This window comes from Ferrovibrio sp. GW821-FHT12D07 (assembly GCF_058807275.1).
The window spans coordinates 841,414-896,717 of record NZ_JBXAQN010000002.1; the positions used below are offsets into that span (position 1 = coordinate 841,414).

Here is a 55,304-nt window from a genome sequence, read left to right on the forward strand (position 1 = left end):
ATCTACACCGTGGCCGCCGGGCTCTCGCGCGGCGCGCAGGCCAGCGTGGTGGCCGCCTTTGGCTGCACGCTCGGGATCGTGCCGCATATGATCGCCGCGATCACCGGCCTGGCCGCGCTGCTGCACACCAGCGCCGTGATGTTCGATGCGGTGAAATATGCCGGCGTCGCCTATCTGCTGTGGATGGCCTGGCAGACCTGGCATGACCGGGGCAGTCTGAGCCTCACCGGCAAGGGGCCGCAGAAGCAGTCATTCATGCAGGTGACGGTGGAAGCCATCGTGATCAACCTGCTCAACCCCAAGCTCTCGATCTTCTTCTTCGCCTTCCTGCCGCAGTTCATCGCCACCGACGAACCGGCAGTGCTGCCGCGCATGCTGGAAATGAGTGGCGTGTTCATGGCGATGACCTTTGTAGTGTTTGCCGTCTACGGCCTCTTTGCAGCGGCCGTGCGCGACCATGTGATCAGCCGGCCGACCGTGCTGTTGTGGATGCGCCGGAGTTTTGCCGCGGCTTTCGTGGCGCTGGGCGCGAAGCTGGCGCTGACGGAGCGGTGAGTAGATTGAGGGGGGTAACCCTCTCTTGCTCTTTATTACTATCCCCGGAGGCATCGTTGTCGTTGGGTCCGCGATTGGAATAGCAGAAGCCTTCGCCACAGGACTGAACAAGAGGATTAAAAGCATACTCCAAGACAAATAAGATGAACCTCTTGCGGCCAGCAGAAAAAGCACCCGGGATTTCCACCGGGCGCTTTTTAATGAGCCCTCGGCTCAGGGCCGGGGTGCCCTGCCCGGACAGTCAGTCAGATCAACGCATCGCCAGCATGAAAAGGCCGACAGCAACGGCGTTGTTGACGACATGCACGATCAGCGAGGCGCGCAGCGAGCCGCCGACATGGCGAACGGCAGCCAGGATGATCGCGGCCGGGATCAGCAGCAGTGCGCGGCCCAGGCCGTCTGGCAGATGCAGCATTAGCCAGAACAGGCTGGTGGCAAAGCCGGTAGCCGCGACGCCCCAGCGCTGGCGCAGCCCGGTCCATAGCCAACCCCGGAAGAACATCTCTTCGGCGACGGGCGCGACCAGAACAATGCCCAGCACGCCGACGATCCGCGCGATCCAGTGCAGGTCGATCCATTGCTGGCGAAGGGTTTCGGGATAGAGCGCCGAACTGAGCGTGGCGATCAGAACCACATAACAGATCAGGACCGATGCGAGCGCGACGACGGCGAGAGGCTGCCGGACCGGGAGATAGCCAAGACCCGCCGCCAGATTCCCGTCGCCAAGCCGGCGGCCATTGCGCACCGACGCCCAGGCCAGCGTCGCGAAAACAGCCGCACCACCCACAAGGCCGGCTGTCACCATGAGATTGGACGCGGAGAAGATGGTCTTCAGGCCAATGACGCCAGCGAAAAAGCCGATGATCAAGCCGCAGACGATACTGGCCATGAAAGCGCCCATGCACCAGAGCAGCGCCCGGCCCAGCAGCCTCCATGGTCCCGCCGGCCTGACGGCCGCCTTCTCAGGCTCTGAGCCGTATACAGGCTCCAGCACCGGCGCCGCCGGCGCAGCAGCCGGCATGGTCTCGTCAGCGGTCGACATCGTGAGTCCCCCCTCTTCGTCTGCCCCATGAAGAAGGTGCAGGGCAGATCGCGACGGCACAAGGTCTTTTCCGTGAAAAATACCGGCCATAACACCGGCCATGAAAAACGCCCGGTGTTTCCACCGGACGTTTTCGTATTCACGTGATGCAGGCGTCGTTTACGCGCCGGCCAACTCTTTGGCGCTTACGCGCCGGGCTGCGGCTCCGGTTCGAAGCCGGGCTTGCCACCGCCGCGCGACGACGTCGGCACGGCCGAGCGCGGGCCGCTGTCGCTGCCCGGGGTGGGCGTGCGGTCGTCGGTGCGGATGATCGGCTCGCCACGCAGCAGCGCGCGCACCTCGTCGCCCGACAGCGTCTCGTATTCGAGCAGCGCCAGCGCGATCTTGTCGAGGTCGCCGCGATAGTCGGTCAGGATGCGGCGTGCGGTGCCTTCGGCGGTGTCGATGATGCGACGCACTTCCTCGTCGATCAGCTTCGCCGTGGCGTCCGAGACATTCTTGCGCTGTGTGACCGAATGGCCGAGGAAGACCTCTTCCTCGTTGTCGGAATAGCGCAGGCGGCCGAGCAGGTCGCTCATGCCCCATTCGGTGACCATGCGGCGGGCAAGGCCTGTCGCCTGCTGGATGTCGTTGGAGGCGCCGGTGGTGATGTTTTCCTTACCAAACACCAGCTCTTCCGCCATGCGGCCGCCGAACATCATCGCCAGACGCGATTCCAGTTCGAGCTGCGACATCGACAGACGATCCTTTTCCGGCAGCGACATGGTGACGCCCAGCGCGCGACCGCGCGGGATGATCGTCACCTTGTGCAGCGGATCATGCTTGGGCACGTTCAGGCCGACCAGCGCATGGCCCGCCTCGTGGAAGGCGGTGAGGCGCTTTTCCTCTTCGCCCATCACCATCGAGCGGCGCTCGGCGCCCATCATCACCTTGTCCTTGGCATGCTCGAAATCGGCCATGGTGACGACGCGCTTGTTGCGGCGGGCCGCGAGCAGCGCCGCCTCGTTCACCAGGTTGGCCAGATCGGCGCCGGAGAAACCGGGGGTGCCACGGGCAATGATCTTGGGTTCCACGTCGGGCGCCAGCGGCACCTTGCGCATATGGACGCGCAGGATGTGCTCGCGGCCGATGATGTCGGGGTTCGGCACCACGATCTGGCGATCGAAACGGCCCGGACGTAGCAGGGCGGGATCGAGCACGTCGGGGCGGTTGGTGGCGGCGATCAGGATCACGCCTTCGGTCGCCTCGAAACCGTCCATCTCGACCAGGAGCTGGTTCAGCGTCTGCTCGCGTTCATCGTTGCCGCCGCCCAGGCCGGCGCCACGATGGCGGCCGACGGCGTCGATTTCGTCGATGAAGATGATGCAGGGCGCGTTCTTCTTGGCCTGCTCGAACATGTCGCGCACGCGGCTGGCGCCGACGCCGACGAACATTTCGACGAAGTCGGAACCCGAGATGGTGAAGAACGGCACGTTGGCTTCGCCAGCAATCGCACGCGCCAGCAGCGTCTTACCCGTGCCCGGCGGACCGACGAGCAGACAGCCCTTGGGAATCTTGCCGCCGAGGCGCTGGAATTTCTGCGGGTCGCGCAGGAAGTCGACGATCTCTTCCAGCTCGGACTTGGCTTCCTCGATGCCGGCGACGTCTTCAAAGGTGACGCGGCCATGGCGCTCGGTCAGCAGGCGGGCCTTCGATTTGCCGAAGCCCATGGCCTTGCCGCCGCCCGACTGCATCTGGCGCATGAAGAAAATCCACACGCCGATCAGCAGCAGCATGGGGAACCAGCTGATCAGGATCTGCACCAGCGTGTTGCCCTCTTCCGGCGGGGCGGCCGTGACGCGCACGCCGCGCTCGGTGAGCTTGCTCACCAGCGTCGGGTCGTTGGGCGTGTAGGTGGAGAAGCTGCGGCCGTCGCGGAAGTGACCGGTGACGGTGTTGCCGCCCTGGATGGTCACGTCGGTGACCTGGCCGTTGGAGACGTCGTTGAGGAAATCGGAATAGGCGAGCGACTGGCTGCCGCCGCGCACGCTGGGGCCCTGGAACAGGTTGAACAGAGCGACCACCAGAAGCGCGATGATCACCCACAGGGCCAGATTACGACCGAACATGTTCACGGAAGCTGTTTCCTCATCAAAAAACCGCCGGTTGGAATGGGTTCCAAGCCGGTGGAAAAATTCTAGCCGATTTCAGACGGCCCAGACCATAGATATGACCCCGGCGGGGCTAAACAAGCAGTTAGGCCGGCGTTTTTAATAAAGGTCTCAGGGATTTTCGCCGGTCATGGCCTCGGCCGGCGGCATCAGGCTGGGCCGGAAGGCGATCTGCAGCCCGGCGGGCGGGATTCCCCAGCCCAAAGCCGGAACGGCCAGCAGTTTCCCGGCCTTCCACAGCGCCGGCAGCGCCGGCCAGGCGATTTTGGGCACAGCGGTACCCACATCCGCGGGTTTGTGACGGTCCAATCCCCTGGCCAGGGGGGCGAGCGTCAGTCCGGTCGGGATTTTAGCGATTGTGACACGGAAGCGGCCGTCCCACAGCAGGCCGTTGCGCACCGGTTCGGCCACCGGCAGGTGGCGCGCCTCGCGGCAGACCAGCAGCTGCGTCCCCACCATCCGCAGCTGGCAGCGATGCAGCGTCTGCGGCGCGACGGTTTTGGCGCGCAGGACATCCAGCAGGCGTTCCAGCCGGTCGAGCCGGGGCGGCAGCGGGTCACCGCCGATGGCGCTCAGCAGGCGACTTAAAGCGCGCAAGGCAATCTCGTCATGGGCCGCGCCCAGCACCGCGCGATCGAGCCAGGCGATGCCGGCCGGATGCAGCCTGACCGCGCGATGCAGCAGGTCGTAGGCGGTCTCGTCCAGCAGCGCGCGGGTGCGGGCGAAGTTGCGCGCGGTCTGCGCCAGATGCGCCACCATCTCGGCGCGGCTATCCGCGTCGTTGTCGCTCAACACATCCAGCGCGCGCCGCAAGCGCACGCGCATATAGGCGGGATCGGCATTGGACGGGTCTTCGACCCAGCGCTGGCGGCGCTTTTCCAGGGTCGCGACCAGCCGCGCCTTCGGGATATCGAGCAGCGGCCGCAGCACGGTGAGCCGGTCGTTGAAGGCGCGCACCGGCGCCATCGCCGCCAGGCCATCCACGCCGGAGCCACGCAAGCTGCGCAGCAGCAGCGTCTCGGCCTGGTCGTCGCGATGCTGGCCCAGCAACAGCACGGGGATGCCGGCATCGGCGCAGGCGTCTTCCAATAATTTATAGCGCGCTGCACGAGCGGCAGCCTGCTTGTTGGCTTTGGGCTTGGCGCCGCGCCAGACCAGACGCTCGGCCGGGATGCCGGCGGCTTTCAGCCAGGCGAGCACCTGCTTCGATTCAGCGGCCGACTCCTTGCGCAGGCCATGATCGACGATGAAGGCAGTGAGCTTGATCTTCTTCGTCTTGGCCCAGTCGCGGGCCAGCAGCGCCAGCGCCATGCTGTCGGCGCCGCCGGAGACGGCGACGGCGATATGTTTGACAGCACGCGGCAGCAGCGGCTGCAGCAGGCGGCCGAAGTCGGCCGCGCTCACCGCCCCCGCTGTCATGACAGGATCAGCCGCGGCAGCTCAGCTTGGACCGCTCGCGCACGGCGGCGTCCTTCACATGCGGCAGCGCGTCGGGGAAGTCCTTGTTGAGCTGGCCGAGCGCGGCGCAGGCCTCGGGCGTCTTTTTCATCGCCGCCAGCGACATGCCCAGCTTGAGCAGGCTGTCGGGCGCCTTGCCGCGGCTGCTGCCCTTGTAGCCCTGATAGCCCTGCAGGAAGGCCTGGCTGGCGGGCTCGTACTGGCCGCGCACGTAATAGGTCTCGCCCAGCCAATACTGGGCGTTGCCGGCCAGCGCGTCTTTCGGATGCGCGCTCAGGAATTCGCGGAAGGCGGCTTCGGCATCGGCATAGTCGCTCTGCACCAGCAGCTTGTAGGCGTAGTTGTAGCGCTCCTGCGGCGTGCCATTGGGCAGCTTGCCCTTGCCGCTGGCCGGATTGCCGGCTGCAGCCGGCGGCGTGGCGGCCGCCTGCTGATTACCGCCGCCCTGGATGGGACGACCCTGTGCATCGGCCGGCATGGCGCCGAGGAAGCCTTCCTTGGTCGGCGCCTGACCCGGCGTCGACGAGGTCGAGCCGCGCACCACCGGCGTGCCCGGCGCGGCGACACCCTGCTGGGCCGGCGTCGGCTTCACCTGTTCGACACTGCCGGTCTGCTGGCCAGCGCCCGGCGCGGCCCCGCCGCGCTCGAGCTGGTTGAGACGGAAATCGACATCCTCGGTCAGCTTGTCCATGCGGCGGTTGGCCTGGCTGGCGGTGAATTCCACCTCTTCAAAACGACCGGTGAGCTGGCGGATCTGGTTTTCCAGATCGTCGATGCGCCCGTTCAGGCGGTTGGCGGCGCTGGAGCCGTCGCCGGTCGTCTCGGTGAGACTGCCCGAACCGCTGCTGCCGCCACCGCCCGCGCCGGGGGGCGTACCGCGATAGACCTGGCGCTGCAGGGTGCGGAGGTCGTTTTCGAGACGGTTGAGGCGCTCGGCGGCATCCTGCGCCAGTGCAGGCAGAGCAGCACCGGCAAGCAGCAACGCGACGGCCGAGATACGGAGAATGGAAGACGCAGACATGGCAAACCCCAGCGGTAGGCCGACCGCTAAAAAGCGAATCGGGCGGAAAACCGAGTTTATCGATTTTATCGCGGTTTACGTCAAAAGCATGGCGTCCCGCAACGCCGGGACGCCCCTGGCCGATACAAATGCGTGACCAAGACGGATTGGTGCGCGACCAAGAAGACAGGCCCCGCCGGATGGGCGGGGCCTGCGCGGTCGGTGTTAGTTCGCCAGAACGGTCACGCCGCGGCGGTTCTCGGCCCAGGAGGCCTCGTTGCCGCCCAGCGCCACCGGGCGCTCCTTGCCATAGGCGACAATGGTGACGCGCGCGGCCGGGATGCCCTGGTTGACCAGGTAATTGCGCACCGTGGTGGCGCGGCGCTCGCTGAGCGCCAGGTTGTATTCGCGGGTGCCGCGTTCGTCGCTGTGACCTTCGATCACGATGCGATACTGGGCGTTCTGGCGCAGGAAGGCGGTCTGCTTGTCCAGCGTCTGCTGGCCGGCCGGCTTCAGGGCGTAGGAGTCATAATCGAAGAAGACGCGGTCGCCGACATTGGCGGCGAACTGGCGCTGCTGGTCTTCCAGGCTGCCGGCGCCGACGCCGCCACGGCCGCTGCCCTGCATCAAGGGGCCGCCCGACATGCTGCCGCCACCGCCCGAGGAACTGACCGGCTGCGGCGCGCTTTCGCAAGCCGCCAGACCGAGAACCAACATGGCCGCAAACGCCGACCGCACCATCATCTGACTCATTTTCATCGGGATAGTCCCTTTTCTTGCTCTGCCTGATTGTTAGGAAGCCTGCGCTTCATGGCGGAAACGCGCGCGCATTGCGGCGGAACTTGGGCAAATGACAAGCCTCGCCATGATGAGGACCATGCCACGCATTTATTGACGAAGTGTGTGACCGCTGTGAGATGCAGCGAAAAGAAACGCCCGGCGGGAAGAAACATCCGGCCAAAAAAGAAACACCCGCCTGTCTTGCGACAGGCGGGTGTTTCAAGAACCATCTCTGTCCGGCGGCCTTAAGCCACCGGAAGGGATATTAGTTCGACAGGACCGTCACACCGCGACGGTTCTGGGCCCAGGCGGCCTCGTTCGAACCGAGAGCCACCGGACGCTCCTTACCGTAGGAGATGATGGTGACGCGGTTCGCCGGGATGCCCTGGTTGACCAGGTAAGCCTTCACGGCGTTGGCTCGGCGATCGCCGAGCGCAAGGTTGTATTCGCGGGTGCCGCGCTCGTCAGCATGACCTTCCACGACGACCTTCCACTGGCCGTAGCGCTTCAGCCAAGCAGCCTGCTTGTCCAGCGTGGCCTTGCCGGCCGGCTTCACTTCGAACTTGTCATAGTCGAAGAAGACGCGGTCGCCGACGTTGACCTGGAAGTCCTGCACGGTGCCCGGGGCGATGCTGGTGGTGGTGGTGCTGGCAGTGCCGGCGCCAGAGGTGGCAGCGGTCGGGGCCGGATCAGACGAGCAGGCAGCGAGCAGCAGGCCAACGGCAGCCACGGCCAGGAACTTGGAGCCGAAGGTGTTGAGGCGCATTTTTATTATCCCTCCAAGGGTTTCGATTGAGTGAGTCAGAACCTGAGAACTACAGACAAAACTTGAGACCAAAACTTGCGTTCCATCCCGTGGGTCGAGTTTTTTTCGCTCTCAGGACGAACCGTCTGACAAACCGAAGGTTAAAACAGACGTCCGGGCAGGTTCTCAGTCCCAGAGGACCATGCCTGCCGCAAACGTTGCCGGAACCCTCAGTTCAAGCCATTACGTCACGGTGGACTATATCCACCGGTTTTTCCTGAATCAATAGGGGTAAGAGCTTGTAAATACTAAACCGCCCCCTGCGGCATTTCTGCAACAGAGGGCGGGATAACTTTAGTTATCCACAGGTTGCGACCTGTGGATATCCCCTCAGCGGACCAGGGGGGAGAGCGGCGACCAGGCCGGATCGGAGGCGTCGATCGGGGTGGGAATCTCCCGTTCGTTGTAACCGGTGAGGTCGATGGAGACCAACCGGACCTTCTGGCCACGGCCCGCGGAATTCCACGGCGTCTCACGATAGAACATCAGGACACGGCCGTTCGGCGCCCAGGTCGGCGCTTCCTGCACCACGCTGTTCGACGACAGAATGCGCTCGCCCGAACCATCGGGACGCATCACGCCGATCGAGAACTGGCCCTGATATTCCTTGGTGAAGGCGATCAGATCGCCGCGCGGCGACCAGACCGGCGTCGAGTAACGCCCCTGGCTGAAGCTGACGCGCTTCTGGTCCGATCCATCGGAATTCATGATGTAGATCTGCTTGGTGCCGCCGCGATCCGAATTGAAGGTGATGCGACGACCATCAGGCGCAAACGACGGTGAGGTGTCGATGCCTGGATCCTGCGTCAGGCGCGAGCGTTGCCGGGTGCGCAAATCCATCATGTAGACGTCCGAGTTGCCGTCCACCGCCAGCGACATGATCACGCGGTTGCCGTCAGGCGAGAAGCGCGGCGCAAAGGTCATGCCGGGGAAGTCGCCGACCAGTTCCTGCTGTCCGGTGTCGATGTTGAACAGGTACACGCGCGGCTTGTCGTTGAAATACGACAGGTAGGTGATTTCCTGCTGACTCGGGCTGAAGCGCGGGGTCAGCACCAGGTAGCGGCCGTCGGTGAGGAAGCGATGGTTCTCGCCATCCTGGTCCATGATGGCCAGACGCTTGACGCGCTTGTCCGGCGTGCCGCTTTCGGCGACGTAGACGACGCGGGTGTCGAAATAGCCATCCTCGCCGGTGACGCGCTTGTAGATCGCATCGGCGATCAGATGCGCCAGACGGCGCCAGTTGTCAGGCGTGGTGAACAGCGCCAGGCCGGTCATCTGGTTTTCGGCAGCGACGTCCCAGAGGCGGAATTCACCGCGCAGGCGGCCATCGGGCTGCACTTCGAGACGACCGCTGACCAGCGCATCGACATTGATGACGCGCCAGTCGCCGAAGCGCGGCTGCACGCGCAGCTGCGCCGGGGTCTGGATATGGGCGCGCGGATCGGCGGGCTTGAACAAGCCCGAGCGTTCGAGATCGGCGCGGATGACACGGGCGACATTGGCACCGATCTGGGTGGCCTGCGGATTATCGGCATCGAAATCCGAAATGGCGATCGGCACGGGCTTGAAGTTGCCCTTGGTGATGTCGATTTCGACGGCTGCCTGAGCGGTCATTGCCGTGACCAGCGCCAGCATCAGCGCCAGCATGCCGGCAATCGGTATCGCCTTCCGCGTCATCATTATCTCCTTATGCATTTACCCACCCAACATCATGCGCGGGTCAAAGTTCAAAATAATATCCTGGCTCCACTTGTCCCTGTCGCCCGGGGGCAACTGGAAGGGCACGGCCTTGAGCACGGCGCGCCGCGCCGACTCCGCCGCGGAGCGATAGGCTTCCTGGCCCGGCATATACATGCGGGCCTGATCGACGATTTCAGGCTGCGTGCGCAGCGAACCATCGGCATTGAGGCTGAATTTGATGCGGACGATCAGGTTGTTCGCGTCACGTGCGCCCAGATCGAACTGCCACTTGTCTTCCACCTGCTTGCGGATGAAGTCCTTCTCGCTCATCGAGACGGGCTGGTTCGGGTTCGACGGACCTTCCATGCGCGGCGACGCGGCCGGCGGCGGCGTGCGCGCCGCGGTCTGCGGCGCCGGATTGGGCTGCGGCGCCGGCGCGGTCTTCATCTTGTTGACCAGGGCCGCGACATCGGCGAAGTCGGGCGTCTTGCTCTTTTCTTCCGTGCGCTGCGGCGGCTTGGGCGGCGTCGGCTTGGCTTCCGGCTTCGGCTTCTCGGTCACCTTCGGCGGCTCAGGCGCCTCGACCACCTTCTCCGGCTTCGGGATCGGCTTGGGCGCGGGCGTCGGCTCAGGCATCGGCGCCGGCTTGGGCGCTTCGACCTGCTTGGGCGGCTCAGGGGTCGGCGGCGGGGGCGGCGGCGGCGGAGCCACGGCCTGCGGCGCCGGCTTGGGTGGCTCCGGCTTCGGCTCGGGCTTGGCCTCGGGGATCGGTTCTTCCTTCGGCGGCGCCTTGGTCTCGACCACCTTGGGCTGGACCTTGGGCACGTTGGTCTTCTCGGCGATCGGCGCGAATTCGGCCAGCACCACCATCGGCTCGGGCTCGCGCGGCGTATCGAACAGATGCGGCAGCCCGAACACGGCGAAGGCAACGATGCCGCCATGCAGGCTTGCCGAGAATATGTAGGACTTGCGCTGCACTCTTAACCCAACCCTCTGCCTGTTACTCTCTTAGACCGCGCTTAACGCTTCGCTGCCGGACCAGCGGGCGGATTGCCCACCAGCGCCACCTTGGTGAAGCCGCCGGAATTGATCATCCCCATCACTTCCAGCACCTTGCCGTAATTGATCGCCTGGTCGCCGCGCACGAAGATGCGGCGGTCGGGCGCATTGCCGGCAATCGCCTGCAGGCGCGGAATCAACTGGTCTAGCTCGACAACCGTTTCCTGCAGGTAAATGCCACCCTTGGAATCGATGGTGATGCTCAAGGGTTCATCCTGGCCCTGGATCGCGGCGGCCTGCGTCTTGGGCAGGTCGACCTGCACCCCGACGGTGAGCAGCGGCGCGGCCACCATGAACACGATCAGCAGCACCAGCATGACGTCGACCAGCGGCGTCACGTTGATTTCCGACATCGGCGCCCGCATGCGGCGACCGCCGCGGGTGGAACCACCGCCTCCGGATGACATGCCCATGGTCAGGCCGCCTCTTCGTCGAGCTGGCGCGACATCAGTGCCGAGAACTCGCCGGCGAAGCCTTCGAGCCGCACATTCAGGCGGCCGAGGTCGTTGGAAAACTTGTTATAGGCCATGACGGCCGGGATGGCCGCGAGCAGGCCCAGCGCGGTGGCGAACAGCGCTTCGGCGATGCCCGGCGCCACGACGGCCAGCGAGGTGTTCTTGCTGGATGCGATGGCGTGGAAGGAGTTCATGATGCCCCAGACCGTGCCGAACAGGCCGACGAAGGGCGACACCGAACCGACCGAGGCGAGGAAGCCGAGGTAGCGCTCCAGGCGCTCCATCTCGCGGTCGATCGACACGCGCATGACCTGGTTGATGCGGACCTGCAGCGAGCCCAGCCCCTGCTTGCCGCGCACCAGGCCACGCTCGGTGGAGCGGCGCCATTCGCGCATGGCGGCGACGAAGAGCACGGCCATCGGATGCTGCGGACCGGCCATCGACAGGCGGTCATACAGCGCATCGAGCGAACCGCCCGACCAGAAGTCGTTCTCGAACTTGTCGGTGTCGATCACGGTGCGGCGAATCTTGATCAGCTTGTCGAAGATGATCGCCCAGGACCAGAAGGAGGCCAGGATCAGCATCAGCATGACGGCCTTGACGATCCAGTCGGCCTGGATGAAGAGCGCCCAAAGCGAAAGATCGGCGGCGGCGGATGAGCCCCCGAGCTGCGCGGCGCTAACGGTCCTGTCCATAAGTTCGAATCCTTTTCGTTACGAGTTAGCAGATCAATGCGACAAATTTGGTGAAAGTGTGGCGAATACCGCCGCAATCGGCGGGGGAACGCGTCTGGGCCGGCCGGCCTGGTCGATGCAGGCCAGCCTAACCTCTGCCCGGGCCAGCAATTCCTCGCCGCGCCAGACATCCTGGCGGGCGGTCAGGCTGGCGCCGCGCAGTTCGGTAATGGCGGTCGTAACGGTCAGGTCCTCATGCAACCTGGCCGGTTTCAGGTATTCGATATTGCAGGCCCGGACGGCAAAGGCGACGCCCTGTTCGGCATCGGCCAGAACCGCGCGCTGGCTGATGCCCTTCTGCAGCAGCAGGTCGGACCGGCCGCGTTCGATGAAGCGCAGGTAGTTGGCGTAATAGACGATGCCGGCGGCATCGGTGTCTTCCCACTGTACGCGGACGGGATAGCGATGCAGGGCGTCAGGCATCCCAATCTTGCTAGGCATCATCGTCTCCCAGCAGGTCGAGCTGGCCGGCAGTGCTGAGACTGGCCGGGGCGTTGAGGCCGAGATGGGCGAAGGCGGCGGCTGTCAGCAGGCGGCCGCGCGGCGTGCGCTGCAGGAAACCCTGCTGAATGAGATACGGCTCGATGATATCTTCCAGCGCATCGCGCGGTTCCGACAGGGCGGCGGCAATGGTCTCGACGCCGACCGGGCCACCCTGGAAGTCGCGGGCAATCACGGTCAGATAGCGACGATCCATGGCGTCCAGGCCGCGCGCATCGACTTCCAGCCGCAGCAGCGCCGCATCGGCCACCTTGGCATCCACCGTCTTGGCCTTGGCGTAGACGGCAAAATCGCGCACCCGGCGCAGCAGGCGGCCAGCCACGCGCGGCGTGCCGCGGGCGCGACGGGCGATCTCGCGCGCCCCGCTGGCGTCCAGCTCCAGATCGAGAATGCGGGCGCCGCGCCGCACGATCAGTTCGAGTTCTTCGACTTCGTAGAAGTTCAGGCGCAGCGGAATGCCGAAGCGCTCGCGCAGCGGCGTGGTCAGCAGGCCAGAGCGCGTGGTGGCTCCGACCAGCGTGAACGGCGGCAGGTCGATGCGCACGCTGCGCGCCGACGGCCCCTCGCCGATGATGAGGTCGAGCTGGAAGTCTTCCATCGCCGGATAGAGGATTTCCTCCACCGCCGGATTGAGGCGATGGATCTCGTCGATGAACAGCACGTCGCGCGCTTCCAGATTGGTCAGCAGCGCAGCCAGATCGCCGGCCTTGGCAATGACGGGCCCGGACGTCGCCTTGAAGCCGGCGCCCAGTTCGCGCGCCACGATCTGCGCCATGGTGGTCTTGCCCAGGCCTGGCGGGCCGTGCAGCAGCACATGGTCCAGCGCTTCGCCGCGCTCCTTGGCGGCATGAATGAAAATGCTCAAGTTTTCGCGGGCGCGTTGCTGGCCGATGAAGTCGCCCAGCACCTGCGGACGCAGATGGCGCTCGAAGTCGTCGCCTTCGGCTTTCGCACCCGAAACCATACGCGGGGCCTCGCTCATCGCGCCAACTCCTTCAGCGCGGCCGGAATGAGCTGCTGCACATTGGCTTTATCGCCGAGATTGCGCGCGGCCGTGGTGACGGCGCCAAAGGCATCGGCGCGCTTGTAGCCCAGGTTGACCAGCGCCGAGAGCGCATCGGCCACCGGGCCCTGCGATTTCTCTTCCACAGCCACGATCTCGCCCGGCGAAGCCATCGCCACCGGGCCGAGCGCGATGCCGCCGACCTTGTCCTTCAGTTCGGTGATCAGGCGCACGGCCAGCTTGGGCCCGACGCCATCGCAGCGGTTCAGCGTGGTCTTGTCGGCACTGGCAATGGCGCGGAAGAGCTCGTCCGGCGCCAGCGTCGACTGGATGCCGAGCGCGACCTTGGCGCCGACGCCCTGCACGGTCTGGAGCAGGTTGAACCAGCCGCGCTCGGCCTCGGAGAGGAAGCCGAACAGATGGATGTGGTCTTCGCGCACATGGGTCTCGATATGCAGACGCACGGCTTCGCCCGGGCGCGGCAGAGAGCGCAACGTGCGGGCCGAGCAGTAGACCTGGTAGCCGACGCCGCCGACATCGAGGATGCAGAAGGTTTCCGACACGCTGTCGAGCAGGCCGCTGAGCTTGGCGATCATCGCGCCAGCCTCGTTTCCGCGGCCATGATGCGACGGCTGGTGGCGGCATGATGCGAATGGCAGATCGCCACCGCCAGTGCATCGGCGGCGTCCGGGCCGGTCACATTGCACCCCGGCAACAGGCGCTTCACCATGGCATGGACCTGGTCCTTCTCGGCGGCACCGGTGCCGACGACAGCCTTCTTGATCACGGTGGGCGCGTATTCGCCTACGGGAAGCCCGAGCAAAGCCGGCGCCAGCAGCACGACGCCGCGCACCTGGCCGAGCTTCAAGGTCGAGGACGGATTCTTGTTCACGAAGGTCTCTTCCACGGCGGCGGCCTGCGGCTGCCATTCGGCCAGCAGCTCGGCCAGCGCGTCATGCACGGTGCGCAGGCGATAGGCCAGTTCGTCGTCCGGGTTGGTGCGGATGGTGCCATGCGCCACATGGCTCAACCGGTTGCCCTCGGCGGAGATGACTCCCCAGCCGGTGGCGCGCAGGCCCGGATCGAGACCAATGATGCGCATGTAAAGCCTGTTCCGCTCCTTTGCCCTGGTATCAGCTGGCGAGCTTCTTCAGCTCGTCGTCGGACATCTCGAAATTGGCATAGACCGTCTGCACGTCGTCGGAATCCTCGAGCACCTCGATCATCCGGAACAGCGTCTCGGCCTTCTCGCCCTCGATCGGCGTGGTGGTTTTGGGACGCCAGACCAGCTTGGCCGATTTCGGATCGCCGAACTTCTTTTCCAGCGCCTCGCGTACGGCGGCGAAGTCATCCTGCGCGCAGGTGACGACATGCTCTTCGTCTGACGACTGCACATCCTCGGCGCCGGCATCCAGGGCGCCCTCGAACAGCGCCTCAGGCGTCGCGGCCGTCAGCGGGAAGACGATCTCGCCGACGCGGTCGAACATGAAGGCGACCGAGTTGGTCTCGCCCAGCGCTCCGCCGTTCTTGGAAAAGGCGGCGCGCACTTCACCGGCGGTGCGGTTGCGGTTGTCGGTCAGCGCTTCGACGATGACGGCGACGCCACCGGGACCGTAGCCCTCGTAGCGCACCTCTTCGTAATTGTCGGCCGCATCGCCGCCGGCGCCGCGCTTGATCGCACGTTCCAGCGTGTCCTTCGACATGTTGGCGACGCGGGCAGCCTGGATGGCGGCGCGCAGGCGCGGATTGGCGGCCGGATCGGGCTGGCCGCTGCGGGCCGCGGTGGTCAGTTCGCGGATCAGCTTGGTGAAAATCTTGGCGCGCTTGGCATCCTGCGCGCCCTTGCGGTGCATGATGTTTTTAAACTGGGAATGGCCAGCCATGACGGAACCTGCGGCTAATATCGTGAAAAAGCGACCGAATCGGGCATGTTTACCACATTTCGGTCCGTTTATCTGCCCGGCCCACACGGAGTTGAGCGGCCGGGCACCCTGCCGGGGCCAGCGCGATAAAGCCGGTGCCGGACAAAAGCAAGGATGCCACCGGTTACCGGATCATCCCAAAGGGTGAGTGTCTCATTGCGCCGAATCACGCAGATCGCTAGTGTTTTGGCGGACCGGCCCTGTATCCGGCACATGTCTGATCAAAATAATATATATCTTACAAAGAGTTATGAGCAGCGCAAGCGACATCATGCAGCTGGTAGCCGTGCCGGGCCGCGGGGCGAGACCCTCCAGCGGCCTGCCGGGCTATCCGCAGTCGGTGCTGCTGACCTATGCCCATGGCCTGTGGCTGGCCGCGCGCGACGCCGCCGAGATGCCATCGCGCCGGATGCTCGAGCATCCCGGCCTCGAGCCCTTGCGCCCGCAGCTCATCCTCTTCGCGGTCGAGCGCGACCCGCATGACTTCCGCTATGTCGCCGTCGGCAGCCGCATGCAGGCGCTGAGCAATGCCGACTATGTCGGCCGGCGCCTGAGCGACGTGCCACACCAGCGTGCGCCGAGCACGGTGTGGGACCACCTCACCGCCGCCGTCGACTGCCGTGCGCCGGTGAAGGGCGTGCTGCCCTATGTCGGCCGCAGCCGCGACATCAACAGCATCTTCCATATCGTCATGCCGCTGGCCGATGACGGCGAGACCGTCGACCATGTGCTGGTCTGCGTCGACCTGCACCAGGCCGTGCGCCTGCAGGACGGCACACACCCCTTCACCCAGCTGGGCTAGCGCGGACACCGCGTGCGCTCAGGCAGAATAGTCCACGCAATATTTGAAACACTCTTCGCAGCGACAGGGGAAACCGCGATTGTCTAGCATGCGTGACATGCTGATAAAACGCCAGGCAACGCCGATCCTGCTGCGTGGCTACGACTACTGGAACGCCAAGCGCGGCGGGCGTGCAATGCCGTCGCGCGCCGATATCGATCCCATCGAGATGGGCAGCCTGCTGCCCAACATCGTGCTGCTGGACGTGCTGCGCGACGCCCAGCCGGGCTGGCCGCTGGATTTCCGCTACCGCGTGCTGGGCACCACAGTGGACTCGCATATGTCGCGCCGCTTCACCGGCCTGCAGATGAGCGAGGTGCCGCACCAGCAGCCGGACAGCCAGCTGTGGCGCAACTTCGCGCGCGTGGTGGCAGAAAAGCAGCCGCAGCTCAACCACGTGCCCTATGTCGGGCCACACAAGGACTTCCTGACGGTGATGGACCTGATCCTGCCGCTGTCACCCGACGATGACACCGTCACCATGATGATGTCGGTGGTCGATTTTATCCCGCGCGACATCGGCTGATCCATCTCACACGTCCGTGCATACTTAGAGCGTGCAAGCACAACACTTTCATGCCACGCTTGTCCGGCATGAATGGGCGGGTTTCTGCATTACCTAAACTGGATCTCAGCCACGCAACGCCGTTGCTGTTGCGTGGCTTTGACTACTGGATCGCCAAACGCGGCGTCCGCATCATGCCGGCGCATGCCGATATCGATGCGGCCGAGATCGCGCATCTGCTGCCGCATCTAATCCTCATGGATGTACTGTACAATTCCAGGCCGGGCTGGCCACTGGATTTCCGTTACCGGTTGATCGGCGATCATGTGGAAACCTACATGATCGATCGCTACACCGGGAAACACATGAGCGAGCTGGCGCACCAGCGGCCGCCCAGCGTCATCTGGAGCAGCCTGCAAACCGTGACCCAGGTGAAGAGCCCGCGCATCAACCGCGTGCCCTATGTCGGACCGCAGAAGGACTTCGTGACGGTGACCGACATGGTGATGCCGCTGTCGTCGGACGGCATCGGTGTCGACATGCTGTTCATCGTCGTTGACTTCATCCCGCGGGAGTAGAATCAGCGCGACAACCAGTCCCATGATTCTCCGTGCAAGCCCTATCCATCCGTGTCAGGCTCGATACGTATGAATACGCTGGAACTCGATCTTGCCGGGGCCACGCCCCTGCTGCGCCAAGCTTACGAATACTGGAATGTGAAGCGCGCCACGCGTGCCATGCCGTCGCGCGCCGATATCGATCCGGCCGATATCGTGCCCCTGCTGCCGCATATCATCCTGATGGACGTGCTGTATGACAGCAAACCGGGCTGGACGCTGGATTTCCGCTACCGCCTGATCGGCACGCATGTCGATACCCAGATGAACGCGCGCTACACCGGCCTGTGCATGAGCGACCTGCCGCACCAGAAACCGCCGAGCCGCATCTGGACCAGCCTCTACACCGTGACCGAAGCCAAGACGCCGCGCATCAACCGCGTGCCCTATGTGGGCCCGCACAAGGATTTCCTGTCGGTGGTGGACATGGTGATGCCGATGGCGTCGGACGGCGTGCGCGTCGACATGCTGTTCTGCGTTGTCGACTTCCTGATCCGCGAGCCCAACGTCTAATCCTTGAGCGCCGCTGCCATGCCGCGGCGCAACGCCGGCAGCACGTCTTTGGCAAACCAGGGATTGCGTTTCTGCCAGCCAAGGCTGCGCCAGCTCGGATGCGGCAGGGGGAAATAGCCGTCGGGCAGATAGCGCCCGAAATTCCGCACCGTCTCGGTCAGGGTCTTTTCGCCCTGCCCGCGCAGGTAATGGTTCTGCGCATATTGCCCGACCAGCAGGGTGAGCTTCAGATCGGGCAGGAAGCCCAGCAGCTTGTCATGCCAGCGCGGCGCACATTCGGGACGCGGCGGGTTATCGCCGCCTTTCGGGTTGACGCCGGGATAGCAGAAGCCCATCGGCATCACGGCGATCTTCGTCATGTCGTAAAAACTGTCGTGGTCCATCTGAAGCCAGCCGCGCAGCACATCGCCACTGCGGTCGTTCCAGGGCAGACCGCTCTCGTGCACTTTCGTGCCGGGCGCCTGCCCGATGATCAGCAGACGCGCGCTGCGCTGCAGGCGCACCACGGGGCGCGGCCCGAGCGGCAGATGCGCCGCGCACAGCGTACAGCCGCGGACGTCTTTCAGCAGCGCGTCGAAACGGCTGCCCATTGAGGACTCAGAGGCTTGTCTGTGACAGTCGACCACCCAGCCGCAGCGGCGCGATGCGGGTGGCTAGCCCGGTGCGGTCGTCGGTCTCGACATAGACGGCGCAGAGCGTGCCCTCGCCATTGGCGGGCTCGAAGCGGCCGTTGGGCACCTTGCGGGTGAAGCGGTTCAACGGCTCGGTCTTTTCCATGCCGATCACCGAATTGTAGTCGCCGCACATGCCGGCATCGGTCTGGTAGGCCGTGCCGCCGGGCAGGATTTGCGCATCCGCAGTCGGAATATGGCTGTGCGTGCCGCAGACCAGCGAGGCGCGGCCATCGCAGAAATGGCCCATCGCCATCTTCTCCGACGTCGCCTCGCCATGGATATCGACGATGATCGCATCCGCCCCCGCACCGGCACCCAGGCGGTATTTCTGCAACTCGCCATCGACGGCGGCGAAGGGATCGTCCAGCGGGTCCATGAAGATGCGACCCATCACCTGGATCACCAGCACCTTCTTGCCACTCTGCAAAGTATACAGAGCCGCGCCCTTGCCCGGCGTGCCCTTCGGGTAATTCAGCGGCCGCAGCAACTTCGGATCGGAGTTGATGTAGCTGAGCGTCTCGCGCTGGTCCCAGGCGTGGTTGCCCAGCACGATCACGTCGATGCCGGCAGCGTAGAACTCCTCGCATATCTTGCCGGTGATGCCGAAACCGGCGGCGGCGTTCTCGCCATTCACCAGCACGAAATCGAGGCCCAGCGTCTTGCGCAGTTCGGGAATCCGCGACACCACCGCGTCGCGCCCGGAGCGGCCGACAATATCGCCGCAATACAGAAGTTTCATCGCTGGTCCTGTCCTAAAAACTGCACGGCCCCGCGTTCGGTCACCGCCCAGTCCAGTATTTCGTCATGCGCCCCGTGAGGCAACTCCGCCACCTGCTGTACCGCGAAGGCATAGCCGACGGCCACACTCTTTTTGTCACCCGAGGCCCGCAAGGCCTGCAGCGTCACGTCGTAATAGCCGCCACCCATGCCAAGCCGGCGACCAGCGGCATCGAAACCGATCAACGGGACCAGCAGGATATCGGGCGGCAGCATGGCCGCACCCTCGCCCGGCGCCGGAATGCCATAGGCGCCGCCCGGCGGCGGACTGGCGAGATCTTCGCAGAGCCGGAACTGCAGCAGGCGGCTGCCCTTCTGCACGGCGGGCAGCACGATGCGCGCACCCTGCCGCTGCAAGGCCAGCAGCAGCGGCAGCGGATCGAGCTCATCGCCCATCGGCCAGTAGCCGGCGACTACCTGACCCGCCTGCACCGGAATGGCGGCGAGAAAGCGTTCAGCTGCCAGCGTCGCAATCGCCGCGCCGTTGGCTTGCGCCGCCTCGGCGCGGCGTGCCTTCAGCTTGCTGCGCAGGCTCGCCTTGCGCTGATCGAGCGCTGGATTGCCAGTGAAGTCGTTTGAAGAAGCCACGCTGGCCTGGTCAATTGAATGGGGCGGAAGTGGACGGGCCCGCCATGGCCGTTAGCATGAACTAACCTCTGTGGCCTGGCGTACCAGGTGGGCGCCGTATGATCGGAACCAGGGCTCCGGCCAGGGACAGCTCCCTAGAGATGAGCATTGGCCCCAGGGTTATGAACACCAACGCACCGGGCAGCACCCGTCCAAGGCTTTATTTAGGTGGTCTCAAGCCTTGCGGCAATGTCTTCCAGCCGTTTTGCCAGTCCCAGCAGGGCATCCGCGCCCCCGGCAGCGGTTTTCTGCTCTTCCGAGAGCGCATTAACCTCTTGCCGCATGGCCGCCACGTCGCGCTGGGCCTGTTCCAGATCGTCGGCGAGCGTCAGCGCCGTCATCAGCAGCAACCGCGCCTCGCCCACCTGCCCCACCAGGGCGGCAAGCTCTTTCACCCGGGCATCAACCAGCCCGGACAGACGACGAACCTGATCTTCCTCGCCATCGTCGCAGCCGATCGGATAGAGGCGGTTGTTGACGGTGACATTGATCTCAGCCATCGCAGCAGCCTCCCTTACACCCTGACATCGGCATCCAGCGCCTGGCGCAGGCGCGCCATCGTCGCCTCCAGCCGCGCCGCGACACCCGACTGGAAGGCCTGCATTTCCGTATGCGCCGCCCGCGCGGCGGCCAGTTCGGCCTTCAGCGCCACGACATCGCCGCCGGCATTCATCGGCTGCGACGCAGCCGCGCGTTCCTGCAGCTGCACCTTGGCATCGACGGCGGCCGCCAACCTGGTGCGCAGCTCTTCAGTCTCTTTCTTCAATGCCTCCAGTTCGCCATTGTCCGGCTGCGGCATGCTGGCGCGTGCCTGCAGCTCCACCTTGGCATCGACCGCTGCAGCCAGCTTGGCGCGCAGGTCTTCGGCGGTCTGCTTCAGGGTCGCGACTTCGGCATCCCGCACCTGCAGCGTTTCACGCAAGGCACTGTCGTCCTGCACCACCGCGGCCTCGTCCTGCTGCAACTGCGCCAGCTCGGCGCGCAGGGCATCGACCAGGGCGGCGCGCTCGCGCAGGGAAGCCGCCTCGTCGCGGGCAGCCTGCAGCTCGTCGCGCAGGGTTTTGACCTCGGATGCCACCAGGCCATGCTGTTCGGCCAGCGACCGGAAGGCCGCCCCGCGCTGCGCCAGGGCGGTATCCAGCCGGCGCACGGCCTGCTCCATGGCGGCCACCGCTGCAGAGACACCGGATTGCATTGCTTTGCTTCAGTTCATTGGTGTTGGGCGGTAAACTTGACATGGAAGATAAACTTCGCGACCGTCCCGCGCAACCAAACCGCCCGCCGTCTTCCCGCCACATTCCCCCCCGGCCGTCCCATGACCGATTTCCCAATGATCGCAGACCCCTGGTTCTATGCTGCGGCCTTTCCGGCGGTCCTGATCGTAGGGATGAGCAAGGGAGGCTTCGGCCCTGGAACCAGCCTGATCGCCCTGCCGCTGCTGAGCCTGGTGCTGCCGCCGCTGCAGGCCGCCGCCATCATGCTGCCGGTGCTTTGCGCCATGGATCTGGCCGGCCTGTGGGGATTCCGCGGCCGCTGGGATCGGGAAAACATGAAGATCATCCTGCCCGGCGCCCTGATCGGTATCCTGATCGGGACACTGACCGCAGGCTATGTCAGCAATAGTGGCGTCGAGATCATCGTCGGCGGCGTGGCCGTGGTTTTCGCCCTGCAGAAATGGCTGAAGCGCAGTCCGGTCGAGCCGGCGCAGCCCCATGTTGCGAAAGGCGTATTCTGGAGCGCTTGCTCGGGCTTCACCAGCTTCATAGCCCATGCGGGCGGTCCGCCGCTGCAGGTTTATCTGCTGCCGCAGCAGATGGACAAGACGAAGTTCGTCGCCACCACCGTGGTCTTCTTCGCCGCGGTCAATTACGTGAAGCTGGTGCCCTACTGGTGGCTGGGCCAGTTCACCCCGGGCAATCTGGCCACCGGTGCCGTACTGGTGCCGGTCGCGGTCGGCGGTGTCTATCTGGGCATGTGGCTGCATCACAAGATGAGCGATGCGTTGTTTTTCCGCATCGTTTACAGCTTCGTCTTCCTCTGCGGCCTGAAGCTGCTGGCTGACGGCTTCGGCCTGCATTTCCCATAAGAAGAGTGGCCAACAAATAGTGATATTCCGGGGGCTGTTGCCGCAGATGCACAGTTTGCTCTAGCTTGGTTCCCACAGGGGGACTGCCGGACAATGACCACGATTTACGACCGCGATCTCGACCAGAACCGGGCCAATTTCGAGGCCCTGTCGCCCATGAGCTTCCTGCGGCGCACGGCCGAGGTTTTCCCCAACCACCAGGCCGTGATCCACGGCAAGCTGCGCTATTCCTATATCGAGCTGTATGAGCGCTGCCGCCGGCTGGCCTCGGCGCTGGAAAAGCGCGGCATCACGCGCGGCGACACGGTGGCAATCATCGCGCCGAACACGCCCGCGCATCTGGAAGCGCATTTCGGCATTCCCGTCACCGGCGCAGTGATCAACGCTATCAACACGCGGCTCGATGCCGCCGCCATCGCCTTCATCCTGGAGCATGGCGAAGCCAAGATCCTGTTCACCGACCGCGAATACAGCGCCACCGTGAAGGCCGCCGTGGCGCTGTCGAAGACCAAGCCCGTGGTGATCGACATCGACGATCATCTCTGCACCACCGGCGAGCTGTTCGGCGAGATGGAATACGAGGCCTTCCTCAAGACCGGCGATCCGGACTGGGACTGGCGCGGCGTCCAAGATGAATGGGATGCGATCTCGCTGGGTTACACCTCGGGCACCACCGGCAATCCCAAAGGCGTGGTGACGCATCATCGCGGCGCGTATCTCAATGCCGTCGGCAATGCCGTGACCTGGAACCTTCCCAAGCATCCGCGGTATCTGTGGACGCTGCCGATGTTCCATTGCGACGGCTGGTGCTTCCCCTGGACCATCACCATGCTGGCCGGCGTGCATGTCTGCCTGCGTAAGGTCGACCCGGCGCTAATCTTCGACAGCTTCCTGAATCACGGCGTGACGCATTTCTGCGGCGCACCCACCGTGCTGACCATGTTGATCAATGCGCCTGATGATGTGAAGGCGAAGCTCAAGCCTGGCGTGAAATGCATGACCGCCGGTGCAGCGCCCCCGGCCGCCGTGCTGGCGGCGATGGAAAAGATGGGCTTCGACGTCACGCATGTGTATGGCCTGACTGAAGTCTACGGTCCCGCCGTGGTCTGCGACTGGCATGAAGAATGGGACAGCCTGCCGCTGCCCGAGAAGGCCGCGATGAAGGCGCGTCAGGGCGTGCGTTATCACGTGGAAGAAGACGTCACCGTGCTGAATCCCGAAACCATGGAGCGCGTGCCGGAAGACGGCGAAACCATGGGCGAGATCATGTTCCGCGGCAATATCGTGATGAAGGGCTACCTGAAGAACCCGAAGGCCACGCAGGAAGCCTTTGCCGGCGGCTGGTTCCATTCCGGCGATCTGGGCGTGCTCTATCCGGGCGGCTACATGCAGATCAAAGACCGCTCGAAGGACATCATCATCTCGGGCGGCGAGAATATCTCCACCATCGAGGTGGAAGGCGTGCTCTATATGCACCCTGATATTGTCGAGGCCGCGGTTGTTGCGCGTCCCGACGAGCATTGGGGCGAGACGCCCTGCGCCTTCGTCACCCTGCGCAACGGCGCAGAGACGACGGCCGACAAGGCAGGCGGCGACGCGATCATCGCCTTCTGCAAGGAGCGGCTTGCGAAGTTCAAGGTGCCCAGGACTGTGGTATTCGGCGAGTTGCCGAAAACCTCGACGGGCAAGATCCAGAAGTTCGAACTGCGCGAGAAGGCCAAGGCAATCAAGTGAAGCAGGACCTCACATGACGCCCGGCCGCGCGGTTCTTACTGGGTATATCGGGTGATTGCCTCTTTCAGCTTCAGCTTTTCGCGTTTGAGCTGGGTGAGGCGGGACTGATCGGGCATCGGGCGGTGAATCTCATCATCGATCGCCGCTTGCAGGCTGTGATGTTTTTCGATGAGAGTGTCGAGATGCGCCAAATTGTTCATCGCGGGCTCCTCCTTTCGGTTTGGAGCGCGTCACCAGTTCGACTGCGGTCGCCCTGTCAGGCACGACCGCATCGGTTCGCGCCTGTATGTTAGCTAAGCACTCGTTCCGCGCTTTGTCAGCCCCGAATTGGTAAATTCTCACAGAAGCGAAATTTTGTATGCGCCGCACACGGAAAACCACTGAGAAAACGCCCTCCAAACGAGCGGCCGGCAAAACCGCGCGTGTAAGCGGTGGAATCAGGAAGCGCAGCCAAGCCGCGATCGGCGCTGGAAAAATCGTGCCGGCAATCCGCCATCCGGCGCAGCGTCGCCTGGTTGTAGGCATCACCGGCGCTTCGGGCGTGACCTATGGCATACGTCTGCTGGAAGCTCTGAAGAACAGCGGCATCGAATCCCATCTGGTCATGAGCCGTGCCGCCGAAATGACCATCGCCTACGAGACGACTCGGGATGCGAAGGATGTGAAGGCGCTGGCGACGAAAGTGTATGTCGTGGGCGATATCGGGGCGGCGATTTCGTCGGGCTCGTTCCAGACGCTGGGCATGGTGATCCTGCCCTGCTCGATGAAGACGCTGGCCGAGGTCGCCACCGGCGTGACCAGCACGCTGCTGAGTCGCGCGGCCGATGTGACGCTGAAAGAGCGCCGCCGCCTGGTGCTGGTGCCGCGCGAGACGCCGCTGCATCTGGGCCATCTGCGCAACATGACGGCGGTGACCGAGATGGGCGCGATCATCGCGCCGCCGATGCCGGCCTTCTATGCGATGCCGCAGACCCTGGAAGACCTGGTCGACCACACGGTCGGCCGCGTGCTCGATCTTTTCGGGCTCGACAGCGGCCTGGTAAAGCGCTGGAGCGGCCGGCCTTAGTCTTCGCTCAGGGCTGCGCCGAGCAGGTCGGCGGCCAGCTGCAGGGCCTCGGCATTGCCGGGCGCGACCTGCTCCAGGTATTGCGAGAGATGCGTCGCCGCCGCCTCGACATGATCGGGGCGCGAGAGCGGCAACGGCCGGCGGATCGCCGGGCTGACGCGGCTCACGGCCGCCAGCCAGGCCTGCGCCACCTGCTCCAGCCGCAGTTCCAGCGCCTTGGCATCGGCATAGAGGGTTTCCGCTGCCGGTTCGTCGGCGATCAGGGCCTTCAGCGCGCGCCGGGCTTGGCGATACGGCTGCAGCACGGCATTCACCGGGGCCACGGCACTGCGGGCATGGTCGAGCTCGGCGGATTCCCAGCCGGGATAGCCCTTGGCGGCGCGCCAGAAACCGAGCAGCAGCAGGTTCACATCGGCATTAAAGCGATCCTGCAGGGCCACGCAGGCCGCAGCCACCCCGGGACGACCGTATAGCTCAAGCGAAAAGGCCCACAGGCCGGGGACCTTAACATCGCTTGCGGAAAGGATTTTTGGGCCGGACATGTCTGAGTTTGTGTCGCGCTCTGTCATCCGTGCTATGGTAGCGGGCTTTTATGGCCCAAGGGTAGGCTTGAGTGACGGTATGAATTTTCCCGGTCCGATCGACACCGAGGAACTGGAGCGCAAAGTCGCCGATCTGCGCGCCGAGCACCGCGACCTCGACGACGCGATTGCCGCGCTGGCCGAGCAGCCGAGCCTCAACCTGATCCAGATTCAGCGCATGAAAAAGCGCAAGCTGGCGCTGAAGGATCAGATCACCCGCATCGAGAACCTGCTGATTCCCGACATCATCGCTTGAGCCACGCCGCCGCGAAGGCGGCCGAGATTTCTCTGGTCAGCGCCCGCGCCGGCGCCGACAGCACCCGACCTTTCAGTTGCAGAAAACCGAGCTGGCGGCTCAGGGCCGGGCCTATCAAGGGCCGCATGCACAGCTTTTCATTCGAGAACATCGTGAAGGTGAGCGCCGGCAGCGCCGTGACTCCCAGCCCCGCCGCAACCAGCGCGATGCAGGAGGCGATCTGCTCAACCTCGTAGCGCGGCTGCAGCGCAAAATCCGCCTGCAGCAGCACGGCATCGGCCAGCCGGCGCACCGACGTGCTACCAGCCATCGCCACGTAAGGATGGCCGGCCAGCGCGCTCCAGGGCAACGGGCCTTTTCCCTTGGCCAGCACATGATCGTCGCGGCAGACCAGATGGATGCGGTCAGCACCAAGCTCCTCATAGGCCAGCGCCGCCGTATCGGCGATCCGCGTGGTGACAGCGAAATCGGCGATGCCATCGCTCACCATCTTCACGGCGCGTTCGTGCATCACGTCGTAGATCGCCACGTCGATGCCCGGATACTTGCGCTGCAGCCGTTCCAGTGCCGCCGGCAGGATCGAAGTCGCGACCGAGGGCAGCACCGCGATGGCCAGACGCCCGTGCAATCCGCTGACGCGGGACGCCACACTCTGCAGGCCCACTTTTACGTCTCGCAACAGGTCCTCGGCCACTGCGGCGAGATGCCGGCCATCGGCGGTCAGCGTCACGCTGCGGGTACTGCGGTCGAACAGCTGCAGGCCGAGCTCGGTCTCGATCTTGCGGATCGCCACGCTCAAGGCCGGCTGCGAGATGCGCAGCTCGGCCGCGGCAAGACTGAAGCTTTCCAGCCGCGCGGTGGCGGTGAAGATTTCGAGCTGGCGCAGGCTGAGATTTATAGACACAGATTATAAGTCCATATTTCTTATATATTGGACGTTATACATCGCAGGGCGGAGACTGGCCACAGAGGAAACGGGCCAGGATCAGGCAAGGCCAGGATCAGGCAAGACTGGGATGCCAGCAGAAAAGATCGTCCATATCGGTGGCGGAGCCGGCTTTGCCGGCGACCGGGCCGGCGCTGCCGTCGCGGTGGTCGAAGCGCTGATCAACAGCGGCGCGCCCTCCTTCCTGATTTTCGAGACGCTCGCCGAACGCACCCTGGCGCTGGCGCAGCTCGCCCGCCTGAAAGACCCGGCCAATGGCGGCTACAGCCCGGCACTGGAGCCGCTGCTGGCGCCGGTGCTGGCGCAATGCCTCAAACACAATATCCGTATCGTTAGCAATTTCGGCGCTGCCAATCCGCAGGCCGCGGCCCGGCGCATCGCCGTCATGGCGAGGGACGCCGCTTATCCCGATGCGAAAATCGCCGTGGTGGAAGGCGACGACCTGTCGGCGCGCCTGACGCCGCAGGAGCTGGCGCAGCGCGAGAGTGACGGCACGCTTCTCGCCGGCCGCGACAGCATCGTCGCCGCCAATGCTTATCTGGGCGCACGCGCCATAGCCGATGCGCTGGATCGCGGCGCACAGATCGTGGTGACCGGCCGCGTCGCCGACCCGTCGCTGGTGCTGGGCCCGCTGGTGCATGCCTTTGGCTGGGACTGGCAGGACTGGGACCGCCTCGCCGCCGGCACGCTGGTCGGCCATCTGCTGGAATGCGGCCCGCAGGTCAGCGGCGGCTATTTCGCCGATCCCGGTTTCAAGGACGCGTCTGACTTTATCAACATCGGTTATCCCATCGCCGAGGTCAGCGCCGACGGCACAGCCGTCATCACCAAGCCGGCCAAGACCGGCGGCGTGGTCGACCTGCGCACGGTGAAGGAGCAGATGCTGTACGAGATTCACGATCCGGCCGCCTACCTGACGCCGGATGTGATCCTCGATCTGACCGATGTCGAGGTCGAGCAGCAGGGCGAGGATCGCGTGGCCATCCGCGGCGCGCGTGGCCATGCCCGGCCCGAGACACTGAAGGCCACCGTATGCTTCGAGAACGGCTGGTTCGGTGAGGCCGAGATTTCCTATGCCGGGCCCAACGCTGCCGCCCGCGCGCGGCTGGCGGTCGAGATCATTCGCGCCCGCATGGGCAAGGCGCAGCCTGCGCTGACCATCCGCGCCGACATCATCGGCCTTGTCAGCAGCTTTGGCGACAGCAGCGGTGCCGATCTGATGGCGAATACAGGCGACAGCGAAGACGTCCGCGTGCGTTTCGCCGCGCGCCATGCCGACGCTACGGCGGTGAAGCATCTGCTGGATGAAGTGGAAGCACTGTATGTCGCCGGGCCGGCCGGCGGCGGAGGCGTGCGGCGGCATCTGGTGCCGCAGCTGGCCAGCGCCAGCTGCCTGATCGAGCGCAATCTGGTGCGGGAACAGGCGGTGCTGCTGTGACCGCCATCATTCCATCCTCCGTGCCACTGCATCTGCTGGCCCATGCCCGTTCGGGCGACAAGGGTAACCGGCTGAACATCGCGCTGATCTGCTATCGCCCGGATTTCTTCGAGACCGTTGCCGCGCAGGCAACGCCCGACCGCGTCGCGGCCCTGTTCGGCAGCCGCAATCCCGGCCGGACGCAGCGCTTCGACCTACCCAGGCTCTGGGCTTTCAACTTCGTGCTCGACCGCGCGCTGGATGGCGGCGTCAACGCCAGCCTCGGCCTGGATGGCCATGGCAAGACGCTGTCTTTCCGCCTGCTGACTCTCGACATCACCCTGCCGGCGGCGCTGCTGCCGCTGATTTCGCAATCTCAAACCGTTTAGAAAAAACCACGGAGGAAAAATCCATGCGTATCCTGACATCCCTGGCGGTCCTGCTGGCCCTTGCGCCCTCGGCCTTTGCCCAGAGCGACTACCCCAGCCGGCCGATCAAGTTCATTGTGCCATTTGCCGCCGGCAGTGCCACCGACACGGTGGCCCGCGTGGTGGGCGAGCGCATCACGCGCGATCTGAAGCAGTCGGTGGTGGTGGAGAACCTCGCCGGCGGCAATGGCGTGATCGCCGCGCAGAAGGTGGCGACCGCCGCGCCTGACGGCTACACCCTGCTGATCTCGACCAACACCACGCATGCCGCCAACCAGAGCATGCTGAAAAAGCTGCCCTACGATGCCGTGAAGGATTTCGAGACCGTCACCATGCTGGGCACCATTCCGATGGCGCTGGTGGTGAATCCCTCCGTGCCGGTCAACAGTGTGCCGGAACTGATCGCCTATGCGAAGGCCAATCCAGGCAAGCTCAGCTTCGGCGCCGGCTCCAGCTCGGCCCGCATCAGTGTCGAGATGCTGAAGACCATGGCCGGCATCGACATCGTGCATGTGCCCTACAAGAGCAACCCGCAGGCCGTCACCGACCTGCTGGGCGGGCAGGTGCAACTGATGATCGCCGATGTCTCCACCACCCTGCCGCAAGCCAATGCCGGCAAGGTGAAGGCGCTGGGCGTATCCACCAAGGGGCCTTCACCGGTGGCACCGGGCCTGTCCACCATCGCGAGCCAAGGCGTGCCGGGCTATGAGATCACCGCCTGGTTCGCCGCCTGGCTGCCGGCCAAGACGCCGGCTGCGATTGCCGACAAACTGCAGGCCGTGATGGCGATCGCGGTGCAGGACAAGGAAATCCAGGACAAGCTGATGGCCGCCGGCATCGAGCCGAAATCCAGCAGCCGCAAGGAGCTCGCTGATTTCGTGGTCAGTGAAACCGACAAATGGGCCAAGGTGGTGAAGGCTGCCGGCATCGAAGCCGAATAACCAAACAGACCGAATGGTCGGTATCCTGCGGGCGAGTCGCAACGACTCGCCCGTTTCATTTTAGGACTCTCCGCTTCCGGATTTTTTGGTTGCGTCACTGATCCTGCTCCGGATTAATGATGCGCCATAAAAAAGAACGGGAGGCGTGATGCGCGTCGTCATCACCGGTGCAGCGGGCTTTATCGGCCGGGAACTGACCGCAGCATTGATCAAAAAAGGCCAGCTGGCCGATTCAATACAGGATTTCCTTCCGATCAGCGAACTGGTGCTGGTAGACCGCAGCCCGTTCGACTCTCCCGTCAACATGGTCGACGGCATTGCCCTGCGGCACGAGACCGGCGACCTGTGCGATCCCGCCTTCCGCAGCCGCATCTTCGCCGGCGGCATCGACAGCCTGTTCCATCTGGCTGCCTCGCTCACCGCTGATGCCGAGCGCGATATCCCCCAGGGCATCGAGGCCAATGTGCTCAGCCTGCTCGGCCTGCTGGAACTCTGCCGGGCGCAGGCGCGTGCGCCGAAAGTCGTCTTCGCCAGTTCGATTGCCACCTTTGGCGGCGCCTTGCCCGCCACCGTGGACGACAGTACACCGCAAACTCCGCAGACCTCCTACGGCGTGCACAAGGTGATCGCCGAGCAGCTGATCACCGATCACAGCCGTCACGGCGTGATCGATGGTCGCTGCCTGCGCCTACCCATCGTGGTGATCCGGCCAGCTGGCGGGCAATCGGTGTCGGACCGCGTGGCCGCCATCGTGCGCGAACCACTGCACGGCCGCACGGTTACTTCGCCGTTGCGCGCCGATACGCTGGTGCCGCTGGTTTCGGTGCAGGCGGTGGCGCGCGGCCTGACCCGCATCCATGACCTGCCTGCCAGCGTTTTTGGCACCAGCCGCGCCTTCAACCTGCCTGCGCTGAGCGTCAGCGTCGCCGACATGGTCGACAGCGTCGGCCGGCACAGCGACGGGCGAAAGCTCGGCCATGTGCTGTGGAAGCCCGATCCGGCCCTGCAGGCCATCGTCGACAGCTGGCCGAAACGGTTCGACTCAAGCCTCGCGCGCAAGCACGGCATCCTGCCCGATGCCGGCTTTGACGCCATCATCGACGCCTATCTGGAAGCCGCGCGGGAGACAGTGTGACCATATCTCCTGCCGGCCCCATCTGCATCATCGGCGCCGGCTCGTCCGGGATCGCCGCCGCCAAGGCGCTGAAGGACAAAGGCCTGAATTTCGAGTGCTATGAGAAGGGCTCGGATATCGGCGGCAACTGGCGCTACAACAACGACAACGGCGTCTCGGCTGCCTATCGCAGCCTGCATATCGATACCAGCCGCAAGAACCTGCAATACCCCGACTTCCCCACGCCCGACGACCTGCCGGACTTCCCCTCGCATTGGCAGGTGATGAAATATCTCGACGATTACGCCGAGCGCTTCGGTATCCGGCCGCATATCCGTTTCCGCACCAGCGTCACCGCCGTGGCGCCGGCCGGGGATGGCACATGGACCGTCACGCTGGATAACGGCGAGACCAAGCGCTATGCCGCGGTCATCGTCGCCAACGGCCATCTGTGGGATACGCGCCTGCCGGATTTCCCCGGACAGTTCGACGGCATGGCCATTCATTCACACGCCTACAAAACCGCCGAACCGTTCGACGACAAGCGCGTGCTGGTGGTCGGCATCGGCAATTCCGCCGTCGATATCGCCGTCGACCTGTGCCGTCGCGCCCGCAGCGTGACGCTGTCAACGCGGCGCGGCGCCTGGATCATGCCGAAATACATCCTGGGGATTCCCACCGATCGTTGGGGTGCGTTTTTCGCGCGCAAGCTCAAGCTGCCGACCGTGCTGGCCCGGATGATTGTCAACAAGCTGATGTATCTCAGCGTAGGTGACCAGCGGCGCTATGGTATGCCGACGCCGAAACATCCGATGTGGCGCGAGCACGCCACTATCAGCCAGGAACTCTTGCCATACATCGGCCACGGCTGGATCAAGGTGAAACCGAATGTAGTCGAGCTGAAGGGGCGGAGCGTCCACTTCGCCGATGGCAGCGAAGACGATTTCGACGCCATCATCTATGCCACCGGCTATCGCACCAGCTTCCCCTTCCTCGATCCGGCGCTGTTCAGCGTCAAGGACAACGAGGCGCCGCAGCTTTACCGCCGCATGCTCGCCGTGAGCCAGCCGGGATTGTATTTCGTCGGGCTGGTGCAGCCGATTGGCGCCACCATTCCGCTGGTGGAAATCCAGTCGCGCTGGCTGGCCGGTGTGCTGGCGGGCCAGATCAGCCTGCCGCCGCGCAATGCCATGCAGGCGGAGGTGAACGAACATTGGCGCGGCGTGAAGCGGCGCTATGTGGATAGCGCGCGCTATACGCTGGAAGTGGATTACCGCGACTACGCCATGCAGATGCGCAGCGACATGGAGAGCGGCCGGGCCGGCTATTAGGGCCGGCGATCAGCCGTTCAGCAGGCCGGCGATCTCGGACAGGTCCTGGGCCGAAAGCTTCGTCTCGCCCGCCTTCACATTCTGCTCAAGCTGTTCGGGCTTGGTGGCGCCGGCGATCACGCTGGAGACCTGCGGCTTGGACAGCAGCCAGGCAAACGCCAGATCGGTCATGCCGATGCCGCGCTTGTCGCACCAGCTACGCAGGCGCTCCACGGTGTCGAGATTGGCCGGCGTCATATAGCGGTCAGCCAGACGCTGGGTATTGGCCAGACGCGAGCCTTCGGCGGCGGTGCCGGCCTTGTGCTTGCCGGTGAGCAGCCCGCTGGCCAGCGGGAAGAACGGCAGGAAGCCGAGACCGAAGCGTTCGCAGGCCGGCAGCTGCTCGGCTTCCGCCTTGCGGAAGACCAGGCTGAGTTCGTCCTGGGCCGAAACAAAGCGGTTGAGGCCCAGCTGTCTGGCGGTCCAGTCGGCATCGGCGAGCTGCCAGCTGGCGAAATTGGAATTGCCGATATAGCGCACCTTGCCCTGGCGGATCAGGTCATCCAGCGCGCGCAGGGTTTCTTCGATCGGCGTGCGCGCATCGGGCTGATGCTGCTGGTAGAGGTCGATGTAGTCGGTCTGCAGGCGGGTCAGGCTGTCTTCCACCGCCTTCATGATGTAGCGGCGCGAAGCGCCAACCTTGACGCCCACATCATCCATCGGCATGGCGAACTTGGTCGCCAGCACGATGTCCTTGCGGCGGGCGCCCAGGATCTTGCCCATCTGGGTCTCGGAGCCGCCCTTGTTGCCGTAGACATCGGCGGTGTCGAACAGCGTGATGCCGAGGTCGAGCGCCTTGTGGATGACCTTGCGCGAGGCTTCAAGGTCGAGACGCATCTCGAAATTGTTGCAGCCGAGGCCGACTTCGGAAACCAGAAGGCCGGAGGTACCGAGATTGCGGAATTTCACGGGCGGGACTTTCTGCTGACGGGAGAGAATGGCGCGCAGTATCGGGCCCTGCGGCAGGATCGGGCAAGGGCGAACCTATTGGTTCATCATCCGAACAGGCGCAGAGCTTCCGCCGCCGCCTGCCGGCCCGAGAGCCAGGCGCCGGTGGCCGTGCCGATCCAGTCGATCGGCGCAAAGGCCTCGCCGGCGAACAACACCCGGGCGCGGCCGCTGGCACTGGTGAGCGCACGGCCGGCATTGCGGCGCGCGGTGGCAAAGCCCGGCCGCACGGTGGCGATGGCACCACGGCTGTAGTCCTCGCGACCCCAGGCGGATGTCACGCCCTTGATGAAGCGCTTATCCAGCGCTTCGCCGAACATCGCTTTCAGCTGCAGGCGCGCCGCAGCGATCATCGCCGCCTCGCCCTGCGCTTCCAACTCGCGCGCATAGTCGCCGCCCACGGTGGCGACGGCCAGCGGCAGGCCTTGCGCGTTGATGCGGAAACTCATGCCGCGCGTGCCGCTGATGCGGGGTATGGCCTGGGTATTGGCCGGCGCCTCGAAACTGCCGGGTTCGTAATGCAGCGCGATGCGATCCAGCAGGCCCATGCCGGTGCGGCCGAGGGCGTCGCGCTGCGGCTGCGGCAGGCCAGGCTGGAAGACGATGCCGTCGCGCGCATTCAGCAGACCCAGCGGCACGGTGACGATGCAGGCTTCGGCGCGCAGCTCGCCTTCGGCGGTGGCGATGGTGACATGATCGCCGCCCCAGTCGATCCGCAGGGCCGGGCGGCCGGTAAAGACCGGCAGCCCCTGGCCGTATTGCTGCACCCAGTTGCCGAAGCTGCCGTTCAGCCAGGCATCATTGCCGGTGCCGGACAGCCGCGGCGCATCCAGCGCCGAGACGGCGCCGTATTCGACGCCGACATGCAGCGGGCCGGCCAGCGCACGCGCCGTATCGGCCCATTTGCTGTCGATCTTGACGCGGCTTGCCAGCGTGACATCGCTGCGGAGCGTGCGCGCATCCAGCAGTGCGTCGTCCAGCTTGTCATAAGCGAAGCCGAGGGCATCATAGTCATGGCCATCGGCATCCTTGTTGCCGTCGAACAGCCAGAAGTCACCGTCATCGGCCTGCAGGCGCGCATCGTTGCGCCGCATCTCGGCCACCAGCGGATTGATATCGGCCGAGCGCAGCATCGACGCGCCGAGATCGGCATGAATGCCCGGGGCCAGCATCTCGGCGCGAATGCGGCCACCGATGCGGTCGCGCGCCTCCAGCACCACGGCGCTGCGATTACGTTCCTTCAGCAGGCGCGCAGCACTCAGGCCCGCAAGGCCGGCACCGACGATCACCACATCGGCTTCGGTCGGCATGGCGGCGGCGCGCAGAGGCGCGGGCAGCAGCAGGGCTGCACTGCCAGTCACCAGAGCCTGTCGCCGCGTCAACCTCATCATGCCCGGCATTATGCAGCGAAGCGTGACAGTCCGGACGACATTTTATGGCCGGCCCTACACAAAAACGTCAGCCCGATATCACCCGGACAGGCGATGCGGTTGCATGGTGCCGGGATTTCGCAATCGGCGGCAGCGCCGTCAACGCAGGATCATGACCACCGAGGCAGCGAGCGCCAGGCCCATCGCGATGTTGAACACGCGCTGGCGACGCGCATCGCGCAGCAGACGCTGGGCCGCCACGCCGAAGACCAGCCAGACCAGTCCGCTGGGCAGAACAGCCGCAACGAAGACGGCGGTGAAAACGGCAGACAGCACAATCGCACTGCCGCCATCGTCATGCAGATAGGTCGCGACCGCGCCGACGCAGACCATCAGGGTTTTTGGATTGACCCATTGCAGCATCGCTCCGTCGATGAAGCCGGCCGTTTGCGGCGTCAGGACGCCGCATTCTCACCGGTAGCAACCGGCGCGGTCGCGATCTTCCAGGCCAGCCAGAGCAGGAAGACCGAACCGGCGATGCGCGCCACCAGCAGCACCTGCGGATAGGCCAGCAGAAGGCTGCCCGGGCCGAGCGCGGCAAGAAACATCACTGAACCCGTACCGGCCGCGACACCGAACAGGCAGGGCAGACCGCGCCAGAAACCGACCTGCGCGCCAGTGGCGGCCAGCAGCACGTTGCTGGGGCCGGGCGTGATGGCGGCAATCAGGGAAAACAGGAAAAAGGCGGCGATCTGGTCAGGACTCATGCCGCGATGACGGCACGGAATCCCGACTCAGGTCTGGAAGATTTGTGCAGTCTCAGTCCTGCGACCGGAACGGATGCGCCGTGAAGACGCCGATCACCTTCAGGAAGGAGCTGAAATATTCCAGCTCCTGCAGGGCGAGGTCGACACTCTTCTGCGACGGATGACCTTCGATCTCGGCATAGAATTCCGCGACCTTGAAGCCGTCGGACAGGTAGCTTTCCAGCTTCACCACGTTGACGCCGTTGGTGGCGAAACCGCCCAGCGCCTTGTACAGCGCCGCCGGCACGCTGCGCACGCGGAACATGATCGCGGTCAGGCTGTTGGCCGCCTTGGGATCGGGATCGCGGCGCTGGCGCTCCAGCTTGATGAAGCGCGTGGTGTTGGTGGCGTTATCCTCGATATCGGGGCGCAGCACCTGCAGGCCGTAGAGCTCGCCGGCGATGGTCGAGGCAATGGCGGCTTCCTCGACGCTGTTGCGCTCGGAGACATCCTTGGCCGAGCCGGCGGTGTCGCTGGCAACCACGGCCTCGATACCGAGCTCCTTGATCACCTTGCGGCACTGCGACAGGCCCTGCACATGGCTGTAGACGCGCTTCACGCTCTTGAGCGAGGCCGCCTTGGGCGCCAGCAACTGGTGCCGCACGCGGAGGAAATGCTCGGCCGTGATGAACAGGCCGCCTTCGGGCAGCAGCTGGTGAATGTCGGCCACGCGGCCGGCGGTGGAATTCTCGATCGGGATCAGGCCACAGGCCGCCTTGCCCTCTCGCACGGCGGCGAAGGCATCCTCGAAGCTGGGACACGGCAGCGGCACCAGATCGGGCAGCGCCTCACGGCAGGCCAGATGCGAATAGGCGCCCGGCGCGCCCTGAAAGGCCACGACCTTGGCAGGATCGGTGGCGTCCGTGGCAATGGTGGCGACAGGCGACATGGCAGGCTCGGGTTCTATGGTTATTTGGGCTGCATCACCGCGCGGATGCGCGCGAGATCGGCCGGAGTATCGACACCGAGCGGAAGCGTGTCAACGACAGCCGCCGCAATGGCCATGCCGTTTTCCAGCGCGCGCAGCTGCTCCAGCTTCTCGCGCTGCTCCAGCGGCGAAGGCTTCAGCGTGACGAAGCGCTCCAGCGCCGCACGGCGATAGGCGTAGATGCCGATATGGTGCCACAGCGGGCCCTCGCCCGACGGCACGGGACGGCGGCTGAAATAGAGCGCGCGGCCGACCGTCTGTCCGGGGGCAAGACTGAGCACCGCCTTCACCACATTGGGATCGTCCACCTCATGGGTGTCGACGATGGGGGTGGCCAGCGTGGCGATGTCGATGGCGGCGTCGCTCAGCGGCGTCAGCACGGCGGCCACCACCTTGGGGTCGATGGCCGGCAGGTCGCCCTGGAAATTCACCACCGCGTCATGCCGCCCCTCGGGATCAAGCTTGCGCAGGGCCTCGAAAATCCGGTCCGACCCCGAGGGATGGTTCGGGTCGGTCATCACCGCCTCGCCGCCATGGGCCTGGATGGCGACGGCGATGGCCTGGTCGCCGCAGGCCACGGCCACCCGGCCAAAGCCGGCCTCCCGGGCTCGGTGCAGACAGTGCACGATCATCGGCAGGCCATGGATATCGGCCAAAGGCTTGTCGGGCAGCCGGGTCGAGGCGAGTCGCGACGGGATCAGCACGATCGGATTTTTCGGAAGGGCCGCGGTCATTTCTTAAGCCTTGAAAAAGCAGCGAGATCAGAGACGGGGCCGGTGCGGCACTTCGCCGCAGCCGGAGCGGGCCAAGGCCCTGAACCTGCGGATATATACGGGTTGCGGACGGGTCGGGGAAGCCGCTAATCTCCCGGCGATTTTCGGGCGGTTTCGGATACTTGGCCGGGCCCGTCCTCCGTCGCCTCCAGGAGCTTCCCCGATGGATAGTTTTGAGCTTAATAAAATTGCCGGCGCCGCGCTGTTCGCCCTGCTGATCATCATGGGTGTGAACCAGGTCGGCAACATGCTGGTCCATCCCAAGAAGCTTGCCGAGGCCGCCTACAAGATCGACGTGCCGGATGCCCCGGCTGCCGGTGGCGGCCCCGCCGTCGCCGAGGAAGCCGATCCGCCGGTCGCCGGCCTGCTGGCCGCCGCCAGCGCCGACAACGGCAAGAAGGCCTTCGGCAAGTGCGCCGCCTGCCACAGCGTGGAAAAGGGTGGCCCGGCCAAGGTCGGCCCGAACCTGTTCGACATCGTGCAGGCCCCCAAGGGCCACATGGCCGGCTTCGCCTATTCCGACGGCTTGAAGAAAACCGGCGGCCAGTGGACCTATGACAGCCTCTACGCCTTCCTGAAGAACCCGAAGGCCTATGCCCCGGGCACCAAGATGGCCTTCGCCGGCGCCAAGAGCTCGAAGGAGCGCGCCGACCTGATCGCTTATCTGCGTTCGCTGTCCGACAGCCCGAAGCCGCTGCCGTAAGCGTTTCAGATCATACCGAACATCAAGAGGGCCGGGCGGTCGCCATGACAGACATCCCGGCCCTTTTTCTTTCCCAGGCAGACGACCTCGTCGCCTTCGCTCACCATCTGGGCGACCTCGCCCGCGCCGAAATCCGGCCGCATTTCCGCAAGCCTATTGATGTCGTCAGCAAGGCCGATGCCTCGCCGGTGACCATTGCCGACCGCAATGCCGAAGCCGCAATGCGCAAGGCCATCGAGGCGCGCTATCCCGATCACGGCATCTTCGGCGAGGAATTCGGGCCGGTGCGTACCGATGCCGCCTGGCAGTGGATTCTCGATCCCATCGACGGCACCAAGAGCTTTGTCAGCGGCCTACCGATCTTCGGCACGCTGATTGCCCTCACCTATGAAAACCGCCCGGTGCTGGGCGTGATCGACCAGCCGATCATGGCCGACCGCTGGCTCGGCGCCTCGGGCCGCCCCACCGTCTATAACGGCCAGCCGGCGCGCACCCATGCCGACCGCGTGCTGAAAGACGCCGTGGTGATGACCACCTATATCGACAGTTTCAGTGAAGCCGAACTGGCCGCGTTCACGACATTGCGACAGGCCTGCCGCATCAATCGCATGTCCGGCGACTGCATGGCCTATGCTATGCTGGCCTCAGGATTTGCCGATCTGGCGCTGGATGGCCGGATGCAGCCCTATGATTACGCGGCGCTGGGCCCTGTGGTGGCCGGCGCCGGCGGCGTGATCACCGACTGGGAAGGCAAGCCGCTGGAGATGCGCGGCCGTTCACGCGTCCTCGCCTCGGCCAATCCGGCGCTGCATGATACCGCCATGCAGTACCTGTCTGGAGTCTGACCTTATTGGGAGTGACCTGATGCGACGCCTGCTGCTGCCCACCCTGGTTCTCGGTTTAACGCTCAGCACGCCCGTCCTGCTTCAGGCCCAGACGTCTACCGGCACGGTCAGCCATGCACTGACCCTGGGCGACACCCCTAAATACCCTGCCGGCTTCAAGCAGCTCGATTACGTCAATCCCAACGCGCCCAAGGGCGGCGAGCTCAAACTCTCCACGCCCGGCGGCTTTGACAGCTTCAACCCCTTCATCCCGAAAGGCGACGAAGCGCCCGGCCTTGGCGTGATCTACGAAACCCTGATGTCGCAGACGCCGGACGACGACCTGTCGGAATACGGCCTGATCGCCGAAAACGTCGAGGTGCCCGACGACCTGAGCTGGATCGTCTTCAATCTGCGGGCCGAGGCCAAATGGGCCAATGGCAAGCCGATCACCGCCGAGGATGTGGTCTGGAGCTTTAATCAGATCAAGGCCAACGGCGAGCCGATGTACCAGTATTACTATGGCAATGTGCAGAAGGCCGAAGCGCTGTCGCCGCGCAAGGTGAAGTTCCACTTCACTGGCCCAAAGAACCGCGAGTTACCGCAGATCATGGGCCAGTTGCCCGTGCTGCAGAAAGCCGACTGGGAAAAGCGCGGCTTCGACAAGGTGACGCTGGAGAAATGGGAAGGCTCGGGTCCCTATCGCATCGAAAGCTTCGAGGCGAACCGCACCATCACCTACGCGCGCCGCAACGACTGGTGGGGCAAGGACCTACCCATCAACAAGGGCCGCTACAATTTCGACCGCATCCGTTACGACGTCTATCGTGACCAGACCGTGGCGCGCGAAGCCTTCAAATCCGGCCAGTATGATTTCCGCAGCGAGAACAGCGCCCGTGAATGGGCCGTCTTCTATGACTTCCCCGCTGTTGCCCAGGGCCTGGTGAAGAAAGAGGAAGTGAAGCATGAGCGCCCGGGCGGCATCGGCGGCTTCGTGTTCAACCTGCGCCGCGAGAAATTCCAGGATATCCGCGTGCGCCAGGCACTGGGGCTGGTCTGGGATTTCGAGTGGTACAACAAGAATATGGCCTATGGCGCCTATTACCGGCCCAACAGCTATTTCGAGAATTCAGATTTCGCCGCGCGTGGCGAGCCCTCGGCGGAAGAACTGAAATTACTGGAACCGCTGCGTGACAAGCTGCCCAAGGAAGTTTTCGGACCTGCATGGAAAGCGCCGGTTTCCGACGGCAGCGGCCAGGATCGCAAGAACCTGCGCGAGGCGACCCAGTTGCTGAAGGCTGCGGGCTGGGAAATCAAGAACGGCAAGCTGGTCAACCCGAAGGGCGAGCCGCTGGTCGTCGAACTGCTGCTGCAGGACGCCACCTATGAACGCATGGGTGCGCCCTGGGCGCAAAGCCTGCAGCGCTTGGGCGTCACGCTCAACATGCGCACCGTCGACAGCGCACAGTATGTCAACCGCATCCGCAGCTTTGACTATGATGTCGTTTATTCCGGCTGGGGCCAATCCAACTCGCCCGGCAACGAGCAGCGCAGTTTCTATTCCTCCGCCTCGGCCGACAACCCGGGCGGGCGCAACATCGCCGGCATCAAGAATCCGGCCATCGATACCCTGATCGAAGCCGTGATCGCCGCGCCGTCGCGGGCAGCCCTGATTCCGACGACCCGGGCTCTGGACCGCGCACTGACCTGGAACAACTACATCGTGCCGACGCTGGGCTACAGCTCCAGCCGCATCGCCTATTGGGACAAGTTCGGCAAGACCGCGACTTACCCCAAGAACGGCGTCGACTTCATGGCCTGGTGGATCGATCCCGCCAAGGCAGCCAAACTCAACACCGGCAAGCCCCAGTAAGCAGAGCAACACCATCATGACCTGGCTTAAGCCCGTTACCCTGCAGGACAGCGCCGTTTCCCTGGTACCGCTGAGCCACGACCACCATGACGATCTCGTCGAGGCCGTGAAGGACGGCGAGCTGTGGACGCTCTGGTACACACTGATCCCGACGCCCGACAAGATGACGGCCGAGATCGACCGGCGGCTGGGACTGCAGGAAAAAGGCTCGATGCTGCCTTTCACGGTAATCGACAAGGCCAGCGGCAAGGCCGTGGGTATGACCACCTATATGAATGTCGACGCCGCCAACCGGCGCGTCGAGATCGGCTCGACCTGGTATCGCAAGGCCGTGCAGCGTTCGGCGCTCAACACGCGCTGCAAGCTGATGCTGCTGACGTATGCCTTCGAGCCGCTTGACTGCATCGCGGTCGAGTTCCGCACGCATTTCTTCAATCACCAGAGCCGCGAAGCCATCGCCCGGCTGGGCGCCAAGCAGGACGGCATCCTGCGCAACCACCAGATCGGCGTGAATGGCACGATGCGCGATACCGTGGTGTTCAGCATCCTGCCGGCCGAATGGCCGGTGGTGAAAACCCACCTGCGTCACCGCCTCAAGCTGACAGAGGGCCAGACGGCGTGAGGCTGACAGCCCTCATCGCCGCAACCCTGCTGCTGGGCGCTGCCGGCATCGCCGATTCCGGCGCGCAACCGCGCCATGGCCTGTCCGCCTTCGGCCACCTGAAATACCCCGCCGGTTTCAAGCATTACGACTACGTCAATCCCGACGCGCCCAAGGGCGGCGAGTTGCGCAGCTGGCAGCTCAACGGCTTTGACAGCCTGCACCCCCTCGTTCTCAAGGGCGTGATGGCGCAGAATCTGGGCCTGACCTTCCAGAGCCTGATGACCCGCGCCGTCGACGAACCGGATGCGGTCTATGGCGATCTGGCCGATAGCGCCGAACTGGCGCCCGACCGGAGCTGGGCCGCCTTCAATATCCATCCATTGGCACGCTGGCATGACGGCAAGCCGGTGACCGCCGAGGACGTGGTCTTCACGGTGGAGACCACCCGCAACGAAGGCCATCCGCTGTATCAACTGACGCTGCGCGATGTGGACAGCGTGACGGCCGAAGGGCCACGCCGCGTGGTCTTCCGCTTCAAGGACACCGAAAGCCGCCGCGACCTGCCGCTGATCGTGGCGCAGCTGCCGATCCTGCCGAAAGCCTGGTTCAAGGATCGTGTTTTCGCGGCACCAACCGTGGAGCCGATCACCGGCTCGGGCCCCTATCGCATCAGCCGCGTGGATGCCGGCCGCACCCTGGTATTCGAACGTGTGAAGGACTGGTGGGCGAAGGATCTGGGCGTGCATCGCGGCCGCTACAACTTCGACTGGATCCGCGAGGATTATTACCGCGACCGTGACATCGCGGTGGAGGCCTTTTTCGCGGGCGAATACGATTTCCGCGAAGAGGTGATTGCACGGGTGTGGGCCACTGGCTACGTGGGCAAGCCGGCTTTCGACCAGGGCCGCATCAAACGTGAAGTGCTGAAGGACGAAACGCCATCCGGCGTGCAGGCCTGGTTCCTCAACACCCGCAAGCCGCATCTGTCCGATCCCCGCGTGCGGCAGGCGATCAACCTCGCCTACGATTACGAATGGGCGAACAAGACGCTGTTCTATGGCCTGTACAAGCGCACCCGTTCAATGTTCGAGAATTCCGACCTGGCCGCCACCGGCCTGCCCTCGCCGGCGGAACTGAAGCTGCTCGAGCCCTTCCGCGGCCGCGTACCGGCCGAGGTCTTCACGACAGAATACCAGCCGCCGGTCAGCGACGGCTCGGGCCGCAACCGCGCCAACCTGAAGCGGGCGCAGGAACTACTGAAGGAAGCCGGCTGGCGGGTTGAAGACGGCAAGCTGGTGGACGCGAAGGGCAAGCCCTTCGAGCTGGAATTCCTGATGTTCGAGCCGAGCTTCCAGCGCTTCATCAATCCCTTCGCGCGCAACCTGGAACTCATCGGCATCAGCGTCACCCTGCGCATGGTGGACAACTCCACCTTCGAGAACCGCATGCGCGCCTTCGACTACGACATCATGTCGCGCCGCTTCGCCCAACCGCTGACGCCCGGCGTCGAGCAGCGGAATTACTGGGCCAGCCGCGCCGCCACCACGGTCGGCAGCTTCAATTTCTCCGGCATCCAGGATCCGGTGGTCGACGATCTGGTCGAGCATATCGTCGGTGCCCGGAATCGCGACGAGATGCGCGCCGCAACCCGGGCGCTGGACCGCGTGCTGATGTGGAACTGGTATGTCATCCCGCACTGGTACAGCGGCACGGTGAAGCTGGGCTACTGGGACCGTTTCGCCCGTCCGATGGTCAAGCCGGCCTACGATGTAGGCCTGATCGAGACCTGGTGGATCGACCCGGCCAAGGACAAGGCATTGAATCTAGTGCGCCAGAGATGAGAGACTAGGCCCCGATGCTGTCCTACATCCTCCGCCGCCTGGCCCTGATCCTGCCGACCCTGTTCGGGATCATCCTGATCAATTTCGTTGTGGTGCAGTTTGCGCCCGGCGGCCCCGTTGAGCAGGTGATCGCCCAGGTGACCGGCACTGCGGCCGACACCACGGCGCGCATCGGCGGTTCCTCGGGCAGCGAAACCGGCCCGGCTGGCGGCGCTTTCGCCCAGGCCGCCGAAGGCGCCAGCAGCCGCTATCGCGGCGCGCAGGGCCTGGACCCGGAATTCATCAAGAAGATCGAGAAGCAGTTCGGGTTCGACAAGCCGGCGCATGAACGCTTCCTGCTCATGCTGGGCCAGTATGCCCGGCTCGATTTCGGCACCAGCTATTTCAAGGACCGGCCGGTGGTCGACCTGATCCTGGAGAAACTGCCGGTCTCGATCTCGCTCGGCCTGTGGACCACCCTGATCGTCTACCTGATCTCGATTCCGCTGGGCATCGGCAAGGCGGTGCGCGACGGCAGCCGCTTCGATGTCTGGTCCTCGGCCGCCATCGTGATTGGCGAGGCCATCCCGGGCTTCTTGTTCGCCGTACTGCTGGTGGTGCTGTTCGCCGGCGGCAGCTTCGTGCAGTGGTTCCCTTTGCGAGGACTGACTTCCGATAACTGGGCTCAGCTCGGCCTGATGGGCAAGGCACTGGATTACTTCTGGCACCTCGTGCTGCCAGTCATGGCCATGGTGATCGGCGGTTTCGCCGGCCTGACCATGCTGACCAAGAATTCCTTCATGGAAGAGATAAACAAGCTCTATGTGCTGACCGCGCGGGCCAAGGGCCTGAGCGAAGGCCGCGTGCTATACGGCCATGTCTTCCGCAACGCCATGCTGATCGTGATCGCGGGCTTCCCTGGCGCCTTCATCGGCATCCTGTTCACATCCTCCTTGCTGATCGAGGTGATCTTCTCCCTCGACGGCTTAGGACTGCTCGGCTTCGAGGCGGCGCTGAAGCGCGATTACCCGATCATGTTCGGTTCTCTGTTCATCTTCACCCTGCTGGGACTGGTGGTCAGCCTGGTCTCCGACCTGATGTATGTCGTGATCGATCCGCGCATCGACTTTGAAAGCAGACGGGCATGATCCTGTCGCCCATCAATGCCCGGCGCTGGCGTAACTTCCGCGCCAACCGGCGGGGTTTCTGGTCGCTGTGGATTTTCCTGGCGCTGTTCACGCTCAGCCTGGGCGCCGAACTGATCGCCAATGATTCGCCCGTGCTGCTGCGCTACGACGGGCAATTCTATTACCCGGCCTTCAAGGCCTATCCGGAGACCACCTTCGGCGGCGATTTCGAGACCGAGGCGAAATATCGCGACCAGTTCGTGGCCGACCTAATCAAGGAAAAGGACGGCTGGATGGTCTGGCCGCCGATCCGCTACAGTTATCGCACCATCAACTATGAGCTCGGCCGCCCGGCTCCGGCGCCGCCCAGCAAGGAGAACTGGCTCGGCACCGACGATCAGGGCCGCGACGTGCTGGCGCGCCTGATCTACGGCTTCCGCATTTCGGTGCTGTTCGGCCTTATCCTCACAGTCTTCAGTTCGATCATCGGCGTCACCGCCGGCGCGGTGCAGGGCTACTTCGGCGGCAAGACCGACCTGATCTTCCAGCGCTTCATCGAAATCTGGTCCGGCCTGCCCACGCTCTACCTGCTGATCATCCTGGCCAGCATCGTGCAGCCGAATTTCTGGTGGCTGCTCGGTATCATGCTGCTGTTTTCCTGGATGGCGCTGGTCGGCGTGGTGCGCGCGGAATTCCTGCGCGCCCGCAATTTCGGCTATGTGCGCGCCGCCCGTGCACTCGGCGTCTCGGATAGCGGCATCATGATCCGCCACCTGTTGCCCAACGCCATGGTGGCGACGCTGACCATGCTGCCCTTCATCCTCAATGGCTCGATCACGACGCTGACGGCCCTCGATTTCCTCGGCTTCGGCCTGCCGCCGGGCTCGCCGTCGCTGGGCGAACTGCTCAGCCAGGGCAAGAACAACATCCAGGCACCCTGGCTCGGCATCACCGCTTTCATGATCCTGGCGGTGATGCTCAGCCTGCTGCTGTTCATCGGCGAGGCGGTGCGCGACGCCTTCGATCCGCGGAAGATTTTCCGATGAGCGCGCCCCTGCTTTCCGTCAAGGACCTGCGCGTGCGCTTCGGCGACAACCCCGAGGCCGTACGTGGCGTCAGCTTCGACATCGCACGCGGCGAGACGCTGGCGCTGGTGGGCGAAAGCGGTTCGGGCAAGTCGGTGACGGCGCTGTCGGTGCTGCAGCTGCTGCCTTATCCGCTGGCCAGCCATCCTGCCGGCAGCATCGAATTCCAGGGCGAGAATCTGGTCGCCGCGACGCCGGAGGTGCTGCGGCGCATCCGCGGCAACCGCATCGCCATGGTTTTCCAGGAGCCGATGACCTCGCTCAACCCGCTGCACACCATCGAGCGGCAGGTGAACGAGGTGCTGACCCTGCACAAGGGCCTGAGCCGCGCGCAGGCGCGCAGCCGTACGCTGGAATTACTGAAACTGGTCGGCCTGCCGCAGGCGGAGCAGCGGCTTGGCGCCTATCCGCACCAGTTGTCGGGCGGCCAGCGCCAACGCGTGATGATCGCCATGGCGCTGGCCAACGAGCCCGATATCCTGATCGCCGACGAGCCGACCACGGCGCTGGACGTCACCATCCAGGCGCAAATCCTGAAACTGCTGAAGGACCTGCAGCAGAAGATGGGCATGGCCCTGCTGCTGATCACCCATGACCTGAATATCGTGCGCAACGTGGCGGACCGCGTCTGCGTGATGACCGAGGGACAGATTGTGGAAAGCGGCCCGGTGGCGCAGGTCTTCGGCCAGCCCCAGCATGCCTACACGAAAAAGCTGCTGGCGGCCGAGCCCAAGGGCATCGCGGCTGTCGCCCATGTCGATGCGCCGGTGGTGGCGGAAGCGAAAGACCTGAAGGTCTGGTTCCCGATCACCGCCGGGCTGTTCCGGCGTACGGTCGGCCATATCAAGGCGGTCGACGGCGTCAGCTTCCATATCCGTGCCGGCGAAACGCTGGGCGTCGTCGGTGAGAGCGGCTCGGGCAAGTCGACGCTGGCCTATGCGTTGCTGCGCCTGCAACGCAGCCAGGGCGACATCCGCTTCCAGGGCCAGGAGCTGCAGGGCAAGAGCTGGGCCGATATGCGCAACCTGCGACGCCAGATGCAGATCGTGTTCCAGGACCCGTTCGACTCCCTCTCGCCGCGCCTCTCGGTCTTCCATATCGTGTCCGAGGGCCTGAAGGTGCATGGCATCGGCAGTTCGGATGCCGAACGCCGCAGCATGGTGGCGGCCACGTTGACCGAAGTGGGCCTCAATCCCTCCACCATGGACCGCTACCCGCATGAATTCTCCGGCGGCCAGCGCCAGCGCATCGCGATTGCGCGTGCCATGGTGCTGAAGCCGAAATTCGTGGTGCTGGACGAGCCGACCTCGGCACTGGACATGAGCGTGCAAGCCCAGATCGTCGACCTGCTGCGCGACCTTCAGGAAAAACACAGCCTCGCCTATCTGTTCATCAGCCACGACCTTCGCGTGGTGCGGGCGCTGGCCGACCGCGTCATGGTGATGAAGGACGGCAAAGTGGTGGAAGAGAATACAGCGAAGCGGATTTTCGACGCCCCACAGAACGACTACACCCGCGCGCTGATCGCCGCCGCCTTCGAGATCGCGGTGCGCCACGAAGCCGCGACCCGTACATAATTTCCAGAAAGACCCATGGCCGTATTGATCTACACCAAGGCGCATGACCCGGCCGAATGGGCTGCCGTCATGCGCGCTATCGATCCCACACTGGACATCCGCCTGCACCCGCAGACCGGAAACCCGGCCGAGATTACGGCCGCCGTGGTGGCCAAGCCGCCACCCGGCCTGCTGAAAAACTTTCCCAACCTGAAGCTGATCCATGCCTTCGGCGCCGGCGTCGACGCCATCCTGGCCGACCCCGACCTGCCACGCCATGTGCCGCTGGCCCGCGTGGTGGACGAACGCCTGACCGTGGCGATGACGGAATATATCCTGCTGCACGTGCTGCGTTTCCATCGCCAGGTCGATGCCATGGCGTTGAACCAGCGAAACAAGACCTGGAAATGGCTGGCGCCGGTGGATGCCAGCGAACGCGTCATCGGCATCATGGGCATGGGCGCGCTGGGCACGGCGGCGGCCGAGAAACTGAAGCCCTTCGGATTCCAGCTGGTGAGCTGGAGCCGTGGCCTCAAGGCGGTCGACGGCGTCACCAGCTTCCATGGCGACGATCATCTCGACAGCTTCCTGCGGCTGTGCAACGTGCTGATCTGCCTGCTGCCGCTGACCCGGGAGACGCGCGGCATCATCAGCCGCCGCGCACTGTCGCTGCTGCCGCGCGGTGCTTACATCATCAATGCCGCACGCGGCGGCCATGTGATGGAAGCTGACCTGCTGCATGCGCTCGATAGCGAATGGCTGTCAGGTGCCACACTGGACGTCTTCGACGAAGAACCGTTGCGCGACAATCATCCCTTCTGGACTCATCCGAAGGTGACGGTGACGCCGCATAATGCAGCCGACAGCATTGCGGCGCAGGTGGCGCCGCAGATCGTCGACAACATCCAGAGATTAAAGAGCGGCCAGCCGCTGCTGCGCGTGGTGGATTACCAGCGCGGCTACTGACACCCGCTTATTCCCATTTCTTGAAGATTTCGACGAACTTGTCTTCACCGCAGGCGATGAAATAGCCGCGCAGCGCGCAGTTCTCGGACTCGCCCAGCCGCTTGCGCACGGCCTGCAGCGCCGGCAGCATTTCCTTGGCAAGCTGCTTGTCGTTGAAGCGCATCACTTCGCCCTGGGTACGCGCGCCATCATAGATGACGCCGATGCTTTCTTCGGAATTGATCTCGGGGCGGCGCTTGTAGAAGGTGTTGAGGCTCTTCAGGCCGCCGGTCTTCTGGATGAACTGCACGAAGTTGCTGAGCGCCATGTGGCGCTTATCAGGTGCAGTTTCCTTGGCCTCGAAGCAGCCGGACAGCAGCAGCGCTGCAATGGCCAGAGCGCAGAGCGCTGAACCGCGATGGACCTGCATGAAAGTTTTCCCCTCGAATAAGACCGGCCGTCGCCCTGCCGGGCGCAGTCGTTGCGGTCACTTTAAAAGCCCAAGTCTTACAGAAAGCTATACGGATCGACGTCGACCGCGCGCTTTACAGCCGAGGGTAGTTTTACTTTTGAAATCCATTCTCGCAACACGGCAGGCACATCGATCTCGCGGTTTGCCTTGAGCAGCAGGCGTTCGCGGAAGCGGCCGCGCAGGTAATGCAGGGGTGCCGGCGCCGGCCCCAGCACGATCAGGCCATCACCCCTGGGGGCGACGCGGGCCAGGGCACGCGAGGCCTGCTCGACCTGAGCCTGATCCGTGCCACTGATGATCAAGGCAGCGAGACGGCCAAACGGCGGCATGCCGGCGCGCTGGCGCTCGGCCATTTCTGCAGCAAGGAAACCGGCCCCATCATGCTTGCTGAGCGCCATGATCACCGGATGCTCAGGCAGGAAGCTCTGCAGCAGCACGCGTCCAGGATGGGCAGCGCGACCGGCGCGGCCGGCCACTTGGGTGAGAAGCTGGTGCGTGCGCTCGGCGGCGCGCGGATCACCGCCCGAAAGACCGAGATCGGCATCGATGACGCCGACTAGGGTAAGCAGCGGGAAGTGATGTCCCTTGGCCACAATCTGCGTGCCGATCAGGATGTCGACCTCGCCCTTTTCCATGCGCGTCAGCACTTCGGAAATCTGCGCCGGCGTATTGGTGGTATCCGATGCCATCATGGCGATGCGTGCATCGGGGAACAGGCTGGAGGCTTCTTCCACCAGCCGCTCGACGCCGGGGCCGCAGGCCTTGAACTTGTCTTCCGCGTTGCATTGTGGGCAATGCTGCGGCAGGCGTTCCTGGTGGCCGCAATGATGACACTGCAGACGGCCATGCCGCTTGTGTTCGACCAGCCAGGCCGAGCAGTTTGGGCAGGACAGTCGATGGCCGCAGGCGCCGCAAAGCGTCAGCGGCGCGTAGCCACGGCGATTGAGGAACAGCATCGCCTGCTCACCGCTGCCGATAGTCTCTTCGATGGCATGCCGCAGGGGCGCGCTGATGAAGCGCTGCGCCGGCAATCTCTCTTTTCGCAGATCGACCACGCCGATACGCGGCAGAACAGCCGTACCATGACGTTCGGGCAGCACGGCATGGGCATAGCGGCGGCGCGCCACGTTATGCAGGCTTTCCAGCGACGGCGTGGCCGAAGCCAGCACGCAGGCCGCGCCTTCCAGTTTGGCGCGCACCACCGCCATGTCGCGGGCATTGTAGATCACGCCCTCTTCCTGCTTGTAGGACGAGTCATGCTCTTCATCGACGACCACCAGCGCCAGGTCGGCATAGGGCAGGAACAGCGCCGAGCGTGCACCAATCACCACGCGCGCCTCGCCGCGGCTGATCGCGCGCAGGGTGGCGGCGCGACGGCCTTCGGCCATTTCCGAATGCCAGGCCCAGGCAGGTGCATTGAAGCGCTGCTCGAAGCGATCCAGGGACTGCTGCGTCAGTGCGATTTCTGGCAGCAGCACCAGCGCCTGCCGGCCATCCTTCAGCGCCTCGGCAATCGCCTCGTAATACACTTCCGTCTTGCCGGCGCCGGTGACGCCTTCCAGCAGCGTGACGGAAAAATCCTTCGCCGTGACAGCGGCACGCAGGGCCGCTGCGGCCTCGGCCTGCAGTGGATTGAGCGGGCGGCCACTCTGCTGCCAGTCAGGCATCGCCGGCGGACGGAAGGCCGGCACGCTCTGGGATTGCAGCGCGCCAAGCTCGACCAGCTTGCGCACCACGGCCTGAGAGACGGCGGCGACTTCGGCCAGCTCGGTGACGCCCAGGCCCGGCCGCTCGGCCGCCACCTGCATGACGCGGTCTCTCTGTGCGCTGGCGCGCAGATCGGCCGGTGCCGTGCCGACACGCAGCACCTGCCGCAACGGCGGCGCCTCGATCAGGGCACGCGGTTCGGGCAGGCACATTTTCAACACTGCGCCGGTCGGGTTGAGCGTATAGGCCGCCACCCAGTCGACCAGCTTGCGCAGCGCAGGCGCGATCGGCGGCGCGTCGCAACGGCGCAGCACGGATTTGAGCCGCGCGGTGGGCGGCAGCGCCTCGGGCGCACCATCCCAGACCACACCGAGCGAAACCCGGGTGCCGATGGGAACTTCCACGATATCGCCGGGTTGCAATGGCCCGGCCTCACCCACCCGATAGGTGAACGGCTCGGCCAGCGGCAACGGCAGCAGGACGCGGATCTGGTCGGCAGCGGTCAAGAGGGTTGTTCCGGTAGAAGCGCCCGTCAGGGTCGGGTATTATTAACCAAATCGACTGTAGCATCGCGGCCGATTCGCGTCGCGGCAGCCGCCCACGGAGTTTAGGACATGAAGTTTTTCGTCGATACCGCCGACATCGCCGAGATTGCAGAGCTGAACGATACCGGCCTGCTGGATGGCGTGACCACCAACCCGTCCCTGGTGGCCAAGACCGGCAAGGATTTCGTCACCACGATCAAGGAAATCTGCAAGATCGTGAAAGGTCCGGTTTCGGCCGAGGTGACCGCCACCGACCATGCCACCATGCTGGCCGAAGGCCGCAAGCTGGCCGCGCTGGCCACCAATGTGGCCGTGAAGGTGCCGCTGACCATGGACGGCCTGAAGACCTGCAAGGTGCTGTCGGACGACGGCATCATGGTCAACGTGACGCTATGCTTCTCGCCCGCCCAGGCAATCCTCGCCGCCAAGGCTGGCGCGACCTTCATCTCGCCCTTCGTCGGCCGGCTGGACGATATCGGCCAGGACGGCATGCAGCTGATCGCCGACATCGTGCAAATCTACAACAGCTACCCCGATTTCAAGACCGAAGTACTGGTCGCCTCGATCCGTCATCCGATCCATCTGATCGAATCGGCCAAGCTGGGCGCTGACGTCGCCACGCTGCCGCCCAATGTTCTGAAGAGCCTGGTGAAACATCCGCTCACCGACAAGGGGCTCGAGACCTTCCTGGCCGACTGGAAGAAGACCGGCCAGTCGATCCTGGACAGCAAGTAAGATCGTAACCATGGCCGATCGCACCACAGCACCCGTTTCCAGCCCCGCCCTGAGCGAGGCTGAAGTCATTGCCTGGCTGCAGCAGCATCCCGATCTACTGACCCGTCATCCCGATCTTTGTGAAATCCTGCTGCCGCCGGTGCGCCAGCCGAGCGGCGACAATGTCGTCGACCTGCAACGCTTCATGGTGCAGCGCCTGCAGGGTGAACTGCATCGCGTATCGCATGTCGGCACCGAACTGCTGGATGCCAGCCGCCAGAACCTGTCCGCCACCCAGCGCGTGCATGCCGCCGTGCTGATGCTGCTGGAGGCTGGCAGCTTCGAACATATGATCCATATGGCGACCCAGGACTGGACCGACCTGCTGGAGGTCGACGCCATCAGCCTCTGCGTCGAGGGCGATCCGGAAAAGATGAAGGATATCGCCACCGGTGGCGTCGTGGTGTTGCCAAGCGGCTCCATCGAGACTCTGCTTGGTGCGCTGCCCGCCGTGGCGCGCGACAATTGCGAAGCCGCAGACTGGATTTACGGCCCGGCGGCAACGCTGGTGAAATCCGATGCCCTGGCGCGTCTGGATTTCGGCCCGACGGCACCGCAAGCCATGTTGGCGCTCGGTTCGCGCGAGGCCGGCAAGTTCGAACCCAATCAAGGCACTGAGCTGCTGCAATTCCTTGCCGGCGTGCTCGGCCGGTCGGTGCGGTCATGGCTCGATCTGCCGCAGCCGTAACCGCAGACGAAGAACGCCTGCCGTTCTTCCTGGCCGCCGATGACGTGAAAGGCAAAGCCGAAGGCTGGTATCGCTGGCTGGCCAAGGAAAAACGCTTCTCCCGACATACGTTGCGCGCCTACGGGCAGGACCTGTCCGGTTTCCTGTCATTCCTGAGCGACCATCTGGGCGAAGCCGCCACGCTGGATGACCTGCGCACCTTGCGGCAGGCCGATTTTCGCGCCTATTTGAGCCGCCGCCGCAACGACGGCATCGAGGCCACATCGCTGGCCCGCAGTCTGAGCGCCGTGCGCAGCTTCTTCCGTCGCCTGCAGAAGGATGGGGTGGTGGAGAATGCCGCCGCCAACCTGATCCGCACACCGAAACGACCGCACAGCGTGCCGAAACCTTTAAGCGTGTCTGCCGCGCAGCAGGTGATCGATGCCACCGACGAAGCCGATGCCCTGCCCTGGCTGCAGGCGCGCGATGCCGCGATCCTGACCCTGCTCTGGGGTGCCGGCCTGCGTCTGGGCGAAGCGCTGGGCCTGAATGGCGAAGACATTCCGAAGGGCGATACCCTCACGGTCACCGGCAAGGGCAACAAGCAGCGCCTGGCACCGATCCTCCCGGTGGTGCGTGACGCCATCGCGGATTATGTAAAACTCTGCCCCTATCCGGTCAGCGGTGGCACGCCGCTGTTCTACGGTGCGCGCGGCAAACGCGTCGACCCAGCCATCATCCAGAAGGCCATGCGCAACGCACGGCGCGCACTGAACCTGCCGGAAACTGCCACGCCGCACGCCCTGCGGCACAGCTTCGCGACGCATCTGCTCGCTGCCGGCGGTGACCTGCGCACGATCCAGGAGCTGCTGGGCCATGCCTCGCTGTCCACCACGCAGCGCTATACCGAAGTGGATGCCGAGGCGCTGCTGCGGGTCTATGACGGCGCCCATCCGCGCGCCCGGGTGTAAGCGCCGTCACACCTGTTCGCCCCGGCTTTGCCTTAATCGCAGGACAGCCTAAGCTTTCTCGTGCAGGCAGATATGACGATCCCGAAACTCCGCCCCCTCATCCGCTACGCCCTCTTGGCCCTCGCCGGGCTGATCGCCGTGCCTTTGCTGGCCAGCGGCACCTCGATCGCCACGGCCGAGCGCAAGCACTGGTCGCAGGCACGCTGGGATTCCATCGGCCTGGCGCCCGATCCGGTCTCCTACAAGGATGCCGTCGTCCAGGTTTATGCCGCCCGGGTCTGGGGCTGGCGCGGGGCGCTCGCCGTCCACACCTGGATCGTGGTCAAACCGGCTGGCGCACCGGGCTATACCCGCTACGAGGTGGTGGGCTGGGGCGGTTCGCCGGTGCGGGTCAGCCAGCGTGTCCCCGATGGCTACTGGGCCGGCAATGCGCCAGAGCTGCTGCATGACCTGCGCGGCCCGGAAGCGGCCGCCGCCATCCCGCTGCTGATCTCGGCCGCCGAGCGCTATCCCTGGCGCGACGAATACGTGATGTGGCCTGGCCCGAACTCCAACAGCTTCGTCGCTTACCTTGCCCGCGAAGTGCCCGAGCTTGGCCTGCAACTGCCGCCCACCGCCGTGGGCAAGGACTGGATCGGGGCCACCCGTCTGGTGGCGCCCGCCCCCAGCGGCACCGGCTGGCAGGTGTCCCTGTTCGGCCTGGTCGGTGTGACGGCAGCGGCACGCGAGGGGCTGGAGCTCAATCTGCTGGGCTTCACCATCGGGCTGGATGTGCTGCGCCCGGCCATCAAACTGCCGGGTCTGGGACGGCTTGGCCTGCCTGCCGAGCAGACGGCAGATATCCATAAATAACCTGCAGTTGAGCGTTTTCCTCGCCGTTCGCGAGGAGTAATTCTGTCCACAGGATGCTACACTCCTGCCCCGCACCCATGGCGGCAGGCCCCGGGTGTCGAACAGGGAACAACCGCATCCGCACCATGACGGATCAGAAGCCCATTGCCTTTCCGGGTCCGGCCCGGCTGTCGCCGGAGCAGATCGGCATCAGCCTGCGGCCGCCGCATCATGTCGACCTGCTGCGCAGCCGGCCGGATGTCGGCTGGGTGGAGATTCACGCCGAAACCTATATGGGTGGCGGCGCCGCCCGTTGGTATCTGGAACAGGTGCGCGCGCGTTGGCCCGTGGCCGTGCAGGGCACCGGCCTGGGGCTGGGCGGCGGCGAACTGCCCGATGCCGACCATCTGGAACGGCTGGCGCGCCTGGTCGACTGGCTCGACCCCGTGCTGCTGTCGGAACATCTGGCCTGGGTCGGCGTCGAAGGCCGTTATTACAACGACCTGTTGCCATTGCCCTACACAGCCGAGACGCTGGAGAACTGCTGCCGCAACGTCGATATCGTGCAGACCCGGCTGAAACGCCCGCTGCTGATGGCCAATCCGGCCACCTATCTGCGGTTCCGCGAAAGTCAGATCGCCGAGGCCGAATTCCTGAGCCGCCTGAGCAACGAAACCGGCTGCGGCATCCTCTGCGACGTCAACAATCTCTATGTCTCCAGCGTCAACCATGTCGGCCGCGAGTCCGCGCTGGCGGTGGCTGAAGCCTATCTCGACAGCCTGCCGGCTCCGGCGGTGCACGAAATCCGCATCGGCGGCCACAGCGAGAAAATGGCCGACGGCCGCCTGATGCTGATCGACGATCACGCGGCGCTGGTGGCTGAGCCGGTCTGGCGCCTATACGCCAACGCGGTGCAGCGGTTCCCGCATGCGGCGACCTTGCTGGAATGGGACAGCAACCTGCCGCCGCTGGCGCATCTGTTGTCGGAAGCCGATCACGCCGCACGGCAGCGCGCGGCCGCACTGAAGCCCAGCGACCTGCCGGGCGATGCAACGGAAGGCGGCGATGAGCGCGCTGCTTGAACGCCAGCGCGAATTCGCCGACGCCCTGACCGGTTCGCTGCATGCAGTGGCCGAGAAGGTGATCGGCGATGCGATTCCGGCGGAAGGCCGCCTGCAGATTTATGCCGACCGCTTCCGTGCCAGCCTGCTGGAAAGCCTGGCCACGGTCTTCCCCGTCACCCGCGCCCTCGTCGGCGAAGCTTTCTTCGCCCAGACCGCACGCGACTTCCTGATCTTCGACCCGCCGCGCTCGCCGATCCTCAGCCTGTACGGCGACGGTTTTCCGACTTTCCTGGCCGCCCTGCCCGATCTCGGCGGACATCATTACCTGCCCGATATCGCCGCCTTTGAATGGGCGCTGAATGTCGCGGCGCAGGCCGACGACATCGACATCCTGCGGCCCGAAGACCTGCCCGATTCCGAAACCACGGCGCAGATGTCGCTGCCGCTGCATCCGTCGGCGCAACGCCTGTCGACGCCCTTCCCGGTCAGCCAGATCTGGCAGGTGCACCAGCCGGATTCACCCGTGGTGGATCGCATCCGCATGGCCGGCAGCAGCGAACGCCTGCTGGTCTGGCGGCGCGGCATCGAAGTCTGCTGGCACAAGCTGGATCATGGCGAGGATCGCCTGCTGGCCGAACTGGCCGATGGCGCGACGCTGGGCGCGGCCACGATGGCCGCTTCCCAGGAACCCGATTTCGATTTTCCCGCCAGCTTCAGCTGGATGCTGGATGGCGGTGTCTTCGCGAAGCCGGACGCCCTGCCAGATCAATCAAGCCAGGTATAGGCTGTCGCCAGCATCGCCTCGATGCCGGTGCGCAGCGTGGGATCGAGCACCGGCGCATAGAAGGGCGAATGGTTGACCGGCAGGATGCTGGGGTCTTCGCTCTTCTGCGCCTTGGCGAACAGCTCCGGATCAGTACCGCCGATTACCCAGAAGACGGACGGCACATTCCAGGCCGTACCGAACAGGCCAAAATCCTCACTACCCGAAGCCGGCTCCACCTGCACGACGCGGCCGGTGCCGAAGTACGCCTGCATGCCTTCGACGGTAAGCATGGTTGCCGCTTCGTCGTTGATGGTGAGCGGGAACTGGCTGATTTCGGAAATCGACGGCGGCTTGGGCGCACCGGAGGCGGCAGCTTCCGCCTCGATGATACGCTTGACCGAGGCCAGCACGCGGGTCCGCACGCTTTCCTTGAAGGTACGAATATTCAGACGCAGCAGGGCCTCGTCGGGAATAACGTTTTCGTTCAACCCGGATTGCAGCGTGCCCA

Annotated in this window: 61 protein-coding genes and 1 other RNA gene (2 of these 62 only partly in view); 29 read left to right on the top strand and 33 right to left on the bottom strand. The window is 64.7% G+C overall.

Features of this window, described 5'->3' with window-relative positions; all coding sequences use genetic code 11:
- Positions 1-555 carry the 3' portion of a LysE family translocator gene (locus AC1RRE_RS15885; RefSeq protein WP_492982198.1) on the top strand. It extends 60 nt beyond the left edge of the window, so the window shows 555 of its 615 coding nt (coding positions 61-615); the start codon falls outside the window, past its left edge; it ends in the stop codon at positions 553-555.
- Positions 556-805: 250 nt separating this feature from the next.
- Here the strand turns inward: AC1RRE_RS15885 and AC1RRE_RS15890 are convergent, their stop codons facing one another.
- From AC1RRE_RS15890 to AC1RRE_RS15960, 15 genes are all read right to left on the bottom strand, one after another.
- Positions 806-1,597, bottom strand: coding sequence for a CPBP family intramembrane glutamic endopeptidase (locus tag AC1RRE_RS15890; protein ID WP_492982200.1), 792 nt, complete (start codon positions 1,595-1,597; stop codon positions 806-808).
- A gap of 185 nt (positions 1,598-1,782) precedes the next feature.
- A complete protein-coding gene (gene ftsH, locus AC1RRE_RS15895) occupies positions 1,783-3,711 on the bottom strand; it encodes an ATP-dependent zinc metalloprotease FtsH (RefSeq protein ID WP_492982202.1) in 1,929 nt (642 codons plus the stop codon).
- Between the two features lie 147 nt (positions 3,712-3,858).
- Positions 3,859-5,166 (bottom strand): tRNA lysidine(34) synthetase TilS, encoded by a 1,308-nt coding sequence (gene tilS, locus AC1RRE_RS15900; protein ID WP_492982203.1) that lies wholly within the window; start codon positions 5,164-5,166, stop codon positions 3,859-3,861.
- 7 nt (positions 5,167-5,173) lie between these two features.
- Positions 5,174-6,226 carry a tol-pal system protein YbgF gene (gene ybgF / locus AC1RRE_RS15905; RefSeq protein WP_492982205.1) on the bottom strand — a complete coding sequence of 351 codons (1,053 nt, stop codon included), beginning with the start codon at positions 6,224-6,226 and terminating at the stop codon, positions 5,174-5,176.
- A gap of 204 nt (positions 6,227-6,430) precedes the next feature.
- Entirely contained in the window at positions 6,431-6,964 is a 534-nt protein-coding gene (gene pal, locus AC1RRE_RS15910) for a peptidoglycan-associated lipoprotein Pal (RefSeq protein WP_492982207.1), read from the bottom strand.
- A 286-nt stretch (positions 6,965-7,250) separates the two neighbouring features.
- Entirely contained in the window at positions 7,251-7,751 is a 501-nt protein-coding gene (pal, locus tag AC1RRE_RS15915) for a peptidoglycan-associated lipoprotein Pal (RefSeq protein ID WP_492982209.1), read from the bottom strand.
- A 369-nt stretch (positions 7,752-8,120) separates the two neighbouring features.
- Entirely contained in the window at positions 8,121-9,467 is a 1,347-nt protein-coding gene (gene tolB, locus AC1RRE_RS15920; RefSeq protein ID WP_492982211.1) for a Tol-Pal system beta propeller repeat protein TolB, read from the bottom strand.
- Between the two features lie 18 nt (positions 9,468-9,485).
- Positions 9,486-10,448: a TonB C-terminal domain-containing protein gene (locus AC1RRE_RS15925; RefSeq protein WP_492982213.1), complete on the bottom strand. Its 963-nt coding sequence runs from the start codon at positions 10,446-10,448 to the stop codon at positions 9,486-9,488.
- A 41-nt stretch (positions 10,449-10,489) separates the two neighbouring features.
- Positions 10,490-10,942, bottom strand: coding sequence for a protein TolR (gene tolR, locus AC1RRE_RS15930; protein ID WP_492982215.1), 453 nt, complete (start codon positions 10,940-10,942; stop codon positions 10,490-10,492).
- 2 nt (positions 10,943-10,944) lie between these two features.
- Positions 10,945-11,679 carry a protein TolQ gene (gene tolQ, locus AC1RRE_RS15935; protein ID WP_492982217.1) on the bottom strand — a complete coding sequence of 245 codons (735 nt, stop codon included), beginning with the start codon at positions 11,677-11,679 and terminating at the stop codon, positions 10,945-10,947.
- 33 nt (positions 11,680-11,712) lie between these two features.
- Positions 11,713-12,159: a tol-pal system-associated acyl-CoA thioesterase gene (ybgC, locus tag AC1RRE_RS15940; RefSeq protein WP_492982219.1), complete on the bottom strand. Its 447-nt coding sequence runs from the start codon at positions 12,157-12,159 to the stop codon at positions 11,713-11,715.
- On the bottom strand, positions 12,152-13,201 hold the full coding sequence (gene ruvB / locus AC1RRE_RS15945) for a Holliday junction branch migration DNA helicase RuvB (protein WP_492982221.1): 1,050 nt from the start codon (positions 13,199-13,201) through the stop codon (positions 12,152-12,154). The genes ybgC and ruvB overlap by 8 nt, the downstream gene beginning before the upstream one ends.
- Entirely contained in the window at positions 13,198-13,818 is a 621-nt protein-coding gene (ruvA, locus tag AC1RRE_RS15950; RefSeq protein WP_492982223.1) for a Holliday junction branch migration protein RuvA, read from the bottom strand. Before ruvA ends, ruvB begins: the two co-directional genes overlap by 4 nt.
- Positions 13,815-14,324: a crossover junction endodeoxyribonuclease RuvC gene (gene ruvC / locus AC1RRE_RS15955; RefSeq protein WP_492982225.1), complete on the bottom strand. Its 510-nt coding sequence runs from the start codon at positions 14,322-14,324 to the stop codon at positions 13,815-13,817. The genes ruvA and ruvC overlap by 4 nt, the downstream gene beginning before the upstream one ends.
- Before the next feature lie 31 nt (positions 14,325-14,355).
- A complete protein-coding gene (locus AC1RRE_RS15960) occupies positions 14,356-15,105 on the bottom strand; it encodes a YebC/PmpR family DNA-binding transcriptional regulator (protein WP_492982227.1) in 750 nt (249 codons plus the stop codon).
- Positions 15,106-15,394: 289 nt separating this feature from the next.
- Between AC1RRE_RS15960 and AC1RRE_RS15965 the strand changes: the two genes are divergently transcribed.
- From AC1RRE_RS15965 to AC1RRE_RS15980, 4 genes are all read left to right on the top strand, one after another.
- Positions 15,395-15,946: a PAS domain-containing protein gene (locus AC1RRE_RS15965; RefSeq protein ID WP_492982229.1), complete on the top strand. Its 552-nt coding sequence runs from the start codon at positions 15,395-15,397 to the stop codon at positions 15,944-15,946.
- A gap of 97 nt (positions 15,947-16,043) precedes the next feature.
- Positions 16,044-16,511 carry a PAS domain-containing protein gene (locus AC1RRE_RS15970; RefSeq protein ID WP_492982231.1) on the top strand — a complete coding sequence of 156 codons (468 nt, stop codon included), beginning with the start codon at positions 16,044-16,046 and terminating at the stop codon, positions 16,509-16,511.
- A gap of 50 nt (positions 16,512-16,561) precedes the next feature.
- Positions 16,562-17,068 (top strand): PAS domain-containing protein, encoded by a 507-nt coding sequence (locus tag AC1RRE_RS15975; RefSeq protein WP_492982233.1) that lies wholly within the window; start codon positions 16,562-16,564, stop codon positions 17,066-17,068.
- A gap of 69 nt (positions 17,069-17,137) precedes the next feature.
- Positions 17,138-17,620, top strand: a complete 483-nt coding sequence (locus AC1RRE_RS15980; protein ID WP_492982235.1) for a PAS domain-containing protein — start codon at positions 17,138-17,140, stop codon at positions 17,618-17,620.
- On the opposite strand, the gene AC1RRE_RS15985 is transcribed toward AC1RRE_RS15980, so the two are convergent.
- The 6 genes from AC1RRE_RS15985 to AC1RRE_RS16010 all read right to left on the bottom strand — a co-directional run bounded on the left by AC1RRE_RS15985 (position 17,617) and on the right by AC1RRE_RS16010 (position 20,893).
- On the bottom strand, positions 17,617-18,210 hold the full coding sequence (locus AC1RRE_RS15985) for a uracil-DNA glycosylase family protein (protein ID WP_492982237.1): 594 nt from the start codon (positions 18,208-18,210) through the stop codon (positions 17,617-17,619). The two genes, AC1RRE_RS15980 and AC1RRE_RS15985, sit on opposite strands and share 4 nt — an antisense overlap.
- 7 nt (positions 18,211-18,217) lie before the next feature.
- Positions 18,218-19,033, bottom strand: coding sequence for a TIGR00282 family metallophosphoesterase (locus AC1RRE_RS15990; protein ID WP_492982239.1), 816 nt, complete (start codon positions 19,031-19,033; stop codon positions 18,218-18,220).
- A complete protein-coding gene (locus AC1RRE_RS15995) occupies positions 19,030-19,659 on the bottom strand; it encodes a 5-formyltetrahydrofolate cyclo-ligase (RefSeq protein ID WP_492982241.1) in 630 nt (209 codons plus the stop codon). The genes AC1RRE_RS15990 and AC1RRE_RS15995 overlap by 4 nt, the downstream gene beginning before the upstream one ends.
- A gap of 33 nt (positions 19,660-19,692) precedes the next feature.
- Positions 19,693-19,849, bottom strand: a non-coding RNA gene (gene ssrS / locus AC1RRE_RS16000) — 6S RNA.
- A gap of 13 nt (positions 19,850-19,862) precedes the next feature.
- Positions 19,863-20,198: a cell division protein ZapA gene (locus tag AC1RRE_RS16005; RefSeq protein WP_492982243.1), complete on the bottom strand. Its 336-nt coding sequence runs from the start codon at positions 20,196-20,198 to the stop codon at positions 19,863-19,865.
- Positions 20,199-20,212: 14 nt separating this feature from the next.
- The gene (locus tag AC1RRE_RS16010; RefSeq protein WP_492982245.1) at positions 20,213-20,893 is read right to left on the bottom strand and encodes a hypothetical protein; all 681 of its coding nucleotides are present in this window, start codon (positions 20,891-20,893) and stop codon (positions 20,213-20,215) included.
- Between the two features lie 135 nt (positions 20,894-21,028).
- Here AC1RRE_RS16010 and AC1RRE_RS16015 point away from each other — a divergent pair, with 135 nt between their 5' ends.
- The gene (locus AC1RRE_RS16015) at positions 21,029-21,784 is read left to right on the top strand and encodes a sulfite exporter TauE/SafE family protein (RefSeq protein WP_492982949.1); all 756 of its coding nucleotides are present in this window, start codon (positions 21,029-21,031) and stop codon (positions 21,782-21,784) included.
- A 93-nt stretch (positions 21,785-21,877) separates the two neighbouring features.
- Positions 21,878-23,518, top strand: a complete 1,641-nt coding sequence (locus AC1RRE_RS16020) for an acyl-CoA synthetase (protein WP_492982247.1) — start codon at positions 21,878-21,880, stop codon at positions 23,516-23,518.
- A gap of 35 nt (positions 23,519-23,553) precedes the next feature.
- Here the strand turns inward: AC1RRE_RS16020 and AC1RRE_RS16025 are convergent, their stop codons facing one another.
- Positions 23,554-23,718, bottom strand: a complete 165-nt coding sequence (locus AC1RRE_RS16025) for a YdcH family protein (protein ID WP_492982249.1) — start codon at positions 23,716-23,718, stop codon at positions 23,554-23,556.
- Between the two features lie 278 nt (positions 23,719-23,996).
- Between AC1RRE_RS16025 and AC1RRE_RS16030 the strand changes: the two genes are divergently transcribed.
- A complete protein-coding gene (locus AC1RRE_RS16030; RefSeq protein WP_492982251.1) occupies positions 23,997-24,584 on the top strand; it encodes a UbiX family flavin prenyltransferase in 588 nt (195 codons plus the stop codon).
- On the opposite strand, the gene AC1RRE_RS16035 is transcribed toward AC1RRE_RS16030, so the two are convergent.
- Complete coding sequence (locus tag AC1RRE_RS16035) at positions 24,581-25,153, bottom strand: TIGR02444 family protein (protein ID WP_492982253.1); 573 nt, start codon at positions 25,151-25,153, stop codon at positions 24,581-24,583. The two genes, AC1RRE_RS16030 and AC1RRE_RS16035, sit on opposite strands and share 4 nt — an antisense overlap.
- A gap of 52 nt (positions 25,154-25,205) precedes the next feature.
- Between AC1RRE_RS16035 and AC1RRE_RS16040 the strand changes: the two genes are divergently transcribed.
- Entirely contained in the window at positions 25,206-25,421 is a 216-nt protein-coding gene (locus AC1RRE_RS16040; protein WP_492982255.1) for a YdcH family protein, read from the top strand.
- Here AC1RRE_RS16040 and AC1RRE_RS16045 read toward each other — a convergent pair.
- Complete coding sequence (locus tag AC1RRE_RS16045; protein ID WP_492982257.1) at positions 25,411-26,325, bottom strand: LysR family transcriptional regulator; 915 nt, start codon at positions 26,323-26,325, stop codon at positions 25,411-25,413. The genes AC1RRE_RS16040 and AC1RRE_RS16045 overlap by 11 nt on opposite strands.
- A gap of 112 nt (positions 26,326-26,437) precedes the next feature.
- On the opposite strand from AC1RRE_RS16045, the gene AC1RRE_RS16050 reads away from it, so the two are divergent.
- The 5 genes from AC1RRE_RS16050 to AC1RRE_RS16070 all read left to right on the top strand — a co-directional run bounded on the left by AC1RRE_RS16050 (position 26,438) and on the right by AC1RRE_RS16070 (position 31,598).
- A complete protein-coding gene (locus AC1RRE_RS16050) occupies positions 26,438-27,805 on the top strand; it encodes an acyclic terpene utilization AtuA family protein (protein ID WP_492982259.1) in 1,368 nt (455 codons plus the stop codon).
- Complete coding sequence (locus AC1RRE_RS16055) at positions 27,802-28,173, top strand: AtuA-related protein (RefSeq protein WP_492982261.1); 372 nt, start codon at positions 27,802-27,804, stop codon at positions 28,171-28,173. The genes AC1RRE_RS16050 and AC1RRE_RS16055 overlap by 4 nt, the downstream gene beginning before the upstream one ends.
- Positions 28,174-28,196: 23 nt before the next feature.
- Complete coding sequence (locus tag AC1RRE_RS16060; protein ID WP_492982263.1) at positions 28,197-29,153, top strand: Bug family tripartite tricarboxylate transporter substrate binding protein; 957 nt, start codon at positions 28,197-28,199, stop codon at positions 29,151-29,153.
- Positions 29,154-29,301: 148 nt separating this feature from the next.
- A complete protein-coding gene (locus AC1RRE_RS16065) occupies positions 29,302-30,288 on the top strand; it encodes an NAD-dependent epimerase/dehydratase family protein (RefSeq protein ID WP_492982265.1) in 987 nt (328 codons plus the stop codon).
- A complete protein-coding gene (locus tag AC1RRE_RS16070; protein ID WP_492982267.1) occupies positions 30,285-31,598 on the top strand; it encodes a flavin-containing monooxygenase in 1,314 nt (437 codons plus the stop codon). Before AC1RRE_RS16065 ends, AC1RRE_RS16070 begins: the two co-directional genes overlap by 4 nt.
- A gap of 9 nt (positions 31,599-31,607) precedes the next feature.
- On the opposite strand, the gene AC1RRE_RS16075 is transcribed toward AC1RRE_RS16070, so the two are convergent.
- The 6 genes from AC1RRE_RS16075 to AC1RRE_RS16100 all read right to left on the bottom strand — a co-directional run bounded on the left by AC1RRE_RS16075 (position 31,608) and on the right by AC1RRE_RS16100 (position 36,423).
- Positions 31,608-32,546 carry an aldo/keto reductase gene (locus tag AC1RRE_RS16075; RefSeq protein WP_492982269.1) on the bottom strand — a complete coding sequence of 313 codons (939 nt, stop codon included), beginning with the start codon at positions 32,544-32,546 and terminating at the stop codon, positions 31,608-31,610.
- 86 nt (positions 32,547-32,632) lie between these two features.
- Positions 32,633-33,976, bottom strand: coding sequence for a flavin monoamine oxidase family protein (locus tag AC1RRE_RS16080; RefSeq protein WP_492982271.1), 1,344 nt, complete (start codon positions 33,974-33,976; stop codon positions 32,633-32,635).
- 138 nt (positions 33,977-34,114) lie between these two features.
- Complete coding sequence (locus AC1RRE_RS16085) at positions 34,115-34,378, bottom strand: hypothetical protein (RefSeq protein ID WP_492982273.1); 264 nt, start codon at positions 34,376-34,378, stop codon at positions 34,115-34,117.
- Between the two features lie 32 nt (positions 34,379-34,410).
- A complete protein-coding gene (locus tag AC1RRE_RS16090) occupies positions 34,411-34,722 on the bottom strand; it encodes a LysE family translocator (RefSeq protein WP_492982275.1) in 312 nt (103 codons plus the stop codon).
- A 52-nt stretch (positions 34,723-34,774) separates the two neighbouring features.
- Positions 34,775-35,650, bottom strand: coding sequence for a prephenate dehydratase (locus AC1RRE_RS16095; protein WP_492982277.1), 876 nt, complete (start codon positions 35,648-35,650; stop codon positions 34,775-34,777).
- 20 nt (positions 35,651-35,670) lie between these two features.
- Positions 35,671-36,423 (bottom strand): 3-deoxy-manno-octulosonate cytidylyltransferase, encoded by a 753-nt coding sequence (locus AC1RRE_RS16100; RefSeq protein WP_492982279.1) that lies wholly within the window; start codon positions 36,421-36,423, stop codon positions 35,671-35,673.
- Between the two features lie 202 nt (positions 36,424-36,625).
- Here AC1RRE_RS16100 and AC1RRE_RS16105 point away from each other — a divergent pair, with 202 nt between their 5' ends.
- From AC1RRE_RS16105 to AC1RRE_RS16145, 9 genes are read left to right on the top strand one after another with little or no spacing between them, the layout of a single operon-like run.
- Entirely contained in the window at positions 36,626-37,165 is a 540-nt protein-coding gene (locus AC1RRE_RS16105) for a c-type cytochrome (protein WP_492982281.1), read from the top strand.
- A gap of 44 nt (positions 37,166-37,209) precedes the next feature.
- On the top strand, positions 37,210-38,010 hold the full coding sequence (gene hisN, locus AC1RRE_RS16110; protein WP_492982282.1) for a histidinol-phosphatase: 801 nt from the start codon (positions 37,210-37,212) through the stop codon (positions 38,008-38,010).
- Positions 38,011-38,029: 19 nt separating this feature from the next.
- The gene (locus AC1RRE_RS16115) at positions 38,030-39,862 is read left to right on the top strand and encodes an extracellular solute-binding protein (RefSeq protein ID WP_492982284.1); all 1,833 of its coding nucleotides are present in this window, start codon (positions 38,030-38,032) and stop codon (positions 39,860-39,862) included.
- A gap of 16 nt (positions 39,863-39,878) precedes the next feature.
- A complete protein-coding gene (locus AC1RRE_RS16120) occupies positions 39,879-40,484 on the top strand; it encodes a GNAT family N-acetyltransferase (RefSeq protein ID WP_492982286.1) in 606 nt (201 codons plus the stop codon).
- Positions 40,481-42,307, top strand: a complete 1,827-nt coding sequence (locus AC1RRE_RS16125) for an extracellular solute-binding protein (RefSeq protein ID WP_492982288.1) — start codon at positions 40,481-40,483, stop codon at positions 42,305-42,307. Before AC1RRE_RS16120 ends, AC1RRE_RS16125 begins: the two co-directional genes overlap by 4 nt.
- A gap of 14 nt (positions 42,308-42,321) precedes the next feature.
- Positions 42,322-43,434 (top strand): microcin C ABC transporter permease YejB, encoded by a 1,113-nt coding sequence (locus tag AC1RRE_RS16130; protein WP_492982290.1) that lies wholly within the window; start codon positions 42,322-42,324, stop codon positions 43,432-43,434.
- Complete coding sequence (locus AC1RRE_RS16135; RefSeq protein ID WP_492982292.1) at positions 43,431-44,459, top strand: ABC transporter permease; 1,029 nt, start codon at positions 43,431-43,433, stop codon at positions 44,457-44,459. The genes AC1RRE_RS16130 and AC1RRE_RS16135 overlap by 4 nt, the downstream gene beginning before the upstream one ends.
- Positions 44,456-46,075 (top strand): ABC transporter ATP-binding protein, encoded by a 1,620-nt coding sequence (locus AC1RRE_RS16140; protein ID WP_492982294.1) that lies wholly within the window; start codon positions 44,456-44,458, stop codon positions 46,073-46,075. The genes AC1RRE_RS16135 and AC1RRE_RS16140 overlap by 4 nt, the downstream gene beginning before the upstream one ends.
- A gap of 15 nt (positions 46,076-46,090) precedes the next feature.
- Positions 46,091-47,020, top strand: coding sequence for a 2-hydroxyacid dehydrogenase (locus AC1RRE_RS16145; protein WP_492982295.1), 930 nt, complete (start codon positions 46,091-46,093; stop codon positions 47,018-47,020).
- A gap of 7 nt (positions 47,021-47,027) precedes the next feature.
- Here the strand turns inward: AC1RRE_RS16145 and AC1RRE_RS16150 are convergent, their stop codons facing one another.
- Positions 47,028-47,429 (bottom strand): hypothetical protein, encoded by a 402-nt coding sequence (locus AC1RRE_RS16150; RefSeq protein ID WP_492982297.1) that lies wholly within the window; start codon positions 47,427-47,429, stop codon positions 47,028-47,030.
- Between the two features lie 77 nt (positions 47,430-47,506).
- Positions 47,507-49,684: a primosomal protein N' gene (locus AC1RRE_RS16155; RefSeq protein ID WP_492982299.1), complete on the bottom strand. Its 2,178-nt coding sequence runs from the start codon at positions 49,682-49,684 to the stop codon at positions 47,507-47,509.
- A 108-nt stretch (positions 49,685-49,792) separates the two neighbouring features.
- Between AC1RRE_RS16155 and fsa the strand changes: the two genes are divergently transcribed.
- The 6 genes from fsa (at position 49,793) to AC1RRE_RS16185 (ending at position 54,814) form a co-directional block, all read left to right on the top strand.
- The gene (gene fsa, locus AC1RRE_RS16160; protein WP_492982301.1) at positions 49,793-50,458 is read left to right on the top strand and encodes a fructose-6-phosphate aldolase; all 666 of its coding nucleotides are present in this window, start codon (positions 49,793-49,795) and stop codon (positions 50,456-50,458) included.
- A gap of 10 nt (positions 50,459-50,468) precedes the next feature.
- Entirely contained in the window at positions 50,469-51,185 is a 717-nt protein-coding gene (locus tag AC1RRE_RS16165) for a DUF484 family protein (RefSeq protein ID WP_492982303.1), read from the top strand.
- Complete coding sequence (locus AC1RRE_RS16170) at positions 51,161-52,135, top strand: tyrosine recombinase XerC (protein WP_492982305.1); 975 nt, start codon at positions 51,161-51,163, stop codon at positions 52,133-52,135. The genes AC1RRE_RS16165 and AC1RRE_RS16170 overlap by 25 nt, the downstream gene beginning before the upstream one ends.
- A 72-nt stretch (positions 52,136-52,207) precedes the next feature.
- Positions 52,208-52,987: a DUF3750 domain-containing protein gene (locus AC1RRE_RS16175; protein WP_492982307.1), complete on the top strand. Its 780-nt coding sequence runs from the start codon at positions 52,208-52,210 to the stop codon at positions 52,985-52,987.
- 125 nt (positions 52,988-53,112) lie between these two features.
- Positions 53,113-54,048, top strand: coding sequence for an MbnB/TglH/ChrH family RiPP precursor modification enzyme (locus tag AC1RRE_RS16180; protein WP_492982309.1), 936 nt, complete (start codon positions 53,113-53,115; stop codon positions 54,046-54,048).
- Complete coding sequence (locus AC1RRE_RS16185) at positions 54,032-54,814, top strand: HvfC/BufC N-terminal domain-containing protein (RefSeq protein ID WP_492982311.1); 783 nt, start codon at positions 54,032-54,034, stop codon at positions 54,812-54,814. The genes AC1RRE_RS16180 and AC1RRE_RS16185 overlap by 17 nt, the downstream gene beginning before the upstream one ends.
- Here the strand turns inward: AC1RRE_RS16185 and AC1RRE_RS16190 are convergent.
- Positions 54,796-55,304 carry the final stretch of a M20 family metallopeptidase gene (locus tag AC1RRE_RS16190; RefSeq protein ID WP_492982313.1) on the bottom strand. Its footprint extends 769 nt past the window's final position, so the window shows 509 of its 1,278 coding nt (coding positions 770-1,278); the start codon falls outside the window, past its right edge; its stop codon occupies positions 54,796-54,798. The genes AC1RRE_RS16185 and AC1RRE_RS16190 overlap by 19 nt on opposite strands.

Coding starts and splice junctions, on each gene's coding strand:
- AC1RRE_RS16095 (WP_492982277.1), bottom strand. CDS start 35,650: ATGTCGCCTGTCGCCACCATTGCCACGGACGCCACCGATCCTGCCAAG.
- AC1RRE_RS16185 (WP_492982311.1), top strand. CDS start 54,032: ATGAGCGCGCTGCTTGAACGCCAGCGCGAATTCGCCGACGCCCTGACC.
- AC1RRE_RS15970 (WP_492982231.1), top strand. CDS start 16,044: ATGCTGATAAAACGCCAGGCAACGCCGATCCTGCTGCGTGGCTACGAC.
- ruvA (WP_492982223.1), bottom strand. CDS start 13,818: ATGATCGCCAAGCTCAGCGGCCTGCTCGACAGCGTGTCGGAAACCTTC.
- AC1RRE_RS16060 (WP_492982263.1), top strand. CDS start 28,197: ATGCGTATCCTGACATCCCTGGCGGTCCTGCTGGCCCTTGCGCCCTCG.
- AC1RRE_RS16140 (WP_492982294.1), top strand. CDS start 44,456: ATGAGCGCGCCCCTGCTTTCCGTCAAGGACCTGCGCGTGCGCTTCGGC.
- AC1RRE_RS16080 (WP_492982271.1), bottom strand. CDS start 33,976: ATGATGAGGTTGACGCGGCGACAGGCTCTGGTGACTGGCAGTGCAGCC.
- AC1RRE_RS15960 (WP_492982227.1), bottom strand. CDS start 15,105: ATGGCTGGCCATTCCCAGTTTAAAAACATCATGCACCGCAAGGGCGCG.
- ybgF (WP_492982205.1), bottom strand. CDS start 6,226: ATGTCTGCGTCTTCCATTCTCCGTATCTCGGCCGTCGCGTTGCTGCTT.
- AC1RRE_RS16145 (WP_492982295.1), top strand. CDS start 46,091: ATGGCCGTATTGATCTACACCAAGGCGCATGACCCGGCCGAATGGGCT.
- AC1RRE_RS15980 (WP_492982235.1), top strand. CDS start 17,138: ATGAATACGCTGGAACTCGATCTTGCCGGGGCCACGCCCCTGCTGCGC.
- AC1RRE_RS16135 (WP_492982292.1), top strand. CDS start 43,431: ATGATCCTGTCGCCCATCAATGCCCGGCGCTGGCGTAACTTCCGCGCC.
- tilS (WP_492982203.1), bottom strand. CDS start 5,166: ATGACAGCGGGGGCGGTGAGCGCGGCCGACTTCGGCCGCCTGCTGCAG.
- AC1RRE_RS16170 (WP_492982305.1), top strand. CDS start 51,161: ATGGCTCGATCTGCCGCAGCCGTAACCGCAGACGAAGAACGCCTGCCG.
- pal (WP_492982207.1), bottom strand. CDS start 6,964: ATGAAAATGAGTCAGATGATGGTGCGGTCGGCGTTTGCGGCCATGTTG.
- AC1RRE_RS16130 (WP_492982290.1), top strand. CDS start 42,322: ATGCTGTCCTACATCCTCCGCCGCCTGGCCCTGATCCTGCCGACCCTG.
- tolR (WP_492982215.1), bottom strand. CDS start 10,942: ATGGGCATGTCATCCGGAGGCGGTGGTTCCACCCGCGGCGGTCGCCGC.
- AC1RRE_RS16040 (WP_492982255.1), top strand. CDS start 25,206: ATGAATTTTCCCGGTCCGATCGACACCGAGGAACTGGAGCGCAAAGTC.
- AC1RRE_RS16020 (WP_492982247.1), top strand. CDS start 21,878: ATGACCACGATTTACGACCGCGATCTCGACCAGAACCGGGCCAATTTC.
- AC1RRE_RS16120 (WP_492982286.1), top strand. CDS start 39,879: ATGACCTGGCTTAAGCCCGTTACCCTGCAGGACAGCGCCGTTTCCCTG.
- AC1RRE_RS15890 (WP_492982200.1), bottom strand. CDS start 1,597: ATGTCGACCGCTGACGAGACCATGCCGGCTGCTGCGCCGGCGGCGCCG.
- AC1RRE_RS16015 (WP_492982949.1), top strand. CDS start 21,029: ATGATCGCAGACCCCTGGTTCTATGCTGCGGCCTTTCCGGCGGTCCTG.
- AC1RRE_RS16100 (WP_492982279.1), bottom strand. CDS start 36,423: ATGACCGCGGCCCTTCCGAAAAATCCGATCGTGCTGATCCCGTCGCGA.
- AC1RRE_RS15985 (WP_492982237.1), bottom strand. CDS start 18,210: ATGGGCAGCCGTTTCGACGCGCTGCTGAAAGACGTCCGCGGCTGTACG.
- fsa (WP_492982301.1), top strand. CDS start 49,793: ATGAAGTTTTTCGTCGATACCGCCGACATCGCCGAGATTGCAGAGCTG.
- AC1RRE_RS16085 (WP_492982273.1), bottom strand. CDS start 34,378: ATGCTGCAATGGGTCAATCCAAAAACCCTGATGGTCTGCGTCGGCGCG.
- ruvB (WP_492982221.1), bottom strand. CDS start 13,201: ATGAGCGAGGCCCCGCGTATGGTTTCGGGTGCGAAAGCCGAAGGCGAC.
- AC1RRE_RS15990 (WP_492982239.1), bottom strand. CDS start 19,033: ATGAAACTTCTGTATTGCGGCGATATTGTCGGCCGCTCCGGGCGCGAC.
- pal (WP_492982209.1), bottom strand. CDS start 7,751: ATGCGCCTCAACACCTTCGGCTCCAAGTTCCTGGCCGTGGCTGCCGTT.
- AC1RRE_RS16105 (WP_492982281.1), top strand. CDS start 36,626: ATGGATAGTTTTGAGCTTAATAAAATTGCCGGCGCCGCGCTGTTCGCC.
- AC1RRE_RS16115 (WP_492982284.1), top strand. CDS start 38,030: ATGCGACGCCTGCTGCTGCCCACCCTGGTTCTCGGTTTAACGCTCAGC.
- AC1RRE_RS16175 (WP_492982307.1), top strand. CDS start 52,208: ATGACGATCCCGAAACTCCGCCCCCTCATCCGCTACGCCCTCTTGGCC.
- AC1RRE_RS16065 (WP_492982265.1), top strand. CDS start 29,302: ATGCGCGTCGTCATCACCGGTGCAGCGGGCTTTATCGGCCGGGAACTG.
- AC1RRE_RS15975 (WP_492982233.1), top strand. CDS start 16,562: ATGCCACGCTTGTCCGGCATGAATGGGCGGGTTTCTGCATTACCTAAA.
- ybgC (WP_492982219.1), bottom strand. CDS start 12,159: ATGCCTAGCAAGATTGGGATGCCTGACGCCCTGCATCGCTATCCCGTC.
- AC1RRE_RS16090 (WP_492982275.1), bottom strand. CDS start 34,722: ATGAGTCCTGACCAGATCGCCGCCTTTTTCCTGTTTTCCCTGATTGCC.
- AC1RRE_RS16025 (WP_492982249.1), bottom strand. CDS start 23,718: ATGAACAATTTGGCGCATCTCGACACTCTCATCGAAAAACATCACAGC.
- AC1RRE_RS16005 (WP_492982243.1), bottom strand. CDS start 20,198: ATGGCTGAGATCAATGTCACCGTCAACAACCGCCTCTATCCGATCGGC.
- AC1RRE_RS16035 (WP_492982253.1), bottom strand. CDS start 25,153: ATGACAGAGCGCGACACAAACTCAGACATGTCCGGCCCAAAAATCCTT.
- AC1RRE_RS16150 (WP_492982297.1), bottom strand. CDS start 47,429: ATGCAGGTCCATCGCGGTTCAGCGCTCTGCGCTCTGGCCATTGCAGCG.
- AC1RRE_RS15965 (WP_492982229.1), top strand. CDS start 15,395: ATGAGCAGCGCAAGCGACATCATGCAGCTGGTAGCCGTGCCGGGCCGC.
- AC1RRE_RS16165 (WP_492982303.1), top strand. CDS start 50,469: ATGGCCGATCGCACCACAGCACCCGTTTCCAGCCCCGCCCTGAGCGAG.
- tolQ (WP_492982217.1), bottom strand. CDS start 11,679: ATGGACAGGACCGTTAGCGCCGCGCAGCTCGGGGGCTCATCCGCCGCC.
- AC1RRE_RS16050 (WP_492982259.1), top strand. CDS start 26,438: ATGCCAGCAGAAAAGATCGTCCATATCGGTGGCGGAGCCGGCTTTGCC.
- AC1RRE_RS16010 (WP_492982245.1), bottom strand. CDS start 20,893: ATGCAATCCGGTGTCTCTGCAGCGGTGGCCGCCATGGAGCAGGCCGTG.
- ruvC (WP_492982225.1), bottom strand. CDS start 14,324: ATGCGCATCATTGGTCTCGATCCGGGCCTGCGCGCCACCGGCTGGGGA.
- tolB (WP_492982211.1), bottom strand. CDS start 9,467: ATGACGCGGAAGGCGATACCGATTGCCGGCATGCTGGCGCTGATGCTG.
- AC1RRE_RS16180 (WP_492982309.1), top strand. CDS start 53,113: ATGACGGATCAGAAGCCCATTGCCTTTCCGGGTCCGGCCCGGCTGTCG.
- hisN (WP_492982282.1), top strand. CDS start 37,210: ATGACAGACATCCCGGCCCTTTTTCTTTCCCAGGCAGACGACCTCGTC.